The sequence below is a fragment of the Streptomyces sp. NPDC026206 genome, assembly GCF_040638465.1.
GTDB lineage: Bacteria > Actinomycetota > Actinomycetes > Streptomycetales > Streptomycetaceae > Streptomyces.
Genome location: NZ_JBEZYL010000023.1, coordinates 1 through 56,222, shown reverse-complemented (window position 1 = coordinate 56,222; position 56,222 = coordinate 1). Strand labels below are relative to the sequence as shown.

Sequence of the window (56,222 nt, the reverse complement as noted above, 5' to 3'; positions counted from 1 at the left end):
GCTGCGGCTGCCGGAGCACGAGGCCGGTTACGCCGACTGGCTGGCCGCAAGTGCCGCGGAGGCCGCGAGCGCGTTCGCGTCCGTCGACCCGGATGCTCCGATGTGGGCCTGGGGCGCCGACCACCACGCCAGGTTCTGGGTACGGCGCATGCTGTTCGAGACTCTGGTGCACCGCGCCGACGCGGAACTCGCCGTCGGTCTGCGGCCCGTGATCGACCGTCACCTGGCGACCGATGGCGTGGATGAGTTCCTGGTCAACCTGCCCTTCGCGGCGCCCTTCGCCCCCAAGGTGGCCGGTCTGCGGGGCGACGGCGAAACCATTCGCTTCCGCTGCACCGACACCAGCGGCGACTGGTTCGTCCGGCTGCGCCCCGACGGGTTCGGGCTCGACCCGGCCCGCACGGACGCCGGGACCGCCGCGGCCGCCGACGCCGCCGTCCACGGAACCGCCGCGGACCTGTTGCTGCTCGTCTACGGCCGCCTCGACCGCGGCTCGGACGCCTTCGAGACGCTGGGGAACGAGGCTCTGCTGACGCGATGGTTCGCCGACTCGGAGTTCTGAGGACGGCAGGGCCCCGGAGGCATGCCGCAACTGCGGAGGAAAGAGTTTAATCAGAGGCGAACCGATCGAACGCATCGCGGCGTCCTGATCTCCGAACGCACCGGTCAACGGACAGAGGAGAACGCGATGTCGCAGACCTTCGGAGCGCGCCCGAGCCGCCGCGCGATACTGGCCTTCGGCGCCGGGACGGCGCTGGCCACGGCCGTGTCCACGGGCGGGCCGGCCTACGCGGCACCGCCGGGCGAGGGCGACCTCCACCGGCGGCTGCGCGGGCTCGAGCGGGAACATTCCGCCCGCCTGGGGGTATTCGCCCGCAACACGGCCACGGGCAGGAGTGTGCTCTACCGCGCGGACGAATCCTTCCCGATCTGCTCGGTGTTCAAAACGCTCGTCGTGGCCGCCGTCCTGAGAGACCTCGACCGGGACGGCGAGTTCCTCGCCAAGCGCATCCGGTACACCGGCAAGGACGTCGCACGCTCGGGCTACTCCCCGGTCACGGGTACGCCCGAGCACCTCGCAGGCGGTATGACCGTCGCGGAGCTGTGCGCCGCCGCCATCGACCACAGCGACAACACCGCGGCGAACCTCCTGCTCCACGAGCTCGGCGGCCCCACGGCAGTCACCCGGCTCTGCCGCTCGATCGGGGACCGTACGACGCGGGTCGACCGGTGGGAGCCCGAACTGAACTCGGCCGAGCCGTGGCGCACGACGGACATCACGAGTCCGGCCGCCATCGCGGGGACCTACGAGAGGCTCACGCTCGGCGACGCGCTCGGGCCGCGGGACCGTGCGCAGCTGACCAGGTGGCTCCTCGGCAACACCACCAGCGGGGCACGCTTCGGCGCCGGGCTCCCGAAGGACTGGACCCTCGCGGACAAGACCGGCACCGGCGACCACGGCACCACCAACGACGTCGGCATCGCCTGGACCCCGGACCGGTCACCGGTCGTGCTCGCCGTCCTGACGACCAAGCACGACGCCGGCGCGCCGGCGGACGAACCGCTGGTGGCCAGGACCGCGGAACTGCTGGCGGCAGCACTCGTCTGACCGGCTCCGGACCAGCGCACCGGCTGCGGCTTCGGCGGTCCGCCACGTACGGATGCGGATGCCGGTGCCCGCTCAGTACGGGTGCCGGTTGGGCTTGTTCGTCCACGCGTCGTAGGCGTGGGCGCCGATTTCGGGATGCATCTGCTCGATCCTGATTCTCCGCTCGTCGAGCGGCTTCCCGAAGTCCTCGTACTGGAACGAATCGTCGAAGCCGATGCGCCGGGTGTCCTCCAGGGCACAGCTGAAGTACACGGCGTCGATGCGCGACCAGTAGATGGCGCTCATGCACATCGGGCACGGGGCGCCGCTGATGTAGATGGAGCAGCCCTGGAGCATCCGGGCCCGCTCGGGCACGGGGTCCGGTGAGCCTTCGGGGCGGGGGACGTACTTCAGGGTGCTCTCGTTCTGCCGCTCTTCGGAGATCGACGGCGCCTCGGGGTTGAGGTACTGCACGGCCTTGCGGATGGTCTCGACTTCGGCGTGGGCCGTGGGGTCACCGGTCAGGAGGACCCGGTTCTGCCCGCGCGCGATGATCTCCCCGTCGCGGGTGATCACTGCGCCGAAGGGGCCGCCCCAGCCGTTCTCCACGGACTCGGTGGCAAGGCGTACCGCCTCGGTGATGAGCTCCTTGTGTTCCATCGCAGAGTCTCCGATCGGCGTCGGTTCCCCCGGCGGAGGAGAATCGGGGAACGAGGCGGCAATGGCAATGGGGCGACCAACAGACCGATTTGCCCTATAAATACCGTATGCACTAGGCTACTCCAGGTGAGTCCACGTGCAAGCCGTGACTCCGCGGCCGAGAACGCCACCGTTGTGACCTCGCAGAAAGTACGCGCAGGTCACGTCGACGAGTACCGGCGCTGGCAGAACAGGACCAACGAGGCGGCCCGCGCGTTCGACGGGTTCGAGGGCTCCGAGGTGTACCCGCCCGGCGCCGGTTCCGAGAACGAATGGGTGGCAGTCTTCCGCTTCTCCGGGATCGACCACCTGACCGCCTGGCTGGAATCGGACCGCCGGCGGGAACTGCTCGCCGAAGGGCGAAGCCTTTTCGAAGGGCCTCCGGCACAAGAGGTGCTCCGTGGCGGCGCCCCGGCCGAACAGGCCCCCGAGACCGTCACCGCCGTCGTCTCCCACGAGGTGAAGCCCGGACGTGAGGAGGGCTTTCTCCGATGGCAGGAGAAGATCCTCAAGGCACAGGAGAAGTCGCCGGGATTCATGGGGTCCGAGCTGTTCAAGCCGGTCGAGGGCGTCCAGGAACGCTGGGTCGCCGTCTTCCGGTTCGACTCCCGCGAGCACCTCGAGGACTGGCTCGCCTCCGACGCCCGCCGGAGACTGCTGGAGGAGGGGCGCGCCTACTTCGCCTCCTACGACGTACGCAAGGTCGGCTCCGCGTTCAGCGGCTGGTTCCGCTTCGACCAGGGCACGCAGGACACTGCTCCGCCCAACTGGAAGCAGGCCATGTCCGTGATCCTGGCCCTCTATCCCACCGTCATGGTGCTCAACCTGACCGTGGGGTCCGGGCTGGACGAGCTCGATGTCCCGGGATACGTCGGCCTGTTCATCGGCAACGTGCTGAGCGTCAGCGTACTGACCTGGCTGCTGATGCCCCTGGTGAACAGGGCTCTCGCGTTCTGGCTCGTGCCCGGCCGGGCGCGCGGGCTCCGCGTCCATGTGGCGGGTGCCGTGGTGGTGGCGCTCTGCTGTCTGCTGTTCATCGTGATCTTCGGTCTGACCACCCATTGACGCCGCCTACCCGGCACCGCCCACCCGACACCGTCCACCCCGCACCGTCCGCTGACCGATCCCACCGCCGGCCGCGGCCGGTCCGCCGAGGAGGTCATGATGCCCGGACGTCCGACCGCAGCACGCTTCGAAGGAACCCTGCTCCGGCGGGGCGACCGCGCCTACGACAGCGCCAGGGCCGCCGCGGTGTGGAACGGGCTCAAGCCGGAGCGCTTCCCCGCCGCCATCGTGCGGGCGGCCTCCGAACGGGACGTTCCGCAGGCCCTGTCCTGTGCGCGCTCCGAAGGGCTCCGCGTCTCGACGCGCTCCGGTGGGCACAACTGGTCCGGCTCCCAGCTGCGCGACGGGAGCCTGCTGATCGACCTCTCGGGGCTCGGGCAGTGCGACATCGATCCCGCGTCGGCGACGGCCACCGTGGGCCCCGCCGCCACCGGACAGGACCTGGTCAAGGCACTGGCCCCCTACGGACTCGCCTTTCCCGTGGGCCATTGCTCCTCCGTCGCGCTGGGCGGATTCCTGCTCAGCGGCGGGCTCGGCTGGAACTCCCGTGCGTGGGGGCCCTCCTGCGCCGACGTCCTGGAGATGCGGGTCGTCACCGCCGACGGTGCGACGGTCACCTGCAGCGAGACGGAGAACGCCGACCTCTTCTGGGCGGCCCGCGGCGCGGGTCCCGGCTTCTTCGCCGTCGTCACCCGCTTCCGGCTCGGCCTGCACCCCCACCCGGGATCCGTCATGACCACCGGCCTCACCTTCCCGCTGGCCGCGACCGGCCCCGTGGCGGCCTGGGCGGAAGGGCTCGCACGCGACCTCCCGGCGAACGTCGAGACGGCCCTCGTCCTCACCGCTTCCGGTGATCCGGCAGTCACCGTCGCGCCGGGCCCGCGGATCCTGGCCGGCATGACCGCGTTCGCCAGGACACGCGAGGAGGCACTCGCCGCCCTCGCGCCGGCGGAGGCCTGTCCGTTGGCCGGCAGCGCCGTCTCCCGGCAGCCGCCCGAGCCGACGTCGTTCGCCCGCCTGCACGAGCGCGCAGCCGCCGTATGGCCCCCGGCGCACCGCTACGCGGCGGACACCCTGTGGTCGGAGGAGACGTACGAGACCCAACTGGGCCGTATCGCCGACGCGGTGGCCCACGCCCCCGCCGGCAAGTCGCTCGTGCTCGCGCCGGTGCGGCCCGTCTCCGAGGACCCCGCCCTGCTGCGGAACATGGCGTTCTCCCCGCTCGGCGCGTCCTACCTCGTGTGTTACGCGGTCTGGGACGACCCCGCCGATGACGGGGCCAACGCGCGGTGGCTGCGGGATGCCATGGCATCGGTCGATCCATCGGGGCGCGGCGGCCACTACATCGCCGAGACGGACCTGGAGGCCGACGCCTCCCGGGCCCGCCGCTCGTACGCGCCCGCCGACTGGGACCGCCTCCAGGAGCTCAAAGCCGCATGGGACCCGGGCAACGTCTTCCACTCCTACCTCGCGCCGTGAACCGGGGTGCCCTGCGGTGGGCACGGACCGCGCCCGCCACTGTGCCCCGTTCCGCCGGCAGCGACGCCGCAGGCCACCCGGGCCTGCAAGGGCGGAACGGACGTGGTGCAGGATGACTTCTCGCGCCGGGTCGCCTCCACGACCTGGTGCAATCACGATCCGTCAGGGACAGGCAGGTACAAGGTGACGCATCATTACTCGGGTCATCACTCGGGTCATCACTCCGGTCATCACTCCGGGCTTCCGGCGGCGTGCGGCGCCGTCGCTCCGCTCTCCGGAGCGGCAGGAGAACGCCGGTGAACGAGGCTCTGACACTGCACCACGTCATCGTCGCCGGCATCGCGGTGGCCGCCGGCCTGGCCGTGGCCCTCGTGCTGCGGGTGATACTGCGCTGGCTCGCCGAGCGGGCCCTCAGGACCCGGTGGGCCGGGGACGACATCATCGTCGACGTGCTGCGCACGCTCGCGCCCTGGTCCGCTGTGGCGGCCGGCGTGGCGGCGGCGGCCGCGGCCCTCCCCCTGACCCACCAGGTCGGGCACATCGTCAACCAGGTACTGACGACCCTCGTCATGCTGACCGCGACGCTCACCGCTGCCCGAGTGATCAGCGGCCTGGCGCAGTCCGTGGCGCAGTCAAGGTCCGGCGTCGCCGGATCGGCCACGATATTCGTCAACATCACGCGCATCGCGGTCCTGGCGATGGGCTTCCTCATCATCCTGGAAACCCTCGGCATATCCATCGCCCCCCTGCTCACCGCCCTCGGCGTGGGTGGCCTGGCGATCGCCCTGGCGCTGAAGGACACCTTGGCCAACCTCTTCGCGGGCGTGCACATCCTCGTCTCCAGGACGATCCAGCCCGGCGACTACATCCGGCTCAGCAGCGGCGAAGAGGGCTATGTACGCGACATCAACTGGCGTATCACGGTGGTGGAGGAGCTCTCGAACAACCTGGTCATCATCCCGAACGCCAAGCTCGCCGGCACGAACATGACCAACTTCAGCCGGCCCGAACAGAAGCTGTCCGTCACCGTGCAGGTGGGCGTCGGCTACGACAGCGACCTGGAGCACGTCGAACGGATCACCAACGAGGTCGTCGAGAGCGTGATGAAGGACATCACCGGCGCCGTCCCCGACCACGAGCCGGCGGTCCGGTTCCACACGTTCGGGGACTCCCGGATCGGCTTCACCGTGGTCCTCGGGGTCGGCGAGTACAGCGACAAGTACCGCATCAAGCACGAGTTCATCAAGCGCCTGCACCAGCGATACCGCTCCGAGGGCATCCGGATCCCCGCTCCGGCGCGTACCGTCTCCCTGCAGCAGACAGGGGAGCCCGTGATCCCCCACCCCCGCACGCCCCTCGACGCCGTACCGGCACCCCCCGGCACCCCGGGCTGAGCCCCGCCGGGGGGGGTGCCGCGAGTTGCCCATGGCTGTACCCGCATGGAGGCTGTCCTCCCGAGGGGGCGCGTGTGCAGCCCGGTCGAGTAGGTGGGAGACGCAGTCGATGAAGTTCGAGGACGGTGTTCCGTTCGTGGTCCGGCTGGAGGCCGAGGACCGGCAGGCGCTCTTCGAGAGCGGGACGCCCCTCGCCTTTCCGGTACGGCAGGTGATCCTGCGGGAACACGAGCCCTCGGCGCACGTACTGATCCTTCTCTCCGGATGGACGAAGGTGACCTCGGCAGCCGCCAACGGCTACGAGGCGCTGCTGGCGCTGCGGGGGCCCGGCGACATCGTCGGGGAGGGGGCCGTGCTCAGCGGGCGTCCCCGGGGGGCGACGGTGACGGCACTGGGACAGGTCGAGACCCTCGCCATCGACGCCGACCGGTTCAGCGCGCTCCTCGAAGAACGGCCGGCCATCTCGCGGAAGCTGCTGGCGCTGACCGCCGACCGGATGCGCGACAGCGACCGCCGCCGTGTGCAGTACGCGGCTCTGAACGTGCAGGAACGCCTTGCCCTGCTGTTGCTGGAGCTGATCGCCAGCCATGGCGAGGAATCGGACGATGGCGTACAGCTGACGCCCGGGCTCACCCAGACCGAGCTGGCCGGCTCGGTGGGCGCCTCCCGGGAAGCGGTCGCCCGGCTGCTGAAGGGGCTGCGGGAGCGAGGGATCGTACGCACCGGGCGCCGGGGCCTCGTCGTCATGCGACCGGACGTGCTGCGGAAGATGGTGCGCCAGGGGAACCGGTGACGGGCGGTCCGGCACGTCCCGGTCCGGGATTCCGGTAGCGACACGGGGCCCGTTGTGTGTACGTGGTCACATGGTGAATGTGCTGGGTTCCGTCGCCGCAAACTCCGTATCGGTGGCATCTTTTCGGTGTCCCGAAGGGCCTTCGCGGCCCACGTCTGCAGCGGAAGGCGGCCATGCGCGAGCCTGTCAACCGGACCATCCTGCTCCTCGACATCGAGCGGTTCAGCCGCCGCGACGACGTGGTGCAGGCCGCGCTCCGGCGCACTCTGAACACGGTCATCGACCAGACGCTGGTGGCCGCCGGCGTCGAGGCCACTCAGCAATACCGTGAGGACCGCGGTGACGGTCTGATCGTGCTCATCAGCGGGGACGTGGCCAAGACCGCGGTCCTGCGCTCGCTCCTCACGGTCACGCCCGAACTCCTGCACGACCACAACCGGCTGGCCTCGGGCAGCGCCCAGATGCGGTTGCGGATGGTGCTCGCCGCCGGAGAGATCGCTCACGACCCGCAGGCCGGCACCACCGGGGGACTCGTCGGGCACGACCTCAACCAGGCCTTCCGGCTGCTGGACTCGGACGCCCTTCGCGAGGCCCTCGCCGGGCGGACGGACCGGCACTGTGTACTGGCGGTGAGCACTCCGGTGTACGAAGGGGTCGTCCGTCACGGCCACCGCGGGGTGCGGCCGGAGCTCTTCCGGCGTACGAGCGTGACCGTCAAGGACGGTGTGCTGTCCGCGTGGCTCCACCAGGGCGGGGCACCCACGGCCCCGGAGGAGGAGGTGGCCGGTGAGCCGCCGGCCCCGGCCGGGCAGGGGCGGCCGGCGCCCGCTGCTTCCCCCGGCCCCCAGGCCCCGCCCCAGGCGCCGTCCCGGCCCCGCCCCGAGCCGCAGGAGCGGACCGGTGGCGCGGTCTTCCACTTCCACGGTGCTCCGGTGGTGCACGGCCCGGTGGTCGGTGGCGATCTGCACGCAGTGAGCGGCGGCCAGGTGACCGGCGACGTTATCCTCGGCGGGTCCGTCACCAAGCCGGCCCCGGCCGCTCGCGCCGACGATGCCCGGACCGAGGACGGGAGCCGGCCGTGAACGCGCCTCACGAGCACCCGGCCGCCGACGGTGAGCCGGTGGGCCTGCCGGGCCAGGCGCAGGGGGTACCGGCGGGCCCGGTAGCGGAAGCGCACACCGCGCCGAACGCCGGCCCGGAACCGGACCCGGCCCCGGCCCCGGACTCTGCCGACCAGCACTCCGAGACCGACACCGAGACCGAATACGCCTGGGACTCCCGCCAGGATCTGTACCGGCACAGCCCGGGCATCATGCTCGGCTCCTCCGCGCGCCTGGGCGGCTCGCTCGTCGGCGGTGACCAGCACGGTGTGAGCGGCGGCCAGGTGACCGGCGACGTGATCCTCGGTGGCAGCAAGATCGAGTACCACCTGGGCGGCGACGGCGAGGAGAGGTCCGGCGAGATCCCCGCCGCCGAGGTCGAGGCGCTCGCACGGTACTTCGTCTTCCCCTCTCGCACCGAGGGCGCCGTGGCCGTCCCGGACGGCACGGTCGCCGAGCACGGCACGGTCGCCGAGCACGGCGCGAGAAGCGACGAGTGGGAGCCCGACAGCCCCTTCGGCCTCGCGCTCACCAGGCTCAGGGAGCACCGGGTGGCCGTCCTCTCCGGTCCCGCGACGACCGGCCGCCGGGCCGCGGCCCTCATGCTGCTGCGCGCCGTGGGCTCGGCCGGCTACCGCGCCCTGGACCCGGCGCTCTCACCAGGACGCCTCGCCGGGGAGCTCCGTGACGGGTGCGGGCATCTCATCGCCGACTTCCCGACCACCGCCGAACGGCCGCTGCGCGAGCATCATTTACGTGCTCTGAGTGAGAAACTGCGCGCGGTCGGCGGCCATCTCGTCATCGTGGTCGGACCGCACCCCGTCGTCCACGGCGAGATCGGGCACGTTCCCTGGCAGCCGCCGGAGCCCGCCGAGCTGCTCCGCGGGCACCTGCGCCACAAGGACCTGGCCGGTCACGGCATTGACGCCCTCCTCGCCCTCGCCGAGGTGCAGTCGGTTCTCGGTCACCGCAGGCCCGTGGCCGAACTGGCCCGCTTCGCCGGCCGGATCGCCGCATACGCCCGGGGCGCCCTGCCCCTGGCCGACCTCGCCGCCTTCGGCCACTACGCCGCCGAACGGCAGGTGCGGGCGTGGTTCGACAGCACGGAACAGACCCTGCACGACAAGGCGTTCCTGATCGCACTCGCCACCTTCGACGAGGCCCCCTACCCCCTCACGGCCGAGCTGAGCGACGTCCTCTTCGGCTTCCTCCAGCGCATCGAGAACCCCGGGGAGCCGGCGTGCATCCCCGTCTTCGGCACCTCCAGCGCCCAGCGCGTCGAACACGCCCGGGCCGACCGGTACCGGGAGGCCGAGGAGACCGAATGGGGGCCGGTGCTCCAGACGAAGGTGCAGTTCCGGGACCCCCTCACAGGCATCACTCTGCTCCGTGAGGTCTGGGCCGGCCACCCGTCGGCCCGTCCCGCGCTCGTGGCCTGGCTGCGCCGCCTGGCGGTCGACCCCCGTCCCGTCGTGCGCACCAGGGCCGCTTCCACCGCGGCGGTACTGGCGGAGACCGACCTGCCGTCGACCATGGCCCTGCTCATCCGGCCCTGGGCCACGGAACAGCGGTTCCGCGCCCGGCTGGCCGCAGCCAACGCTCTCGCCCTCGCCCATCACCTGGGCGCGCCGCACGTGCCGCGCATCCTGCGGGAGTGGTGCACCGCCCCCGACCACCGGCTGCGCTGGACGGCAGTGCGCACGTACGCGCTCGTGGGGGACTCCTTCCCCGGTGAAGCCGTCGAGGCGCTCACGGAAGCGGTGCATGGCATGGACGCCAGGGGCGGCCCGGTCCGCGCATGGCCCGCCGAACTCGACGAACTCGCCCAGTCCGCCGCCACCTTGCTGCTCGCGGCCGGCCAGAACGCGGGCAGCTGGGAGGCCGGCGGCGCCGCGGCCGAACTGTGGCCCGCACTCGCGTCCCTGACGCGCGGCGGCGTCGCCCGGGAGTTCGTGCTGCGCACGGTCGTCCACGCCTGCGGCCCCACGGACGGCACCGGTGGCACCGGCCGCCCGCTCCTGCTCGACCTGTTCGGTCGTGCCGAGGCCACGGCCGGTACCCCCGGTGGGCTGCTCCGGCAGTCGCTCGCCGCCCTGTGGCGCAGCGTCCTGAACGACCCGGTGTGCTCCCTGTCCGGCCTGGAGGCCATGCGTCACTGGGTCCGGGCGGCCGGCGACGACCCGGACGCCGAACGCGCCCTCGCAGAGCTGCTTCCGCTCCTGACGGTGTCGGTCGAGGACACGAAGCGGCTCGCCTACCTGCTGGAGAACCTGCGGGACGAGACGGGCTCGGCTCCGCCCGCCGTGGCTCTGCGACTGCTCGGGGTCCTGTTCCCGCCGCGGACGCCGACGGCCCCGGCGCCCCGGCCCGTGCCGTGACCCGGCAGCTCCACGCTCGCCGGAACCGACGCTTGACCGTCGTTCCGTCCGCGCGTGGCCGTACATCCCCAACCTGTGATCCCTCCACGGCTCTTCGCCGCCCGGACCGTCCCAAGGAGTAGCAGCACCATGATGAGCCAGCAGCCCCAGTGGCAGCAGGACGCGAACCGCCACTCGCAGCTCGTCGACCCGGTCGTCACGATCCAGGAGTTGTCGCGCTTCAAGCCGCTGCGCGCCACGCGCATCGACTACGCCCTGGTCTTCACCACGGCCCAGGGCGGGCTCGACACCTTTCTGCCGCCGAACCGCCCGAGCCGCACCGAACTGGCCACCCGTCGCTGGACCAGCGTGTACGAGGTGGACATGGGGCTGCACGAGGCGGGCGCCGTCCTCGCGCTGCCCGGCAGTAACGACGCGTTCCTCTTCGAGGTGTCCATGAGCTGCAGCTGGCAGGTGCTGACGCCCGCGGCCTTCGTCGCCGGCGGGGAACGCAATGTGCCCGCCATGGTGCAGCGTCTCGTCGACGATGCCGTACGGCCCGTGCTGCGCGGGTACGCGATGGAGGACAGTGCGGCAGCGGAGAGGGAGGCGCAGCAGGCACTCGCCGCCGCCGGGCCGCTGGGAGCGGCGGCGGGGCTGCACATCCGGTGCGGAATCCAGATCCGCCGGGACGAAGCGGCCCTCGAACACGAGCGGGAGCTGCGCGACCTGCAGTTCGCCCGGCAGAAGCTCGATCCCCAGCACGCTCTGCTGATGAGAGAGGAGGAACTGGCGGCGGAGCGGGCTCTCGCCCAGGGGCAGCGTCAGCACCGGATCGAGCTGCAGAACCAGAACCTCGGCCACGAGCGGCAGTTGATCCGTGGCCGGCAGGAACTGGAACTGCAGGAGCTCGAGGCCAAGAAGATCCAGTACTACGCGCACTACCTGGAGCGCGGCGGGCCCGCCGCGATGGCCTTCCATCTCGCCCAGCACCCCGAGGACGCGCGTTTGGTCATGGAGAACCTCCGCGAGGATCAGTCACGCACCATGCAGAGCCAACTGCAGGTCGCTCTGCAGGCGTTCGGCGGGGGTCCGGGCGGGCTGGAGGAGCATCAGCTGGACGAGCTGCGCAGGCAGACGATGAACGCGGCCAGGGCGGTCCTCAGCGCCAGGCTTCCGTCCTCGCCGCCCGACGGCATGCACGCGGTCGAGGGTCCGGCACGCGGCGAAGCGCCCGAGAACTCCGCACAGCCGGCGGAGGGCGGCGCCGTGCCGCCGGCCGCTCCGCCGAAGGCCCCAAAGGACGGTACGGCCCCGCCGAACGCGGGCCCCGTTTTCGGGTACCGGGCCTCGACTCCGCCCACCAGCCCATGACGACCGGGGCTCCGGATCCCCTCGCCCCGGCGCAGGCGGCCGCACCGCGAACGGCCGAGCGACTTCTGGCGGAGCTGCGCCAGGAGGCGGCCCGGGCCGACACCAAGGGTTCCGTACTGGTGGCCGCGCAAGGCATGGCCGCGTCCGCACTCGTCGGAGTGCTCGCCGTCCGGGGCTGGCAGCCGGTATCCCTCTCGGTGCTCGGACAGGTGATGTGGTGGGCAGGCGCGGCCTGCTTCCTCGGTTCGCTGTTCTCGCTGCTGATGACGGTGATTCCGCGCTACCGGTCGCACGCGTGGCGTCCCGGTCTGCCCCTCACCCACTTCGCCGACATTCACGGTGCGGCACGTCAAGGGCCGACGGCACTGGAGGAGGCCTTGCGGGAGACCGAGCGCGCCCCCGCGGCCGCGCTTCTCCTGGCCCTCACGCAGAACAGCCGGATCGTCGCCGGCAAGTACGGATGGCTGCGCACGGGCATGGCCGGTTTCACGGCAGCGATGGTGCTGCTGCCGGGCGCGCTCCTCGTCGGCTGACCGGCCGGTCGCCCCGCTTCGGACAACGATTTCAGGAGACGTACAACGATGCCCGACCAGGACCGGTCCGATCCCTCCTCCATGCCACCGCCCTCGGCTCTTCCGCCACAGGAGCCGCTCCCGTACCCGACGGCGTCCGGACCGCCGGCATCCCCGCCGCCGTACCCCGGCGAGGGGCCGCAGCCCGGGTACGTGAACGATGACGGGGCACCGCCCGCGTACCCGGGCGAGGGGCCACCCGCCTACCCGGGCGAGGTGCCGCCCCCCTACCCGGGAAGCGAGGAGGAGCCCACCACCGTGGCGAAGGCCATGGCATATGCGCCGCCCGGATACCCGGGTGCGCCTCCGGCACCGCCGGTGGCGCCGGCCCTCCGTCCCGTGGGCGCCACCGAGCATGACGACCTGGCACTGCAGTCGGGGCGCAAGCACCTGAAGGCGTATCAGCGCGGGGTGGACGGCGCTGCCCTCTCGCAGCTGGTGATGACTCTCCCAACGGCACTGATCAGCCTCGTCGTGGTCTCCTTGGCTTTCTCCCTGCTCAGTCCGGTGCTGGGGATGGTGATGACCGTGGTGTGGCTGCTGTCCGGGCCCCTGGTCTTCCACCGCCCCGCCGAAGCGGCCATCGCGCAGCACCTGCTGGGTATGCGGCGGCCCACTCCCGCGGAAGCCGAACGGCTGGGCGCGGTGTGGGAGGAGGTGACCCGTCGTGCGGGGGTGAGTCAGGGCACCTACGAACTGTGGGTCCAGGAACGTGCCGAGCTGAACGCGACCGCTGCGGCCGGCCACATCGTCGGTGTCACCCGGCATGCGCTGGACCGGTTGTCCAACGCGCGGCTGGCTGCCGTCCTCGCCCACGAGCTGGGCCATCACGTGGGCGGGCACACGTGGGCCGGCATGCTCGCCGACTGGTACGCGTTGCCGGCCCGGACGGTGTGGCGGTGGCTCCTCGTGGGTCTGCTCAGTCTCCTGCGGTCGAAGAACAAGGCGAGCATGGCCTGTGGAGGCTGCCTCTCCCTGTTGCTCCTGCAGTTCCTGTACCTGCTGATCTTCATGGAGTCGATGTGGTGGCTCGCGGTGCCCTTCGTGGCCGCCCCGCTGCTCATCACCTGGCTGCACCGCCGTGCCGAGTTCCGTGCGGACGACTACGCGGCCGGGCTCGGATTCGGTGACGAGCTGATGGAGGTACTGGCCGCAGAGCATCAGGCACAGACCGGGCCGAGCGGAACCCCGCCATCCGCAACGCCGTACGGCGCCCCCCTGCCCCCGGGTGCCGCTCCCGGCCCGGCCCCGTACCCGGCGCCGTACCCAGGCAGGAAGGACGCCTCCCCCCTGATGGTGAAAGCGGCACACACGAACTTCGAGGCCCGGCTACAGCATCTGCAACGCAACGGGGCGGAGCGGCATCGGTAGTTGCCCGGTCCAGCGCCGTGCAGGCGCGGTGGAGCACCCGGAATCATCGCCACATGGGACCGTGCGCTGCCATGGCGGGCCTGGCGAGTGAGGCCCGGCCCTCGATGAGCCGCCGGCCGTCATGTCGCCTCCTCCGAAGTGTCATGCCGTCGTGCGCGGGGCTTCGCGCGGACGTGCATGCGCTCCCCCTGTCTCCCGAAGAGGCTGAGGATCTCGACGGGCCGCCCGTCCGCGCTGCTGAACCAGTGCGGCAGGCGGGTGTCGAACTCGGCGACCTCGCCGGGGCCGAGGACCAGGTCGTGCTCGGCGAGGACGAGCCGTAGCCGGCCGTCCAGCACGTACAGCCACTCGTAACCCTCGTGCGTGCGGTGATCCGGCTCGGCACCCCGGTCAGTGATGATCATCTTGTACGCCTGGAGAGGGCCCGGGGTCCGGGTCAGGGGGACGAACGTACCGCCGTTCGGCAAGGGGTGGGGTGTCAGCCGGACCCGGGGATCCCCCACTTCCGGGGCGCCGACCAGGTCGTCCAGGGGCACCTGGTACGCGGCGGCGAGCGGCAGCAGCAGTTCCAGGCTGGGGCGGCGCTGTCCCGATTCCAGCCGGGAAAGGGTGCTCTTGGAGATGCCGGTCACCTCGGAGAGCGCGACCAAGGTGAGGCCGCGCTGGCCACGCAGCCGTCTGAGCCGGGGCGCGACCTCGTCGAGGACCGCTTGGTGGGGCGGCGGTTCGGTCATGCGGGCATTCCACCCCGCTTTCCCGGAATCGGCAACAGGAATTGCCGTCGCCGGCCGGCAGCGGCACGCTCCTCGGCATGAGCCCACACAACGATTCCGGACACGGACACCACCACACCGACGTCGACTGGGACGTCCTGGCCACTCAGCTGGAGAGCAGCGGTGAACTGCAGCTCCCGGTCCTGCGCCGGACGGCGGCCCGCCTGGGGGAGCTGCTCGCCCCGGAGCGCGAGGTCCGGCGCATCCTCGACATCGGCAGCGGGCCGGGCGTGATGACCTGCGTGTTCGCCGAGGCCTTCGCGGACGCCGAGGTGGTCGCCGTGGACGGCACGCCCGGACTGCTGGACCGGGCCCTGGCTCGCGCCGAGCGGCTCGGCCTCGGCGGCAGGGTGGCCGTCCGGCACGCGAAGCTGCCCGAGGGCCTGGACGGCGGTGACGAACACGGGGAAGACGGGGGAGACGGCCTCGGCACGGCGGATCTGGTCTGGAGCAGCAAGGCCGTGCATCACCTCGGCGATCAGCAGGGCGCGTTGAACGCGCTCGCCGGTGTGCTGCGGCCCGGTGGGCTGCTCGCCGTGGCGGAGGGCGGCCTGCCGATGCGCTTCCTCCCGCGCGACATCGGCATCGGCAGGCCGGGCCTCCAGACCCGGCTCGACACCGCCCATGAGCAGTGGTTCGAGATCATGCGAGCCGAGCTGCCCGGCAGCACCACCGTGGTCGAGGACTGGCCCGCGATGCTCAGCCGCGCCGGGCTCACCGGCGTCGGCAGCTTCGCTTCCCTCCTCGACCTGCCCGCGCCTCTGGGCGGGACGGCGCGCGCCTTCCTGCACGCCCATCTGACCCGGCTGCGGGAGGCGGTGAGCGAGTCCATGGACATGGAGGACCGCAGGACACTCGACGTGCTGCTCGATCCCGGGGCACCCGAGGGCATCCTGCGGCGGCCCGACGCCTTCCTTCTCTCCGCCACCACGGTCTTCACGGGCGTGCGCCCGGCACGGTGACCGTGCCGCACAAGGGGATCGGCGTGCGCGAGCCGTAACCGGCCCGCGCTCGCAGAGGGCAGGGCACGTCCGGTTGCCCTGCCCCGTCCTGCCCTGCCCCGTCCTGTCCTGCCTTGCCCTGCCCTGCCCTGCCCGCCGTCACCTGACGGCCGGGCTTCCGGAGTCACCGAGAGCGGAGTTCATGTTGAAGTCAATCAGCGCAGGACGGAATGAGGCTGCGGCCGAAGCGGCCGAAAGTGTGGGGCGGACACCTTCGGTCCGGTGGGCGCTCGCCGGTCTGTCGCTGTCCATGCTGCTGTCCTCGCTCGGCACCAGCATCGCCAACGTCGGCTTGCCGACGCTGGCACAGGCGTTCACCGCCTCTTTCCAGGAAGTCCAGTGGATCGTCCTGGCTTATCTCCTCGCCATCACCACCCTGATCGTCAGCGTCGGACGGCTCGGTGACGTCATCGGCCGCCGACGGCTGCTCCTGGCCGGAGTCCTCCTGTTCACGGTGGCCTCGGTCCTGTGCGGCGTCGCGCCCACGCTCTGGCTGCTGATTGCCGCCCGGGGGGCGCAGGGCCTCGGAGCGGCCGTCATGATGGCCCTCACCATGGCCTTCGTCGGGGAGACGGTTCCGAAGGCGAGGACCGGTAGGGCCATGGGACTGCTCGGAACGATGTCCGCGATCGGCACCGCTCTCGGTCCGTCGCTGGGCGGCGCTCTGATCTCCGGACCCGGTTGGCGGGCCATCTTCCTCGTCAACGCACCGCTGGGTATCCTGACTCTTCTTCTCGCGTACCGCTATCTGCCCGTCGACCGGCGGGAGCCGAAGACCGACCGGGCCGGCTTCGACCATGTGGGCACACTGCTGCTCGCTCTGACACTCGCGGCCTACGCACTGGCCATGACCATCGGGCGCGGCAGTTTCGGTTCGCTCAACACGGCTCTGCTGTTGGCTGCGGCCTTCGGAGTCGGCCTCTTCCTGCGCGCCGAGGCGAGAGCAGCCGCACCCTTGGTCCGATTGGCCATGTTCCGCGATCCAGCGCTGAGTGCGAGCCTCGCCATGAGCACGCTCGTCTCGACGGTGATGATGGCGACGCTGGTGGTCGGGCCGTTCTATCTCTCCCGTACGCTCGGGCTCGACGATGCTCTTGTCGGACTCGCTCTGTCGGCCGGTCCGCTTGTCGCTGCGCTGACCGGTGTGCCGGCCGGTCGCATTGCGGACCGTTTCGGCGCACCACGCATGACCATCGTCGGGCTCGTCGGAATGGCGGCCGGTTCCTTGATTCTGTCCATGACGCCGGCGACGCTCGGCATCTCCGGCTACATCGCCCCCATCGTGGTCATCACCGCCGGCTATGCGGTGTTCCAGACGGCCAACAACACCGCCGTCATGACAGATGTCCGCCCGGATCAGCGAGGCGTCACTTCGGGCATGCTCAACCTGTCGCGCAATCTCGGGCTTATCACCGGTACCTCCGTCATGGGCGCTGTGTTCGCGCTCGCATCGGCGACGAGCGACGTCGCAACGGCGCGTTCCGAGGCCGTTGCCACCGGCATGCGGGGCACGTTCGCAGTCGCGGCGATCCTGATCGTCGTCGCGCTCGCCATTGCGGTGGGAAGCCGGGCTCTCTCGCGACGCGCTTCGAGTGAATGACTGCGGATGCGGAGCGGGTCCTGCAAGTGTGCTTCTGATCCGAGCCCGGCGACTGCGCCGGGCTGCCGCCGGGGCGCGGAGGCGACCCGACGCGAAAGGCCACCTGGCACCACGCCCGTCTGCCCGGTAGTGGTTCACTGGGCGCGGAGAACGGATTCACCACCACCCTCTCGGGAGGCTGTCGTGAGGCACGTCGAGTTACCGGCCGGTGTCATCGAATACGACACGACCGGATCGGGGCCACCGGTCGTCCTGCTCCACGGCCTGCTGATGGACCACACACTGTGGGACCGTGTGCTGCCGCTCCTCCCCCAAGGGTTCACGTATCTGCGCCCCGTCCTGCCGCTCGGAGCCCATCGCCGGCCGATGAAGCCGGGCGCCGACCTCACCCTGCGCGGACAGGTCCGCCTGGTGGCCGACTTCCTCGACGCACTCGGCCTCGACGCCGTCACCCTGGTGCACACCGACTGGGGCGGAGGGCTGTTCCTCACCGCCCACGGCCTGGACCAGCGCGTCGCCCGGCAGGTGATCCTCCCGTGCGAGGCGTTCGACAACTTCCCGCCCGGGCTACCCGGCAAGATGGTGACCCTTGCCGTCCGCCTGCCGGGGGGACTCCAGCTCGCCGCCCGCCAGCTGCGCATCGGCCGGCTCCGCCGGCTGCCCATGCTCTTCGGGCAGATGGCCCGGCGGCCGGTGCCGGACGATCTCGCCCGTCGCTGGACCGAACCCCTCCTGCACGACCCCGCCGTGCGGCGTGATCTGCGGGCGTACTGCCGTGGGCAGTTCGACAAGAAGGAACTCATCCGCGACACCGAGGCGCTGCGCCGGTTCACCGGGGACACGCTCGTCCTGTGGTCGCCCGACAACCGCGTGATGCCGCCCGAGCACGGCCGCCGGCTCGCCGAGCTGATGCCCGCAGGACGATACGCCGAGGTGCCCGGCGCATACGTGCTGTCGATGCTGGACGAACCAGGGACCGTGGCGCGCGAGATCGGCCGCTTCCTCACCTCGCCCTCCGCCCGGTAGACGCAGGCCGTTTCTTCCGCCGGGCGCTGCTGACGCCTCGGCCCCGGGCCGCCTTACCGGGTGGTGCGCCTCGACGCGCTTCCGACCGTCCACTAGCGCCGCCCGCAATAGCCGCGCGCAATCCGCGCGTAATTGCCGCCCGTAATCGCGTACGTGCAAGGTGTCATCGCCTGTTCCATAAGCCTCCCTTGGTGCCACCTCAAAGGATTCGCCAGGAAGGTGATCAAGGGTGATAGCGCCACCACGCTGTGCAATTGCACACAAGTGGAGCCTTTCGCTCCGTGATAACGATCTCATTAAGGCAACGCCCTTGACATGGCAGGACATTGGAATAGACCTTCAGTAGTGATGCCTGCAATCGGCCTGATATGAGGGCGACTTGGCCCACACCCCATGCCGATCCCGCACGCTCCCTTGAATCATGCACCCAAATTCTCCGCACCAAACAACCCTGTCTGACGGCCCGTTTGTTCTGGCACACTTCCCGCCACCCACAACTCCCCCACGGAAATGAGGTGTGGCTTTGTCCGGTCGCAGAAGACAGGTTCAGCAACGAAGACGAAAACGCGGCATGCTCATCGCGGCGGTCGCCGTCACAGCCGGAGCGCTCGCCGGCACGGCAGCGCTCGGCGGCGTCTTCGACCACGAGTCCTCCAGGCCTCAGGTCGCCACCGCGCAGGCGGCGGCCGACGGCCCGGCGCCGGCCCCCGCGCACGACAGGGCACCCGAGCCGGTGACCCGAATACCCGACGACGACCGCGCACGCGGCTTGGTCTACAAAGGACTGAGCCCCGCGCCCAAGGACGACCGCTGTGCAGGCGTCCTGCGGACCGCCGACGGTCGTTGCACGCACGGCCCCGACAAGCCGCCCAAGGGCGTGGACATCACCAAGGACACGCCGCCCGCCGCGAAGACACAGGACACGGCCGGGACACCGAGCAGCCCCGGCGCCGGGAAGCCGTCCCAGGGGCAGCCGTCCGCCGGCACCACGGCCTCCGTCGACGCCCGCCAGGCAGGCACCGCCGCGGCCAGGACACCGCCCGCCGCCCCCACGCCGGGCCCCGCGGGCGGGAAGGCGGCGCCGGCCGGTCAGGCGGTGCAGTGCGACGGTGACGGCGCCACCGGCAACCGCGTACAGGTCGTGTACGTGCACGGCCCCGGCAACGACCGGTACGCCGAGTACCTGGCCTCGTTCCGCAAGTGGGCCGCCGACGCCGACACCATCTACTTCGCCAGCGCGCAGGAGACCGGCGGCGTACGGCACATCCGGTTCGTGACCGGTGCCGACTGCACGCCGTCCGTGCTGAGCGTGGAGGTGCCGGACTCGGCACTGGCCGAGTTCAGTGCGACGAACTCGGCGCTCGCGGCGAAGGGCTTCGACCGGCGCGACCGCAAGTACATGATCTTCGCGGACGCCAAGGTCTACTGCGGCATCGGAACCTTCAACGGTGACGAGCGCCCCGGCCCCAGCAACCTCAGCAACTTCGGCCCCTCCTACGGCCGTACGGACGCCGGGTGCTGGGGCGGATCCACCGCCGCGCACGAGCTCGGGCACAACCTCGGAGCGGTGAACAACAGTGCTCCGAACAGCAGCCGCGCCGCGCACTGCACCGACGAGTGGGACGTCATGTGCTACTCGGACGCGCCGTACTACCCCACCATGCGCAACGTCTGCACCGAACGCGGCCACGACGAGCGGCTGGACTGCAAGCACGACGACTACTACAACACCAGTCCACAGCCGGGCAGTTACCTGGCGACCCACTGGAACGTCGCGAACAACCAGTTCCTGATGAGCGGCAACGGCACCCGGCCGGACCCCGGTCCGAGCCCCACCCCGACCCCCACCCCGACCCCGAAGCCGACCGGCAGCACCGGGCCGTCGTCGGGTCCCGTCCCTGTCGTCGGACAGCTGACGTCCGACTCGGCCGTGCTCAGCTGGCCGGCGGCCAGCTCCGCGGCCTGGTACCAGCTGCTTCTCAACGGCAGCCATCTGGCATGGGTCCAACCGAATTCGGCGCGGATCCACAACCTGCGGCCCGACACCGACTACACCGTCACCGTCGCGGTCCGCGACCAGGCCGGACGGGACTCCAAGCCGGGCCGGGCAGTGTCGTTCCACACTCCGCCCGTCGGCAGCACCACCACCAAGCCCGGTGCGCGGTACACGCTGACCAACGGGCACACCGGACTGGCGGCCGAGATCTGGGGCGGCAAGACCGCGGACGGCACCGTCCTGGTCGGCAACCAGCCCAACAGCCTCACGCTTCAGCAGTGGTACCTGGACGATGCGGGCGGCGGCAGCGTGCGGCTGCGCTCGGCCGCGTCCGGCAAGTGCCTGCAGATCGGCGGGGACCCGAGCCCCGGTCAGTGGGTCGCCCAGCAGCCCTGCTCCGGCAGCGCCGCCCAGCAGTGGCAGCTGGCCAGATCGGGCGACGCCCTGCGCCTCACGGCACGGAGCAGCTCCCTCGTCCTGGGCGTCGGCAAACGGCCGTACTACGGGGCCTGGCTGCTCGAACTCCAGAACCCTGAGAGCACCGGCAGCTCCGGCTACCAGGCCTGGACCCTGCAGAAGGCCTCCTGAACCACCCCGGTGGCCGGGGCCGTCCCACGCGGACCCCGGCCACCCTCCCCACTCACACCGGAGCCACCCCCTCATGCCCGATCGCCGCTTCACGGCAGCGGCCGCCACTCTCGCGGGGCTGCTCGTCCTGGGGCCCGTGGCCACGGCACACGCCCACGGCGACACCATCCATCTGACCGTCACGGGCGTGTCCGCGGGCCACCCCACCACCAGGGCGACCTGGGAGGACGACGGCCACCCCGTGAACGAGAAAGTCGCAGGCACCCTCACCGCCACCTCGGCCGACGGCACCACGCTCGGCCCCTGGCGGTTCGTACCGGTACCCGGCGAGCCCGGAACCTTCACCACCGCCGAGGCGCTGCCCGCCGGCCGCTGGACCATCACGGCCCAGACGGCATTCCCGGCGCTCGGCCGCACCGAGTACCGGGCCGAGGTGACCGCGGCGTCCCCGGCGGGCCCCACGGGTGCGCCGGCCGGACCGCCCGCCCCCTCGCGTGCGTCCTCCGCCGTGCCTTCGGCGACGGCCACAGCGACGGCCACGGCCGCCGAAGGCGAATCCGAATCCGAATCCGACGGCGGATCGGTGCCCGGCGCGGTGACTCTCGGCGTCACCGCCCTGGCGATCGCCGCCGTCGGCGTACCCCTCGCGTTCCGGCTGCGGCGCCGCCGCGCCCGCCGCAACGCCTGACCACCTGACCGACAAAGGAACCCCCCATGCGCAGATTCCGTTTGCCGGCCCGTATACCGGGCCGCAGAAAGACTCTCCTGTCCACGGCCATGGCCGCCGTCCTGTCCGGCGGACTCCTCCTGGGCTCCGCCCCTCAGGCCCAGGCTGCCGTGACCGGCACGGTCGTCGGCGGGCAGGGCAACTTCAGTACCGTCAATCAGCGTTCCCTGCCGTCCCTGTCCTCCAACATCACGGGAAGCTCCCCGGTCGGGGACCACATCCCGATGGTCTGCCGTACGACCGGCGACGTCGTCGAGAACAACTCCCGGTGGATCTGGTCCGGCGCGTTCTACGTCGCCGACGCGTTCATCCGGGAGGACACCGCAGGACTGCCGGCGTGCGGCTCCACGCGGCCCTCCGGGTGGACGGCCCTGAACATCGGCATGCAGAAGCAGGTCCGCGACCAGTGGTGCTGGGACGCCTCCGGCCTGACCATCGCCAACTACTGGGGCTACACCGGCTACAACCAGTACGACTTCTGCCGCCTGGCCGCCCAGGGCAGCCAGCTGGACTGCAACAACCGGCCCGCGACCCTGGGCGACATGGCCAACGCCCTCTCCCACATGGGTTTCCGCAACAGCGGCAGCGACCTGTACCGCAACGCCTCCTTCAGCGAGACTCAGACCGAGATCGCGAACGGACGGCCGTTCGCCGTCCGCATCGGCTGGACCTCCGGCGGCGGCCACATGAACGTCATCTACGGCTACGACAGCACCAGCAACATGGTCGCGGTCGGCGACCCCTGGCCCAGCACGCAGACCTACACCTGGTGGAACTACTCCGCCTACGCCGGAAACAACTCCTTCCGGTGGACCCACACGCGCATCGGCATCCACGGCTAGAGGAGACGACCCACCATGCACCGTACGACCAGACGCGCCGCCACCCTGTTCGCGGCAGCCGCCGTCGTCACCCTCTGCGGAACCGTTCCCGCGCAGGCCGCCGACACCCCCACCGCCCCCGCCGCGTCCGACTATGCCGCCGCTCAGCAGGTGCTGCGCTCCGGCCAGGTCCACGACACCGTCTCCCGCTTCCTGACGGCCGCCGAGCACCGGGCCCCGGCCGGCGGCGCGGACGGCGGCACGGCCGGCGCCCCGCGCGGCCTCGCGCAGGCACCCGCCGCCGCGCCGGGCTTCGACCTCAAGAAGCCGGTCCCGCTCTACGAGCTCGCGCCCGGGTTCGTCACCGGCAAGACCAAGCCCACCGCCGGGTCGGCCCTGCGGCTGTCCTACCTCGCCTCCCGCGTCTCGGCCGCCAACGGCCACCAGGCCGCCGTTCTGCTCGCCCCGGGTAAGGGTGACGGCGGCCAGGCCTGGCAGCTGGCCGGCATCCGCGACGGCGACGCGGACGTCAGCGCCGCCGAGCGCGGCACGGACCAGGCGCAGACCTTCATGGAACCGCAGATCCACGCCTGGTACCGGCTGACCGGCAGCGGCTCCGTCGAACCGCTCAACAAGGAGGCGGGCACGGCCCTCCAGGGCAAGCCGCGCGTCACCCTCGCCGCGTACCAGCAGCTCGTGACCAAGCGCTACGGCGACAAGCTCCCCGGCTCGGCCTACGACCGCAAGGGCCTCGCCGGCGGCTACGCCCTCGCCGAGGACCAGGCCGCGACCGCCCCTTCCCGCCCCTGGCTCCCCGCCGCCTCCGGCGCTGCCGCCCTGACGGCATCGGGCGCGGCGGCCCTCCACCTGCGCCGTCGGCGCCGCTCAGCCTGATTCCCCCGCCCGGCGGCCCGGTTCCCCTCAGCGGGGACCGGACCGCCGGGCCTTCCCCGGGTCATCGCCCCCGCCACTGCCCGGGGACCGGTGGCGCACCTCGGACGGGGCGTTGCCTCTCACCCGAACAGCGCCGGGAAGTCGCCGCGTCTCGGTGGCCGGCATACCTGCCGTCCGCCTGGACGGCGGTCGGCCTGCACGCGGTCGGCGCCTCCTGGCTGCGGGGCACCACCCTGTCCCCACCGGCCCCGACGCCGTCTCACTGCGGGCGGTGCCGGAGAACCACTGAACCGGGCGACCGTGGCGCGAAGCCGGTGGCCGAAGACGCGGCACCAGGCACGATCGGGCGCCCGCCCGGCCGCAGGACAGCGGGGCCACGGCCCCGCCTCGACGGCACCCGGGCCAGGTGCTGGACCTGGGCCTGGCGCTGCCGGCCTGCTCGGACGCGTTCGGTGTCCCGCAGGGGCGGAGTCCTGCGGGGAGCGGGGGCCCTGCTGCGGAGATGGTGATCGCGCTCGTCGGGCCTCTCCTCCACGTCAGGGCATGACTACCGCCTGTCCGGTCACGCGGACCCGCGCGTCGGCCGGGTCCACGTCGATGAGCAGGTCACTGGGACGGCCCATGTCCTCGCCCTGCCTGATGCTGATCGCCGCCCGGCGGACCTGGCCGATCGTCCGCAGGTAGCCGCCCAGGGCAGCGGCCGCCGCCCCCGTGGCCGGGTCTTCCACGACGCCGCCCACCGGGAAGGGGTCGCGTGCGTGGAAGAGCAGCTCGTTCTCCCGCCACACCAGTTGCACGGTGGTCCAGCCGTGCGACCGCATGACGTCGGCCAGGGCGTCGAAGTCGTAGGTGAGGTCGGCCAGCCGCGCGCGGGAGCCGGCAGCCACGACGAGGTGCTCATTCCCACCGAAGGCGACGTGGGGCGGCAGCGAGGGGTCCAGGTCCTCGCGTGCCCAGCCCAGGGCGGCGAGTGCCGCGTCCAGTTCGGCGTCCTCGGCCGGGCGGGAGCGTGTGGGCGCACTGGTAAGGGTGGCCCGGACCGCGCCCGCCCCGTCGACGGCTGTCGCCACCCGGATTTCCCCTACGGGCGTGTCGAACATCATCTCGCCGGGGCCGAGGCGCTCAGCGAGAGCCACCGCGGTTGCGACGGTGGCGTGACCACAGAACGCGACCTCCGCCAGAGGGCTGAAGAAACGCAGCCGGAAACGGCGCGACGCCTCGTCGCCGGCGGTGATAAAAGCAGTCTCGGAGTAGCCCACGCCGGCGGCGACGGCCAGCATCTCCGCCTCGTCGAGCGGGGCGGCGTCGAGGACGACACCCGCGGGGTTCCCGCCCGCCGGGTCGGAGGTGAAAGCCGCGTAGCGCAGGATCTCGACGGAAGTTCCGGTAACGGTCTCGGTGTTCATGGGTCTCAGTCTGCCCGCCCCCGGACATCTGGACAAGCGATGGATTCCGAGGATGTCCATCGGAGACATCGATGGCATGGCTATGCTCGGCCATGTGGACACCCGACTCCTGAGCACCTTCACCACAGTGGCCAGAACCGAGAGCTTCACCGCTGCCGCCACCGAGCTGCACCTCGCCCAGTCGACGGTCACCGCACAGATGCAGGCCCTGGAGAAGGAACTGGGCGCCCGGCTCTTCGACCGGCTTCCCCGTGGCGCGGCGATCACCGAGGCAGGCAGGCGCCTGCTCCAGGAGGCCGAGAAGGTGCTGGAAGCGGAGTCACGGTTGCGCGCGGCGGCCGCCGCCGAAGGACCGCCCGCCGGACGGGTCGTCGTCGGCGCGGGCGAGACGCTGTGCTCGGCGCGTCTGCCCGGCGTCATCGCCTCCCTGCGCCGGCGCCACCCAGGTCTCGAGGTCGACCTGTCCCCCGTAGGAACCGCCGAGGCAGTGGACGGCCTGCGCACGGGCCGGCTCGACATCGCGCTGCTGCTCGAGGAGGAAGTCGGCCTCCGCGACATCGACGCCGAACACCTCGGGTACGAACCACTGGTGCTCGTCTGCGCCCCCGACCATCCCTTCGCCCACCGGACACGGCCGGTCACGTGGGAGGAACTCGCGCAGGAGGCGTTCTTCCTCCACGAGCAGGGCTGCTCCTACAGCGACCGGCTCGCCCACCGCCTCCTCTCGTTCCCGGGCACGCGACCACGGCTGACCCGCTTCGGCAGCATCGAGGCCGCCCGGTCCTGCGTCGCGGCCGGGCTCGGCCTCACCCTGCTGCCGCGCGTCACCGTCGAGGACGCCCTGCGCGAGGGCCGCCTGGCCGTCGTGACAGGGCCGCCGATCCCCGACGTGCCCGTACAGCTGGCACGCCACCGCAGGCGCTGGGCCTCTCCCGCCGCCCGGGCGGTCATGATCGAGCTCATACGGCACTTCCCGAACCACACGCCCCAGCCGACAGGGCACAGGACCGGGAAGAAGGCCCGGTAACCCGGGGATGTACGCCGCGCATGCGGGCGGGCCGCCACACCACGCGTGCCACCACGCGTCGAGTACGGCCTCGCCTCACCCCGTCGGACACGAAGCCGGACTGCTGACCGTGACCATCGGCGAACGGGCGCTCTCTCACGTCGGTCACATCCTGGCCGCACGGGAGGACTTCGACGCACGCGCGAGCGCCGAGCCGAAACCGGTCACCTGAGCACATCCGCTCCCCGGTCACGGGCAGGAGAACGCCTCGGCAACCCCGGCTCGCACACCGGAAGTCACGGGCCGGTCGACGCGGACGGGAACAGGCTGTCGTGGAACGGTCCGCGGAAGACGCGCGCCGGATCGTGGCGTTCGAGGACGGCGACCGCCTCGTCCCAGCCGGGGCCCGTCCCGCGCCCGGCCCGGAAGGCCCGGGGCCACGCACCGGTGAGGACGGATCCCTCCGTCCAGGCCCCGCCGGCTCCGTATGCCCAGCCCTTGGACCATTCGGGGCGGACCGCGGCCCAACCGGTGAAGTGGCTCAGCATCCACTGCTCCAGGTCGTGGTGGAACGAGTCCGCTCCCGGCGTTCCCGGAAAGGCCGTGGTGTTCAGCCAGACGACGGTGTCCCATTCCGGGTGGTCGCTCCGGGGGCAGGCGGCGGACAGGAGCGGGCCGTCCGGGGCCGCGGTGTCCGTGGCGGTGATCCGCACATCGAAGGGCCCGTTGAGCGGATACTCACCCCGCGCCCGGTGCGTCGCGAGCCCCTGACGGAGCCGCGACCAGAAGTCGTGCAGCACGCGCTGCGCGTCACCCCGCGCACACAGCACCGCCCATCCCGCGAACGCCGGCCGCACGGTGGTGGCCCTCAGGTAGAGCAAGGTGTTCTTCGACCAGCCCCACAGGTCCCAGCTGGCCGTCGCGGTCAGGCCCAGCCGGATCCACTGCTCCAGGGCGCCGGTGAAGAGCGGGGTCACCGCCGCGGCCCCGCCCGTGACCTCCCGGGCGAGGCGCGAGGCCTCCTCGGGGAACGTGTCGTAGAAGGGGTAGGGGTACGGCGAGTGGATCTCACGGGAGGCGGGGGGCCTCTCCGGCTCTTCGGTCCACACCTTCAGCCACGGCCGCTCGGTGTAGGGGAGCCACAGCGCCTCGACCCGCCCGGCCCGTCGCAGCCAGTGGTCCAGGGTGCGCGGCCCGCTGCCCGGCGGGCCGAAGAGTTCGTCCACGGGCACATCGAAGGAACTGCGGCAGCGCAGGCGTACGTTCGGCCGCACCCGGAGGGTGGCCTCGGTGACGAAGGCCCGTCCGAGGTGGACGAGGAACGCCGCGGTGTCCGGCTCCGAACGGTGGAAGGCCCGCAGGACGTGGCGCCCGGCTGCCGGGTCCCAGACGACGGCCGTGAGCGACTCCACCGCATCGCTCAGCGTCGAGGAATCCGCTCGCCCGGCGGGGCCGCGGCCGGCGCCGGGCGAGGGGACGCCCGTACCGTGCCCGCCCATGGCCAGCACCCCGCCGACCGTCACCTCCCCGATGGCGGGAACACAGGTCAGACCAAGCCCGGCGGCCTCCAGGGCCGACTGGATCGCGAGCAGGGTGGCGCCGGCCTGCGCCGTAACCGTCGTCGGCGGACCGGGGTGCACTTCGACGGCGGTCAGACCCTCCGTGGTGTCGACCAGGACGAGCCGCCCGGTGTCTTCGCGCGCACGGGCGAGGAACGGCGAAAAGGTATGACACATACCCTTCGCGCGCAGCCGCCACCCGTGGGCGCGCGCCCAGTCGGCCAGCGCGAGAACTTCACAGGGCGCGGCGGGAACGGCGGTCCACACCGCGTCGAAAGCGACCTCGCCCGACCAGTTGCGGAAGGCTTGGCGCACGAGCCGGATCCCTGGCGGGAACGACGGCGGCAGCCCGGAACTCGCCGCGCGTGCTTCCACCCGGAAGGCCGGCGACCAGCCGAACGCCGCCACGGCGCCGGCCGCCGCGCCCCTCGCGAGCACCCGGCGCCGTGCCGGCCACCTCCGGCCGGTCTCGCCGCCGTCCCTGCCGTCGATCTCGTCACCCAAGGCAAGCCGCCCCTCCGCCAAGACGTGCCCCACACCCGCCTGTCCGGCCGTGAGGCAACGCTGTCACCTTCCCAACGAGCAGTCAGGGCCCGGATCACGGTGTGACAACGCGCACGGCCGCTCCGCTCGCGCCCCGCTTCGCGCCGTTGCAACCTGTGAACCGGCGGGCCGTGCGCGAGACCCTGGATCGTGAGCATCCGCAGCAGAGTGTTTCCCTACGGGCTGGACGGGCCACCGCAGTTGGCCGCCCTCGCCACGGGAGCCGGCCTGGCCACCGTGGTGACACTGCGGGCCTCGGCCGACGGCGCGCCACGGCTCTTCGTCCGCGGCATGGTCGTCGCCACGACCGTGCTGGCCGGCTGCTCGGTGTCCTACCTGCACGCCACGCTGCGGGGGAAGTTCACCGTCTGGCGGGAGCTCGTCGACGGCCTCGCGCTGGACGGCGGCGAGGATGTTCTCGATCTCGGGTGCGGCAGCGGCGCCGTGCTTCTGGCGCTCGGCCGGCGACTGACGACGGGGCGCGCGGTGGGGGTCGACCTTTGGCACCGCCGGGACCAGTGGCGCAGCGACCCGCGCGTCCTCTCGGAGAACGCAGCCGCCGCCGGGGTGGCGGAGCGGGTACGGCTCTGCACGGCGGACATCACGGCGCTGCCCCTCGCCGACGCCTGCTTCGACATCGTCGTGACCAGCATGGCCGTGCATAACGTCCGCCCGCCGGCCCGGCGCCGTGCCGCGCTGGCGGAGGCGGTGCGCGTCCTGCGCCCGGGCGGGCGCCTGATCATGGTCGACGTCTGGGTGGGGGGCCGCACGAGAGTACTGGCCGGGCTCGGGATGCGGGGCATCGAGCGGCGCGGCCTCGGCCCGCGCATGTGGTGGTGCGGTCCGCTGGTCCCGACGACTCTCATCACCGCTGTAAAGGGCTAGGCCGCGCCTCCGTACCGGGCCAGCAGCCGTGCCCTCGCGGGAGGGTGGATGTTCGCGAGCGTCACGTCGCCGCCGTAGTGGGCGACCACCTTCGGATCCATCACCCGTCGCCACAGCGGGGGGATCCACGCGAGCACGATCATCGTCACGAAGCCGGCGGGGAGTTGAGGCGCCTGGTCCACGTGCCGGAGCGTGGGGTAGGGGCGCAGCGGGTGGACGTGGTGGTCGGAGTGGCGCTGCGACTGGAACAGCATCACGCCGCTGACGATCGCGTCGCTGTTCCAGCTGTGCCGGTGTGCGGGGCGCTCGTAACGGCCGTCGGGGCGGCGCCGCCGCAGCAGGCCGTAGTGCTCGAGGTAGGCGGCCGCTTCCAGCACGCAGATCCCGAAGGCCGCCTGGAGGGCCAGGTACGGCAGGATTCCGGCCCCGAAGGCGACGGCCGACGCCGCGTAGAGCACGACGGTCACGACCCAGCTGTTGAGCACGTCATTGTGCACGCTCCACGAGGTGTGTCCGCGGCGGGCCAGCCGCCGGGTCTCGGAGCGCCACGCGTCGGCCGGCCGGCCCGCGACCACGCGGAGGAGGAAGCGCCAGTACCCCTCCCCCAGCCGTGCGCTCGACGGGTCCTGCGGGGTGGCGACGCGCAAGTGGTGTCCGCGGTTGTGCGCGACGTAGAAGTGGCCGTAGGCGACCTGGGCGAGGGCGATTTTGCACAGCCGGCGCTCGGCGCTGTCGCTGGTGTGCCCCAGTTCGTGTCCCACGTTCAGCGCCAGCGCGCCCACCCAGCCGACGGCCAGGGCCAGCCCGACGCGGTCGATGTGGGACAGCCCGGAGTCGGCCCATTGGCGGCAGCACCAGATCAGGGAGAGGTACTGCAGAGGCAGGAACAGATAGGTGCACCAGCGGTAGTAGGCGCTCCCCCGAATGGAATGCCCTGCCGGTTCGGGCGGGTTGGAGGGGTCGGATCCGACGACCCAGTCGGCGGCGGGGACCAGAGTCACGGTACCGAGGATGGGCAGCCACCAGCCGAGCGGGCCGACGAGGGGGTGCAGATGCGAGAGGGTGAAGAGGGGCAGGCACGGGCTGAGCGCGGCGACCGGCCAGAGAAAGCGTTTGGGATCCACCCACCGGACCGGCCGCGACAGGGCGACGGGCGTGGCGTTCATGGGCGCTCCTTCGGCGAAGCAATGCCCGGATTTACGAGATATGACCCTACGTCACTGATGGTATGCGCCTTCGGCTGTCCGGTCAGCGGCCGGCCGGTGCGGTGGTGGCGCATTCGAGCCGGCCCCGGAGGCGAACGAGGAAGCAGGCGCTTCCCACCGGCGTGCCCCGCCTTCCGCACCACCCGCTCCCGGCCGCGACACCCCTCCCTGGCCGTGTCGGACCACTCCCTCAGGGCCGCCCGGTTCAATGGAGAGCGCCGCTCACGGGCCGCAGCTCGGCCGGGTTACGCTCCGTCCCACTGAGGCGCCGCCACGCCCGCCGACCGCCCGACCGCGCCGAGACCCTTACGTACCCCCACACCGCCGGGTCAGCGACCTGACCGTCCAACAACCCCAGGAGCCCGCATGAAAATGCTGACCAACGTTGCGGAAAGTGATGTTTTCGCAGGTCAGGGACTCGACTAGGGGTGTCAGGTCAGCAAAGGGTCAGCAAGGGACCATGGCAATGACCAGACGGAGCTGTAGTGCCGACAGTTACGGCCTGCGCCGGAACTACGGAGGGCGTAACGCGGCCACTGAGCTCATTGGCCAGGTGGACCAGGACGATGACCGCCTGATCGTAGATGTCAGCTTGCGCCAGGAGCCGCCGTCTCGCCCGGCGCGCGCTTCTGCGAGCCGGGCCGACCAGGACCGGTGGGCTATCGCCGCGTGAACCGGCCCGACGGCGACGCTGCAATCCAGCCCCGTTCGGCCAGCCGCCTCGCCTGGAGCGCGCCCCTCGACCTTCGCGGGCATCAGCTCCAGCCGAAGCCCGGCGGCAAGCTGCTTCGCCGGGATCCCCTCGCCGTTACCAGCGCCGAATTCCACCAGACCGACGAGACACGAACCGCCAGGTCCGAGTCGGAGGTCACCGACAGCGTGGCTTCCGTCATCCAGTTGGGGAAGCGAGACGTGCACCGCCGAAATTTACGTCGGTGTCGTGCTGGGGCGGGCTGGGCGTCCAGCCTCCCGGCAGGAGGTGTGCGACGTCCGGGGAGGGAAGTGGGTGCCCGGTCGGCAGGTGGAGGTCGGCGGTGGCGTAGCCGGTGGTGAGCGTGGTTCGGCCGGTCATCATGGCGAGTGCTCCAGTTGGTCCAGGAGCTCGGCCAGAGGCTGCACCGTGGGGCGGTAGCGTTCACCGCTGGTGAGGTCGGTGAGCCAGTCGGTACAGGACAGCACCTCCCGTACGAGTTCCTCGGCTTGGTCCGGGTCCGCGTCAGTGGTGATGTCGAGGAAGGCCGGTTCAGGGTAGGGGGAGCCGATGCGCCAGACGGCGGCGACGCGGGACGGGCCGAAGTGCTCGCTCAGTTCGACGGCGGCCTGGTCCACTAGCCAGCCGCCGACCTTGCCCACGTGGTACGCGGGATTCTTGCCGAACAGTGCCTCGTTGCCCGCGGCGTGTGCGGAGGTGATCAGGCCGGAGCGGGCGTTGCCTCGACCGACGAGTCCGTCTTCGCCGTAGTCGACGGCGGAGCCGGTGACGGTGAAGTACTGGCCCGACAGCGGCGCAGTCGCACTCCCCCGGGTGTTGGCGTGGATCCGCACCGGTCCGGGCAGCCGCTCGGCGAGCAGGACCTGCAGCTCGGTCGTCGCCGCGGCCAGTAGCTCGTGGAACTCAGGCGCGCTGTGCACGGTGCCGGCGAGGGCCAGGACGCACACCGTCAGATCCCACTCGTGTCCGATGCGCGCGGCGAGGGCCTTGATGTCGCTGCCGGCCCACGGCTGGGAGCACAGGTAGGACTCGGCCACCAGCGCGGCGGTCTCAGTGCGGGTGTGCGGGGCGGTGCCGACAAGAAGTGCGGTGTCGTTGGAACAGGCGCTGCCGCGTTCGGGAAGGTCGGCAAGGCCGCGGGGAGTGAACCAGTGCGCGAACTTCGAGGAGTCGGTGGTCTCGTGGCGGATGTTGATGAGGGCGCGGTCGTAGCCGGGCAGTGCTGCCTGGAGCTGTTCGTGCGCGGCCTGGGCGAGGATGTCGCGCAGGGGGAGGGGTTGGCCGGCCGCCGAGCGGTCGCAGCCGTCCGGTGAAGCTGAGGGCAGCCGCCTCCTGGGAACGCAGATGGCGGCGGGAAGCCGCCCTGACAACGACGGGACGGGTCGGCACTGTCAGACGGCCCGGGTCCGGCAAGCAGCGAGGAGAAGGTGTACGAGAGGAACCGCTGCCTGACGCCCCGTAAGTGTCCCGCTCGGCTCAAATCTGATGGATACGGGCCGGGTTGCAGCGCGTGAGCCGTCACTCGTCTGGGTGGCGTTCAACTCCGAAGCCGGTTTTGAGACCCGGTGGGGAGGTCATGCCGAAAGCCTGCGGCGTAGGCATGGCGAAGCTGTCGGGGTAGAGGCGGACACCTCCCTCCTTGATCGATTCCGTGGTGAACGTGGGAACCGCCTGCGGTCGCTCTTCCCGCCGGACAGCCAGTCCGGCGGCGGGCAGGTCCGTTGCCAACTGAGGGCCGTCGGGCGGGACGGAGGTCTCGTAGTAGTCCGAGCGCGCGAGAGGCGCGTACATGGCGAAGGAGACCAGCAAGTCAGCAGTGGACGTACTGGAAGGTCAGGAGGCTGTCGCCGGTGAATACCGACGAGCTTGACTCCGTTCTGTTCGGAGCGGAGCGCAGGGTACTGAAGGTCCAGACCAAGCTGCACTGTTGGGCCCGTGCTGATCCTCATCGCAGGTTCGATGATCTTTTCAACCTTGTCGCTGATCCCGCGTTCCTTCTTGTCGCGTGGGACCGGTTGCGGGGAAACAAGGGAGCACGCACGGCCGGAGTGGACGGGCGCACGGCCCGTTCCATCGAGGCCGGGCAGGGCGTCGCGGACTTTCTCGACGGGCTGCGGTCGCAGGTCAAGGACCGCAGTTTCTGCCCCTTGCCGGTGCGGGAGCGGATGATCCCGAAGGCGGGTGGCAAATTACGCCGCCTGGGGATCGCGACCATCGCCGACCGGGTGGTGCAGGCTTCCTTGAAGCTGGTGCTGGAGCCGATCTTCGAAGTGGATTTCCACCCGTGTTCCTACGGGTTCCGCCCGAACCGTCGCGCTCATGACGCCGTGGCCGAGGTGCGCTATTTCGCGTCCCGCTCTTACGAGTGGGTCGTTGAGGGCGACATCACGGCTTGCTTCGACGAGATCTCACATCCGGCCCCGATGGACCGGGTGCGGGACCGAGTCGGGGACAAGTGCGTCCTGGCACTGGTGAAGGCGTTCCTCAAGGCGGGCATCCTCGGCGAGGACCGCATGCTGCGAAAGAATCGCGCTGGAACTCCGCAGGGTTCGATCCTTTCACCGCTGCTGAGCAACGTGGCCCTGACGGTCCTGGACGAGCACATCGCCCGAGGACCAGGCGGGCCCGCCTCCAGCCAGACGGAGAGGGCCAAGCGCCGTCGTCACCGCCTGCCCAACTACCGGCTCGTCCGCTACGCGGACGACTGGTGCCTGATGGTCGCGGGCACGAAGGACGACGCCGAAGCCCTCCGGGAGGAGATCGCAGAGGTCCTGTCCGTGATTGGCCTGCGCCTATCGCCGGAGAAGACCCTGATCACCCACATCGACAAGGGCCTCGACTTTCTCGGCTGGCGCATCCAGCGCCACCGGAAACGAGGCAGCAACCGGCACTACGTCTATACCTATCCGTCCGGAAAGGCCGTCAAGGCCATCACCGGCAAGGTCAGGACGATGTGCCGGACGACAGACACGAGCCAGCCGCTCGATGCCCTGCTGCGTCAGCTCAACCCGGCGCTCAAGGGCTGGTGCGTCTACTTCCGGCCCGGCGTGTCCAGCGCGACCTTCGCCTACCTGAGCCACTACACGTGGCGCCAGGTCGGGAGCTGGTCGCGCCGCAAACATCGCCGGTCCACCTGGAAGGACCTCCGCCGCCGCTACTGCGACGTCGGATGGTGGCCGGCCTCGGACGAAAGGCCACTGTTCAACCCGGCCAAGGTGACCACCACGCGTTACCGCTACCGGGGAACAGTCATCCCGACCCCTTGGCCCGGCCTGGAATGAGGACAACACGCAGGTCCTGAACAGGGCTTGTGGAGCGCCCGGTGCTCGGAAACGGGCACGCCGGGTGCGGGAAGCGGTCCGGGGAAACGGACCGGCCGACGAGGCCGGAACCGCGCCCCGGGCCGACTTCACCACCCACCGAGCGGCCGCCATGCGCGACTTCATCGCCGCCCACGACTGGATCACGGCCTTCCACCTGCCACCCTACGCACCCGACCTCAACCCCGTCGAAGGCATCTGGTCACTGCTGCGGCGCAGCAGCCAGGCCAACACCGCCTTCACCGACCCCGACCACTTCCTCCACACCCTGCGACACGGCCTCCGCCGGATCCAGCACCGCAGCCACCTCATCGACGGCTGCCTCACCGCAACAGACCTCCGCCCCTGACGACACCACGGCTACAAAATCAGTAACGGCACCCCTGGTCCCTGGGCAACGGCCCTGACGGAGATCCCTGTGACGCTGAGCTGGAGGCGGAGCTGGGAGCCCGCTCATTGTGCGCACCCATGATGATCCCCTGGTGGCTTTTAGTAGTACGCCCATGAGCGCATGGCAGAATCGGTATCGCAGTATGATATCGAGGTCAACAGAGGCGACTTTTCGTAGGGGCATTTCAAGCGATGTTGTTCGATCCGGAAGTGAAGGAAGACGCCGACCGTGCCAGGTGGGAGGTGACGCCATATGTGAACGTGGGGCCGCTCTTTTTTGGAATGAGTCACGAGCAAGTTATTTCTGCGTTGCCTGTTGGCGACCCCACGGACAGCGGGTATCCGGCTCCTGGTGAGTTTGCCTCTTTCTATGATGCCGGAGTAACGGTTTACTATGGGACAGGGGGGAATTTGGCTGGTGTGGCGATCAGTCCTTTCCTGGGGCCGCATGTCTTTCTTGGAGACTTCCGGCTCACGCACCGTCTGCCGTCGGAGATTGTGGGCTGGATGGAGACCGGATCGCCTGGGTCGTTCCGCCTCAACCAGCGCTGCGAGCCGTACTTCGAAGAGATCGGCCTCCTAATTCGCGGTCAGCAGGGCGGGGATTTTCTTCGCAGTCGCCCAGTCTTCATCGGGACTGAGTGGGCCGATCGGTTCGGAGATCTTCAGGAAGGGCCAATTCCGGCGCGTGAGTGGGAAGAATACTAAGCGCGCATGACAAAATAAGATGACGCCCCTGGCTGGCGGTTCTCGCGCTGGGAACCGTTTGCCAGGGGCGTCTCGATTATTTCAACTAACTGCTAGGCTGTTAGGAGATGGGAATCTTTTGCCGTCAGGGTTACTCTACTGCCCGTCCGAAGATCGTCTTCGGCGTCAGGGCGCCCTGCTTATTTTTATACCAGACTTTCATGGTGGAGCCGACCGGCAGGATCTCTGCAACGGCGTCCGGGCAGCTTCCGAACCCGGTGCATATGTAGTCCTGATTGATGACTACGGTCGCGTCTTTTACCTTGTTCTGTCTCATCCAGGCGGCGAACTCGGGACGGGGCACCGAGTTCACGCCCAGGAAGAAGTAGAGCAGTCGGCCGGTGCCGGCGTCGCCGGCCGTGGGGTCGTGCCCTCCCACGGCCCCGACGCCGGTGAGGACCGCCGACGTACCACCCTCAGCGAGACCGGGGTCGCCGCAGTATCCACCGCGAAAACAACGAATCGCGCTGACCTGCGGAATCGTGGTGTGCCCTTCACTCGACAGGTCTGGCAGCGCGGGGCATCGTCGCTTCTTCGGCGAGGGCGCCCGGCTTGCGATGCCAGTCCGGAATGCTCCGTGGTCCCCGCCTCCTGCGGGGACCACGCTTCCGTAGCTTGACCCCGAGTTCTACGAGGTGCCGGTCGAGGTGGTCACTTGGCCTCCGGGCTCTCTTGCCAGGTGGCCCTCCCCCGGATTTGTACGTTGTCGTCCTGGCCCGGTGGCAGCTCCGCCACGACCTCACCCTCGAACTGCCCACCCGCCCGAAGATCGCCCACCTGGCACGTGATCTTCTCTGCGGTGCCCTCGCAGGGCCCGCTGTACGTCACGGGCACTGAGGGCGTGACCTTATGGGTCACCACGACATTGGAGGCCGAGGAGCCGCCGGTGTTGTGCGCCGTCCAGCTCCAGGTGATGTGGCCTTGCCCGTCCTCCGAGGGCGCGCTATACGTCAGCATGACCTCGCTGGCCATGGGGAGACCGGGGCCCTGCGCCGGCTGGGCGCCGGCCGGAGCGGGCAATACCATTCCGGTGCTGGACACCATCAAGACCATCAGCGCAGCGAGCATCGCCTTGCGCATGCGTTACCGCCTTCCATGACCTGCCGGCTCGGATCGCTGGCCCGGCGACGGTGTCGCCCGTGACACCGGCAGAAGCCGGCGCGGCCATCGTGGGGCCCGCCCATCACCAGGAGGACCGCGGCCTGGATCCGGCGCACGGTGTGCTGCATGGCGTACTCCTCGCTGGCGGGGGCGGTTCCCGGGAGAGCTACCACTGGGCCGGGGAGGTCCAATCCAGCAGTACGTCCACACGCCGCCCTTCGACCCCATGCGCCCAGCACGCGGCAGGCGTTCGCCGAGTACGGGCGCATCGCCAAGACCCTGCACCTGCTCCAGGTCGTCGACCCGGTCGATGACACCTACCGGCGGCAGATGGGCAAGAAGCTCAGCGTCCAGGAGTCCCGCCACACCCCGCCCGGAACATCTGCCACGGCAAGCGCGGCACCATCCACCAGGCATACCGGGACGGAATGGAAGATCAATTAGGGTCGCTGGGACTGGTGTTGAACGCCGTCGTGCTCTGGACGACGAGGTACATCGGCGCCGCGGTCGCCCAGCTGCGCGCCGAGGGCTACGAGATCAGCGATGAGGATGTCGCCCGCCTGTCCCCGCTGAAGTTCAAGAACCTCAACGTTCTGGGCCGCTACAGCTTCACCCCCTCCACTCCGCCCCAGGGCCTGCGCCCGCTGCGCGACCCGGACGCGCCCGAGCTGGGCGGGGACGACGACGCCCTGGATTGACCTGGGCTTTTCGGGCGACACCTGTGTGTCGCCCTCGCCGAGATCCCACTCGGGCGTGAAGCCGGGAAGATAACGAGGGCCTGCGGAGAGTGCGGGGCCTGGGAGTGCCGTGAGTGCCTCCCCGACGGCCCGCCTCCCTCCGACACCCTGTGCGAGAAGTGCAGCCGGATGAGATGCGCTGACTATCCGGCCTGTGGATGTACGCCCAAGTGCCTGAGCTGCAAAGGCCGGGTGAGCACGGACACGCACATCCGCGTCGGCTGGCGAGGGCTCCGGAAAGCATCTCGATGGCATCGCCCGCGCCCTCACGAGTGAATCGCTGATCGCCAGGTTGCCATCACCCCGATACCCGACGGCTCACCTGCCGCGCGGCCCAGCCCGCCACGCGACCGCCCTGAAATATGAGTGGCACTGCCATGCATCCGGTCGTTACCCTCGCCACCATGCGCCAATGACGGCGACACGAGCGGCCCCCGACGGCATCGGCTCCCGCGCCCACTCCCTTTCCCACCAGCATCCCCACCCCTTCTCTGACCGGAGCGCCACCATGTCCAGCACCCCTCCCCGTATCGCGATCGTGGGCGGCGGCCCAGGCGGTCTCGTCTGTGCCCGCACGCTTCAGCGGCACGGCATACCCGTGACCGTCTTCGAGCGTGAGGCCACCGCCGGCGCCCGCTCGCAGGGCGGCACGCTGGACATCCGCGAAGACACCGGGCAGGTGGGCCTGCGTGCCGCCGGGCTGTTCGACCAGTTCCTCGCGCTCTCCCGGCCCGATGGCCAGGAAATGCGGCTCATGGACCGGTCGGCCACCGTGCTGCACCACCACCGGCCCGAGCCCGGTGACACCGGTGCCCCCGAGATCGACCGAGGGCATCTGCGCACCCTGCTGCTCGACTCCCTCGCCCCGGGCACCGTGCGCTGGGATCATCCGGTCGAGAAGACGGTCCCGCTGCCCGACGGCACGGTCCGCCTGGAGTTCGCCCGCCACGCGGCCGAGGAATTCGATCTGGTCATCGGCGCGGACGGCGCCTGGTCACGGGTGCGCCGCGCGCTCTCGGACGCCCAGCCCACCTACAGCGGCGCCGCGTTCGTCGAGGTCTGCTTCAACGACGTGGACCGCCGCTTCCCGGCCATCGCCGAACAGGTCGGCCAGGGCATGATGTGGGCCAAGGCCGGGCACCGGAACCTGATCGCCCAGCGCAACGCGGACTCCCGTATCCGCGTCTACATCGGCTTCCGCGCGCCGCTCGACTGGCACGAGGGCATCGACTTCGCCGACACCGAAGCCGTACGCGCCCGGCTGCTCGACAGGTATGCGGGCTTCGACGAGAGCCTGCTGGGCCTGATGCGCCACAACGACGGCGCGTTCAAGAACCACCCTGTGTTCGTCCTGCCGGTCCCGCACACCTGGAACCGCGTTCCCGGCATCACCCTGCTCGGTGACGCCGCCCATCTGATGCCGCCCGTCGGCGTGGGTGCCAACCTCGCCATGCTCGACGGCGCCGAACTGGCCCAGTGCGTCATCGGCCGGCCGAGCATCGATGAGGCGGTCGCCGCCTACGAGAGCATCATGGTGCCCCGCTCCACCGAGCAGGCGGCCATGGGCGGTGCCATTCTCGCCGCGCTGATGCCCGAGACCGACTCCACCGAGGCGGGCTTCCCGGGGTTCCTCACCGGGGACGAGGGAGCGTAGTTTCAGGCGGTTGATTCGTCCGGCACGGGGTGCCCGGGGCGCTTGCTGCCGGAATGCGGGGCCCCTCGGCGGCCGGTGCCCGCTTCGTCCGTGTCGGGGACCTCGGGGTCGGGCCGTTCGCTGCGCGTGCCCACCCCCGCCGACCGCGGGCCGGGCCAGCCCTGGCGCCCCGGCACCCCGGTTCCACTCGCCCTCGCGCCCGACACCCCGAGTGCCGACATCCGCATCGGGTACGCGCGGTGCTCGACGCTCACCCAGGAACTCCAGTCCCAGCTCGACGCCCTCGCCAAGCACGGCATCGAGCGCGACATACTCGTCCCGCGGCAACCGAGCCCACCTGCGCAAACGCCACATCAAGGCAGTCATCCCGGAGAGGTCGGACCAGGCCGCCAACCGGAAGAAGAGGGGCTCCAGGGGCGGCCGGCCCGCCAGCCACGACGCCGACCTCTACAAGGAGAGGAACACGGTCGAGCGCCTGATCAACAAGCTCAAGTCCTGGCGGGGCATCGCCACCCGATACGACAAGACCCCGGACAGCTACCTCGCCGGACTGCACCTGCGTGCCTCGATGATCTGGGTCAAAGACCTCACCCGAGGCACCCCTTGATCACAGCCCTGTCGCGCCCTAAGGGCGGACGTAAGGCCGAGTCATGACCTCCATGTTGTGACCGTCCGGGTCGTCGAAGTAGGCGCCGCGACCACCGAATAGACGGTTGGTCTGGCCGGGTTCGGTGTGGCTGGGGTCGGCGTAGTAGGTGACCCCGACCACCTCCAGACGGGTGATAACGGCGTCGAACTGCTCGTCAGGGACGAGGAAGGCGTAGTGCTGGGACTGGATCGGCTCGTCCCTCTTCTCGTAGTAGTCGAGCGTCACGCCGTTGCCGAGGTCGACGGGCAGGAACGGCCCAAACGGGGCGCCGACCTTCAAGCCCAGGACCGCGGCGAGGAACTCGGCAGACAGGTGCCGGTCGCTTGCGTAGATGGCAGTGTGGTTCAGCTGGACGCCGGCCGCCGGCAGCGCGGATTCATGCGGGTACTGCTGGTCATAGGACATCAGTGGTGTGTCTCCGGTCTTGGGATCCGCTGGGATGGGGCGCCGTATGCGGGCGCCGGGAGCTAAGACGCGGAGAAGTGGGCGGGCCTCTTGCCCGCCTCGTGCTCACGCCGAGGCCGGGAACCTCACTCGTGCGTGGCCCATGGCCGACCCGGCAGTCACCCGACCGACCTTAGTGACCATCACAGGCGGGGGCAACATCGTTTCTTGGCCGTGCCCGGCCGCAGGTCGAGTCGCCGTTGCGTCATAGGGGGTCGTCACGGCTCTGCTGATCACGACCCGATACGCGCCCTAGTCCCCATCCGCGCTGGTGGGCCTCGCCGACGGCCTCGGCCCATCCGTGGAGCACTCGTATGAATTCCTCGAACGTTCCGGCCCAGCGCCCAGGGGCGGCTGCGTGGGTGTCGAACGGCTCCCGTAGCTCTTCGAGCCAGAGGCCGGCTATGGCCCACGCCTGAGCGAGGGCCGGTATGTCCCGGGGCGGGCAGTAGACCAGCAGCCCGTCGTACCAGTGCTCAGGGCCGCCCTCATGCTGCGGGCCTCTGTCGGTGTCGGGCAGGTCCCAGGTGAGGCCGGCGAGGAAGGTGTCCAGCGCCATGCGCAGGTCGGCTTGGAGGTACTCGCGGAAATCCTCCCATCGGTTGCCCGTCCAAAAATGCGGCTTGAACGACCCCGCGGTGCCGGCGAACTCGTACCGCGCGCACCACGCCGGAGTGGCGGGCGGCAGCCAGACCCAGCCTTCCTCGATCGTTCCGTCATCGTCATCCGGATACGCGGCGTCCGTCAGGGCCTCCTCGCGCTCGTCGACGGGGAGGCCTTCCAGGTGGGCCCAGTCCACTATGAGGGCCGTGATGTCCAGTCCCATGATCAGGAGGCTACGGCCTCGTGCATCAGGCCGTATGCCGGGCTGTCATTCGCCCCCACGCGCCCGGGTCAGACGCCTCGCGTCACATCGTCGGTGGCGGTGGCGCCCATTCGCCCCCACGCGCCCGGGTCAGACTCCTGTGCCTGGGGCGGCCGCCGCCCCTTCCCATTCGCCCCCACGCGCCCGGGTCAGACACGAGAGCGGCGACCGTCTGGTTCACGCCCGCCCATTCGCCCCCACGCGCCCGGGTCAGACACTTCCTGACCAGGCCGTTTAGAACAGCTTTGCCTGTTCGTGACCGGGGTGGTGGGACGTCGGCGGATTGCTCTGCCGAGGTGGCGCCTGGCCGTGTGGCTGGGCGTCTTCCCGTTTCATCGCGTCCTGCTGCCGGGCCCGAGGGCTCGGCAGTCTTAGAGATGCTCGGCGGGCGTTTTGGGTCTCCCCTCTACCAGAGGCGACCTGTGGTGCTTCTGCGGTGTCGGCGTGCTGTGCGATGTTCCGGGCGGCGTTGAGGTCCCGGTCGATCGTCAGCCCGCAGGCGCCGCAGTGGAACGTCCTGTCCGCGAGCTTCAGGGTGGGTTTTGCCATCGGCAGGCGGAACAGGTCTTGTTGGAGGGCCACCAGCGGTCGAGGACCGCGAGGGTGGAGCCGTACCAGGTGGTCTTGTAGGTGAGCTGGCGGCGCAGCTCACCGGGGGCGGCGTCGAGGATGGCTCGGTTGAGACCGGACTTCTGCCGTACGCAGCGGCCGGGGGCGGCGAGGGTGCCGCGTGCGCTGCGGGTCATGCCGGCGACATTGAGGTCCTCGATGGCGACGGTGGTGAAACCCGTGGTGAGCCGCTTCGTCAGGGCGTGCAGGGCGGTGGCGCGACGTTCAGCGAGCTCGTGGTGAAGCCGGGCCACTCGGCTCCTGGCCTTATGCCGCCGCGCCGAGCCTTTTTCAGTTCGTGACAGCGTCCGCTGTGCCTTGGCCAGGCGTTTTTCTGCCTGGCGTACGTGCCGTGGGTTCGCCACGAAGGTGGTTCCCGGTGCGGCGGGGTTGAGGGGTTGGGATGACAGCGGCCATCAAGAATTCCCCACGTACGGCCACATAGGAGAGTAACCGCGCGTGATCACCGGATCGAGCGTCATCCCCGGTTGTGACCGATGCGCAGCGAGGGAGAGGTCAGGGAGTCATTGCCTACACCGACGGCGAGGACCCGGTCGCCGACGCGGCCGAGCCGCGCATGCGGCCGACCGCCTACTGCGGCTCGGTCGCGATCTGGATCAGGTTGCCGCAGGTGTCGTCGAAGACGGCGATGGTGACAGGGCCCACCTCCAGAGGCTCCTGGGTGAAGCGGACGCCGAAGCCGCACAGGCGCTGGTACTCCGCCTGCACGTCGTCGACGGCGAACTGGGCGAGCGGGATGCCGTCCTGGACGAGCGTGTCGCGGTAGGTCTTGACGGCCGGATGGCCGGCAGGCTCCAGGAGGAGTTCGGTGCCCCCGGGCTCGTCGGGCGAGACGACGGTCAGCCACCGGTCCTTCTCGCCCACCGGGACGTCGTGCTTCTTCACGAAGCCGAGGATCTCGGTATAGAAGTGCTCGGCCTTGGCCTGGTCGTCGACGAAGATGCTGGTCAGGTGGATCTTCATGGGGTGCTCTCCTTCGGTCCGGACGTATCGGCACGGGCCATCGCTCGGCGATCTGCCGCAGCGGGGCTGTGTTCAGGTCGTGGAACTTGTAGCGGCCCTCCCGCCTGGTCTCGACGAGACCGGCGGCCTCCAGCACGGCGGGTGCTGGGAGACCGCCTGGCGCGAGATGCCGAGCTGATGTTTCATGCTCAGTCGTGAGCAGATTTCGAACAGTGTCTGTCCGGACTTCTCCTCAAGCTCGTCGAGGATGGTGCAGTGGGTGGAGTCGGCCAAGGACCGCCTCGGCCTCCCGCTATGACCCATGGTGACATTCGCGGCCAGTTACCTCCCCGCTAACTGGCCGCGAGCGGGGAATCTGAACTGGCCACTCACACCCTTGGCCGGTGGCGCTCTGTGAGAAGACGTGGCACCCACCGGGACGGCGCGGAGTCGTGAACTCGTTTTCGAGGGGCCATCGGAAAGAGTGATTACCCGCCTCCTGCGCATGCACGAGGTGAGGGCGTGAACAGATCAGGTAATAGACAACCACTCTCCGCTGGAGGTTTCTCATGAGACTGATCCCATCTTCCGTGTCGAGATGCGCGGTTGTGGTGTCTGCGGTGATGGCCGCGTCGTTGCTGTCGCCCAGTACCGCGTCCGCAGCAGAGGTCCAAATGTTCGGCTCGCCCGGCGAGTACACCTTCACCGTGCCGGAGGGCGTCAGCCAGGTCCACGTCGCGGCTGTGGGCGGCGGCGGAGGCGGAGGCGGAGGCGGAGGCAACAACAACGGGACCCTGAGTGGCGGCGCGGGCGGCGGCGGCGGAAGCGGCGCCGTAGCGTCGTGCGACATCGAGGTCAGGCCGGGAGAGACGTTTACCATCATGGTCGGAAGCGGCGGCGCGGGCGGCGGGGGCGGAAGCGGCCGGCGCGGCAACGGTGCCTCCGGGGAGGAAGGGGACGATAGCGTCGTCTTCATCAGCAGGTACCCCGGACCCCGGGCCCTGGTAAACGCCGCAGGCGGGGACCAGGGAAGTGGTGGCCAAGGATCCGGATCCTTCAGCAGTGGCTACGGTGGCTCGGGAGGAGCGGGCGGTGCCGTAACGCGCAGCTGGCGCAGGGGCGACCGGCGCAACGTCAAACCGGGCAAGGCCGGTCATCGCGGCGACAATGGCTATCGCAACGACCCCGGTCAGGCCGGGTTCGGCGCGCCGACTTCCGAGATCTGCCCAGGTCACGGCGGTGGCGGCAACGGACGGCGCGGCGCCGGCAATTTCTCGGGAGTGGAACCCGAACCCCGTCAGGAGTCTTCCCTCCCCGGTGACGCAGGGGACAACGGATGCGCGGTCCTGACCTACACCCCCAACGCCAGTTCTCCCTGACGCTGCGGGTCAAAGCCGCCTGTCCGCACGTTACGGACCGCCGTCAGGGGCCGGCCCGGCCAGGCCCTTCAAGAACAGGTCGGTGAAGTCCGGCTCCGGGTCCTTCACCGACACGTGCGGCTTTGGCTACCGGCGGCCGCGGCAGGTTCACCTGCCGCGGCCGGAACAGCACTTCCTCCGCCGCGGAGTCATGCGGGTCGGCCAGGGTGACCATGACCGGCACGCCTCCGGCGTCGTCGTAGCCACTGATGGCACCAGCCCGGACCACCAAGTGCGGTCCTGCCCGCATGCGGCCGCCAGCCGGCCCCCACAACCATGTAGTGCCAGCCGCAGGCGGCCGCCACCTCCGCGGCGGCCGCTTCACTTCATCCGCTTCATGGACCAGTCGCCGGAGCCGGACGTCGCACACCACCAGCTCCCGCCCGGCATTGCGGCCAGAAAGCCGGGCGTGTGCTTCCTGCTTCCTGCGGCTATCGACGTGCTCAAAAGACAGCCGGGACGACCTTGCGGTGCGGCAGAAGGGCCTGTGCCCACGCTGCGGTTACGACCTGGTCGCCGGTGACAGCTACGACCGGGCACCCCTCGCACCTGGATACGCATGCGGCCCGCCCCTCGGCCGTGAGCAAAGAAGGGCGCACCACGCGAGGCGCACGATCGGCTAGTCGGTCAGCTCCAGCAGCTGAGCCAGGACCTCGAGACCGCCGGTCTCCTGGGCCTCGGTGAGAGCCTTGTCGGCCGCCTGTACGCACCGGGCCGCATCCCGCGCCTCGCCGTCACCGCGCTCGGGGTTGCGCATGGTGTGCGCCGCCTGGAGCAGGTCCATCAGGGCGCCGGCGGTCAGCTCGACCGCCTTCGTCACCTTGTCCGCCTCGTTGTTCGCGTTGACCTGCCCGACGGCCTGGGCCAGCCGCTGCGCCCGCCAGGAGAGCAGGAAGACGTCATCGGCGACGCTGCGGCCAGCCGCGCCGTTGAACGCCTGCCCGGTCGCCTCTCCGATCTCCTGGATGCCGATGCCGGCCTCGCGCGCGGCTGCCTCGGCGCGCATCGCGTGGTTCTCGGTCGCGCCGACGAGGGCGTGGGCGAGATTGAGCGTCACCGTCTCCTTGCCGGGGGCGTCGGGGCCGATACCGATATCAAGGCCAGCGGCCCCGGCCGGGGCCTGCGCCCCTTCCGTGCCCCGACGCCGCCGAGGACGACGAGGACGACGAGGAAGAGGACTGACGTCCGGCGCACCCGAGACACGCATCGAGGATTCGGCCCGCACAGCGGTAGCGTCGGTCCCGTGATCGTATGGCTCAACGGCACCCACGGCGCAGGCAAGACGACGACCAGTGCACTTGTGCAGCAGCTGATCCCGGATTCACGGGTGTTCGACGCCGAGAAGGTTGGCGAGACACTCATGGACATCACGCCGGGGCTGCCCGGGACGGACAACTTCCAGCACTGGCCGCCGTGGCGGCCGCTCGTAGTCGAGACCGCCCGCCGCGTACTCGACTACACCGGCGGCACTCTGGTGATGCCCATGACTGTCCTGATCGAGGAGTACTGGCGCGAGATCAGCACGGGCCTCGCCAACCATGCCATTCCGGTACGGCACTTCGTCCTCCACGCCGACCAGGACACCCTCCGTGAGCGCATCACGGGCGACACTGTTCTTGGCCCCAACTCCCCGTTCCGTCTCAAATACCTTGAGCCCTACGCCGAGGCGGCCCGCACGTGGCTACACGGTGAGGCCGAGGTCATCGACACCACCCACCTCACGCCCGCACAGGCAGCTCTGCAGATCGCCGAGGCCGTCAAGAGTTGAGGCCCGCCCGCCACGCGAAACAGGCCAGGCGAGGATTGGACACGGTTCTGCGGAACGCGTTCGGAGGACACGAGCGCGGAATGCCGAATCCCTGCGGGTCACGGCGATGCCGTTGGACACCGAAACACGGAACCTACAGCGGCCTCGTCGCGCGGGCGCCGCCGACGCCGTACGTGCGACAGGCCGGTCCCCGGGGCCGCTGTCAGTCGCGGTGCTCTTCCGCCTCCATCTCTCTGAGCACTTCCATCTGGCGGCCGATGGCCTGCGCAACTTGCTGCCGTTCCGCCGCAGACAGCAAAGGGTCTGATACGACTTCTCCCTGCCTAACCCGGAAAAACAGCGGCTCGCATGCCCGCTCCACGGCCATCGCCACCGCGTGACCGCTGAAGACGTCGTAATGCGGACTGCGCGACCACATCGACTTCCGCAGTTCCTCCAGCATCGGCCGCAGCGCCGGCACCCCGCCTTGATCGAACTGCGCTCGAACAGCGGAGGCCACCTCCTCGATCGCCACACAACAGCCGTCCGGGTCGGGCTCGGTTTCCTCGTACTCCTCGAACAAGAACTGGTACTCCTTGTCGTCGAGGAGGTTCCGTGGCACCCAGTAGCAGCCGTCACAGCAGGTCTTGACCCAGGGCGTGATCCAGCCGTACTGCGGTTCCCAGATCCACACCACCCGCTTGCGTCCTGGCGACGGGCAGGTCTGGCACGTTACCTCCGCCTCCGCGAATGCCTTGAGGATCACTGCGCTGGCCTCGGCTGGGGCAGTGGACCATGGGAAGGACTTCCAGCACAGTTCGCCGAACTTCTCTTCCCAGTGCGGCCTGGGTCCGCTGGGCCAGATCTGCGTGAATCGCCGCGCGGCACGTTCGGTGATCGGGTTCCAGCCGGCTCCGCGGGCGCAGAACATCACGAACTGCTGGGAGCGGGCGGAGTGCACGGCCCGCAGGGCTTCGGTGTACTTCTCACCCGTGCCGACCTGACGAAGGCGGGCCATCTGTGCGACGGTGGGCTGCCTCTTGGGCATCTTCTGCTCGTTCCTGGCGGTCTTCCACGCTCCCGCCGGACGATGAATGCCGAGGGAACGCGGGCCCCGGAGGACCTTGGCCGGACGATCACCTGACGGCGTGGGCGCCGGTGAAGGCGGGAGGCGTACGCGACTTGCCTGCCCGCAGATCGTACAGCGGACCCGTCGCTCGTGGGGCGTGGTCCGCATCCACCCGCCGCGGTGGACCTGTTCCGCGCCCCGCTGGACCGCAGCTACTACGACGACCACGCCAAACCGCCCCCGGCCCCTATGGAGCCGAAGCAGCCGACGCCCGGGCTCCGGTCGGCGCACGAGGGCGCGGCGGCGGGGCAGGCGGCGGCCGCGGCCGCGGCCGCACTGGCCCGGGTCGACCGACTGTTGGGGGCGTTCGTCGAGCCTTGGCCGGCGCTGAAGAAGGGCGGGATCGCTCCAGTTCCTGGCTCCAGCGCAAGCGATGGTGGGGCTTGGCCGATGATGGCCGAGCCCCACCATGTTGTCCGGAAGGCGGTGGGCCTCCCGGTAATTCTTCAGCAGGTTGGGACCTCGGCACTCCCCTGGCCCTACGGCTCTGGGGGGCGCTGGGGGACGTCCCGCCGACGAGGTCCGCAGTGGTGCCCGTGCCAGGGGCGGCCCGCAGGACCTCATGGTGTTGATCAGTCGCCAAGCCTGATCAACGGTTCTTGCGATCCCCTCGTGAATCGGTTTGAGTCAGCACTCGCGGGGGCCTTGGTGTGGGTGCTTATCAACTACCCGCATCAAGTTGATAGGGACTATCCCGGCAACGAGCGGCATCGTGAAGCAAGAAGACAGGGGCAGAAGGTGAGCCAATTCTCGGGCCACGTCCGTTCGCGCAGGTCAGACCCCGCTTTGGTTCACAGGCCGCCAAACAGGCCCACTCTTGGACGGCACTTCAGTCAATCCGTGAACGGCTACGCGAGACGCGTGGGGCCTGCGACGCTTTGTGATTACGGAACCGCGCACGAGGCGCCGCCAAGCACCTCGCGGTCCCCAGCTCGGTGAGTCAGCACCAGGTAGCCGGCGGCGGCCCACCCAGGCCGCCGCCCGGCTCGTCCCTCGGGGGGTTCCCTATGCAGCACACCGACCAGATACCGACCTCACCCGCACCTGCTGCTGGCCGCTTTGGCATGCCGCAGGCCCTCGTGCTTGTGGCCTACCTCGCCGCGGCCGTCACCCTCAGCCTCTCCGCTCGCATGCCGGTGCGCGACGTCGCCATCCTCCTCGGTGCCGCCGGCGTGGTCGGCGTCACCGTCCTGCTGGCCGCCAGCGTGAAGGGAGGCAGGAGCACAGGCGGGAGACGAGGGCTGCTGCGGCGGCTGCTCAATGCCGCCCTGACCAACGGCTCGGGGAGCTGAAGCCCCATGCCCCGACCCGAAAAGCCGATCGATCACACGGTGGCCGAATCCCCGACGCCTTGCGCACGCGCCTCGACCAGGCCCCCGACGGCGTCGGGGCCGGTGCGCCGGGCGGGCTCGACGCGGTGACCAACGATTTGCGGGACCCGGCCTCGCTCACCCCCCACAGCATGCCGGACGCGGCGCGCTGGACGACGGGGCGCAGTTGCCACCGGCCGTGCCCTCATCCCGTGGTTCGCCGCCTGGGCCTGGCTGTCGTTTCCGTCGCTGGCCCTTCTCGGGGGGTGCTGCGGCGGTGAGGTTGCGGTCTCCTCCCGAGGTGCCTTCCCTCACGGGTCCCTGCTCGGCCGCGCGATGCGGCACCTGCCCTATTACGAGGTCTTCGCCGCCTTCCGGTTCTGCCTGATCACTTCAAGGCTCACCCGTCTGATGGCGGGCACCGGCATTCAGTGGCCGGACAACGAAAGCCCTTACGCGCTAAGTACCGCATTGCTCGACCGGTTGCTGGGAGAGACGGACGCCTGCGTCCGGCAGGGCGGAACGACAGTGACATGAGTCAGCTTGAGCTCCGTCCGTCGCCCGCGTCCGCCGCGTGGTCCGGCTGCCGTGTCGTCATGAAGCGGTCCTCATGAAGCGGTCCTCCTGGACGTCGGGGCCAGCAGGATGAGATGCGTGCCGGGGCGGCCGGCCCGGCGGCCGTTCGTGGTGGCGTAGACATCGGCCGGGCCGGCGGGCTGCCAGTGCCGGCCGAGACGCTGGGCGTCGCGGTCGAGGAGGAAGTAGCCGGCCAGCTGCCCGTCGTCTGGCACCTGTGTGAACGTTCCGTAGGTGCGGCGCTGCTCGTCGGTCAGGAACGCCACCGGCCCCGCCCCCTCTTCATCGCCTCTCCCCGTGCTGTGATGGCGCTCACTGTAAGTCACATGATCAGCGGATGTAGCACTCAGGTCAGCACGGAGGCGGTCGGTATGTGGTGGGCCGCAGGAAGCGGACGACGGCGTCCTTCTCCACACCGACCTCCCTCTGAATCTGAGGGAGGACAGGCCCGAACGCATCCACCTTGATGGAGCGTGCGCCGGAGCCACGGGTCCAGGTGGCGATGGCCAGGCCGTCGGCGATGACGGTGGGCCGGATGAGGCCGCCTCCTGGCCAGACGCGAGCCTGGTGGAGAGCGGGGACGGACACCTCGCGGGTGCGGTAGCCGATCAGGTAGTTGTCGTAGGCGGGCAGCATGCGAACGTCCGGGGTGTCAGACGCGCCTAGGAGTTCTTTCACCCGCCCGGCGAGCATGGTCGACGCGCCGTATTCGTTGATCGCGCCGTATTCCGCCAGCATTTTCCAGGCCGTGCGGGCCCAGGTGATCGGCATTCCGGACCAGGCGGCGAAGTCTTCCAGGGTGGCGGGGGCGTGCGCGGCCAGGTAGCGGCGGGCCAGCTCGGCGAGGGCAGAGTCACCCTCCCACCGGAAGCGCCCGGTGGTGGGCAGCCAGTCGTTGAGCAGTACATACGTGGCCTCACCGGCGCGCTGCGGGCCGTGACAGAGGATGCCGGTGAGTGCTGCATGGCGGATCAGGTGGAAAGGCGCCTGCCCGTCCGGCGGAATACCGAGGGTGGTGAGGTGCTCGGTCAGCTCGGCCCGGGTGAGTGGTCCGTGCGCGGCAAGAGCGTGCCGGATGAGATGGTCGGCGCGCTGGCGCAGATCGTCGTCCAGGCCCAGCTGCTGGTAGCGGCGGTTGGTTGCGGCAAGAATTCGCGGGGACAGCAATTGCAACACCCAGCGGGCGTCGTTGCTGGGGATGGTGTGCAGGGTGCCGCGCATGTACCAGTTGCGGACGATGCTCCGCTCTTTCTCGTATGCCGTGCGGATGGCCTGGGCGGTGATGTCCCGGCCGCGTACCCGGATGCCCAGGTCGGCGGCCGTGGCGTCCTGGGCCTGGATGCCGAAGACCCGTCGGACGACCGCCTCGGCAGAGCCCTCCCGGGCTCCGCCGGCCAGGGCCTGAGCGTGGGCCCGCAGCCTGCGGACGCTTTCGTGGTCAGGCATCGGGCTGTACCTCTCGGCCGACGCGGTCAGGAGACGGCCTTGTCGAGGATGTCGGCGAGTTCGGCAGGCGCGGACAGCATCGGCCAGTGTCCGGTGGGCAGGTCGAAGCGTCGCCACGGCGGCTGGTTCAGGTAGGCCAGCATCGGCACCCCGGCATCCAGCAGCCCCGTGAAGTCATGGCACGCGACCAGGACACGGTCCACACCGACGCTGAGCTCGGCCGGGCCAGCGAGGCGCTGGGTATAGGCGCCGAACGGCTGAGGGGTGGCACGCGAGCGCAGAACGTTCCGCTGGCGCTCATCGAGCCCGTCGAGGCTGCTGGACAAGCCCAGGACCTCAAGCGGCGGCATCGGTAGCCGCCACCCGTGGCCAGAAGCGTCGACCTGCTGGCGCAGCTGGTCCGCTGCTTGCGGTGGCATGAGGTCGAGCATGCACATGCCTGCGGCGAACGGGGCGCTGTCCACGTAGATCACGCGTTCCAGCCGGTCGCCGAGACGTCCAGCTGCCCCGGTGACCGGGGCAGCCGCGTAGCTGTGGGCGACCAGCGTGACGTCGCCCAGATCGTGCTCTTCGACGAATCCCGTGATGTCCGCGATGTGCGTGTCCAGGTCTGTCTGAGGGCCGCCCTGGTCGGCGTGTTCGGCCAGGCCGGTCAGTGTCAGCGGCAGCGCCGTGTGGCCGCGCTCCCGCAGAGCTCGGGCGGTGTCTTCCCAGGCCCATGCCCCGAGCCAGGCGCCGGGAACGAGTACGAAGGTGGCCATGTGATCTCCCTGAAGTGAGGTGCTGCGGGGAGCGTAAAGTCGATACAGGACAGAATCCGCCCTGAAATGCCGAGTGATCCATGTCGCATCCCCTGACCCGTGTACTGACCCTGCTGGAACTCCTCCAGTCCAACGCCCGGCTCACCGGGGTGGAGCTGGCCGACCGGCTGGACACCGACGTGCGCACGGTGCGCCGGTACACCGCGCACCTGCGGGAACTGGGCATCCCCGTGGAGGCCGAACGTGGCCGCTACGGCGGCTACCGACTGGCCCGCGGCTACCGCATGCCCCCTCTGGTCCTCACCAATGACGAGGCCCTCGCCGTCGTTCTTGGCCTGCTCGCGGCAGAACGTCTGGGCATGGGCACTGCCGCGCCGGCCAGTGCCGGTGCCTTGGCCAAGATCGAGCGGGTGCTTCCGCACGCCCTGCGCGAGCCGCTCGCCGCCATGCGGGAGACCCTGTCGTTCACCGCCAACGCCGTGATCGGTCAGGCACCCGGAACCGGCGTCCTGCTGGCACTGGCCCAGGCCTCCCGCGCCCGCGCGACCGTCGGTATCAGCCACCAGTCCTGGCGCCAGGAACACACCGAACGCGACATCGACCCCTACGGCGTGGTCTTCCACACCGGCCGCTGGTACGTCGTCGGCCACGACCACCTCCGCGACAGCCTGCGGACCTTCCGCATCGACCGCATCGCCTCCGTCACCCCCCGAGCCGACAGCTTCACCGCACCCGACGGCTTCGACCCCGTCGCCCACCTGACCTCGACCCTCGCCCAGGGGCCATACCGCTGGCAGGTCGAGGTGACGATCCATGGCCCCCTCGATGAGATCGCCCGCCGGCTGCCGCGCCCAGCGGTGACCCTCACCGCCCAGCCCACCGGCGTTCTCATGCACGCACGGGCAGAACGGCTGGACGGCATGGCCCACATGCTCGCCTCCCTGGAGTGGCCCTTCACCATCCACCATCCCGACGAACTACGGCAGGCGCTCAAGAATCTGGCCGCCCAGCTCACCGCAGCCGCCCAGCGGAGACCGGAAGAACTACCGCAGTAAATGCCGGATTTACTGCGGCGGAGCCCCTACCGTGATCACCGCGACCTGCGGCGGGCCAGTCCGGCAGTCGGGGTGAGGTGTACGCATTTACTGCGGCAGGGTCGGAGGGCAGGGAGAGCATGGCGATCGAACCAGTGACCGACATCGGGAGTGGGGGCGCGTTGCGGTTGCCGCGCGCCCGCGTCGTCCCCCTGTCCGCCCCGCCGGCCTCGTACACCGCGGCGGTCGAGCGGTACCTCACCGGCGCGGGCATCGCGAAGTCCTCCGCGCGGATCTACCGGATCTCGCTGACGACGTGGGGATGGATGCTCACCGGCGAACCCGCGCCGACCGGGCCCGCCCGCCGGGGCGCGAAACCGCCCCTCTTCCCCGTCGCCGCCGTCGACGACCCGGCCCTGCCCGAGATCTTGGCCAAACTGGCGGCGGCCGCGCGGACGCGATGGACGCCGACACCGTCAACCGCGAACTATCCATCGCCCGCAAGGCAATCGGCTGGTGGCAGCGCCAGGGCTGGATCGGAGCCGATCCGACGATCGGCATCGAGCGGCGGCCGGCACCGCCCGACCGCACCAAGGCCCTGGCACTGAACCAGATCGCCGCCCTGTGGCGCCTGGACGTCGCCCTGCGGGAGAAGACACAGTGGAAGATGCTCTACGAGTCCGCCGCACGGGCCGATGAGGTGCTGTGCCTGAACGTGGAAGACCTGTACTGCAGGACAAACGCGGGAAGATCACCGCCAAGGGCGCGGCGACCGAGTGGATTCACTGGCAGTCCGGCACCGCCCAGCTCCTGCCCCACCTCATCGGCCGCCGTACCCGCGGCCCACTGTTCCTCACCGACCGCAGGGCCCCTGCCGGGACGCCGACGCCGGACGTGTGCCCGGAGACCGGCCGGGCCCGGCTCTCCTACCGCAGGGCTGAGGAGATCTTCGAGGAGAACACCCGGCTGCTGGCCAACCCGCTCGCCTCACCCGAGAACATCGAGGACCTGGACGGGTGGACGCTCCACCGCCTACGTCACAGTGCCCTGACGCACGACGCAGAGGACGGCACCTCGACCCCGATGCTGCGGCCCGCTCCCGCCACGCCTCCGTCCGCTCCCTGGAGCGGTCGCCCGCCCCGGCGTCGGCTCGGTCGCCCGACACGTCGCCGAACGCGACCCCGCGGCCCGCCGCCGCAGGTGAGTCCAAGCGCATCAAGACTTCGAGATCATCCCGTTGCCCCTTTGGTACGTATCTCGGTCACACCCCCTCCTGGTTCAGAGCACCAGGTTGCCGGGCCCGTCCAGCCAGGGCTGGTGGGCTCCGTCGGGGCTGATGGTCATGCCGAAGCGGCCGGGCTCTGGATAGCCTTCGGCCGTGTACCAGTCCCAGGCGGTTGCGACCTCGTCCCACAGTCGGCGTCGCCCCTGCTGCCACACCGTGAAGCTCTTCTCGTCCCCGTCGTCGGTCTCGTCAACGGCCGCCCACGAGGACGCGTCCGCGGTGGCCACCCACAGGCGCCTGGTCACACCGTCCAGGCCCTGCGGGTCTGTGTGCCAGGCGAAGCACAGGTCCGGCAGACGTAGGCCGAGGGCGAACTGGGCGGCGAAGTCGTAGCCAGCGACCGTCTGGGGTGACAACGTGGTCCGGGATTGGGTCGGCTGGTGCTCGTCCGCGACCATGTCGCGGAAGATCCGCAGGTCCAGCCGATGACCGCGGGCGAGCATGAACGCGGCGTACGGGTGGAAGCGGCCTGAGCCCCGCCGTGGTCATCGACAGTCAGGTGCAGCAGTCCGTAGTCGCACCACGGCCGCGACCAAGGGGTGAGGATCGTGCCGCCCGGCCGGGTCTGCTTCAGGAAGGCGGAGGGGATCATGTTCAGGGAGCAGGTGGCCAGGATGTGGTCGTACGGGGCGTCGGCCGGATCGCCGAGGGCGCCGTCCCCGCACACCACCCGCACACCGGGCGACGTCTTCGTGAGGACGGCTCCTGCTTGGTGGGCGAGCTCGGCGTCGACTTCGATCGTGGTCACGTTCCCGGCCCCCACGACGTGGGCGAGGAGAGCGGCGTTCCAGCCCGTACCGGTGCCGATCTCCATGACCCGCTGGCCTGGTCGGGGGTTCAGCATGCTGAGCATGCGCGCAACGATGGCCGGGGACGAGGCGGAAGAGGACGGGAACGCTGTCGCGTCCTCGCTCATGGGCCGGCCGTCGTTCACTCGAGAGCTTCAGCCCGTGAGCGGGCCACCAACCGTGTTTGGCGGTACCGCCTCGGCGCCTTCCGGAACGGCCTGTGTCTGCACGGGCTTGCCGAGGTCCGTCAGGTTCATCGTGGCCGTGCCCCCGGCTACCCCCATGGAGCAGTCGAGACGGGTACGGACGATGCGCCCATGCCGGTCGACCCATACGTCCGCGAAGGAGGGGAGGTCGCTGCCAATCTTGTCCCGCACCTCGGTGAACTTGGCACGTCTGTCCTCGGCCATTCGCAGCGTGAGCATCTCGTGGTTCAACTTGCCGCGGTAGTGCACGGTGGGCGCACCGTTGACGTTCTCCTCGCCGGCCTTCGACACGTCGCGCATCCGTTCCACCTGCCGCAGAACGTGCGCGGGGTCGTTCACCGGTGAGCGCAACAGGTAGTGGGACTCGGCCTTGTCACGGGGAATTGAGCGCCAGGAGGTGTCGCCGCTTGCCTCGTTCGGCATCCTGAAGTACACGGTGCTTTCGGTGAAGACCTCGTCGAGGGGAACCGTCTTCGCGTTGCCCTGGCTGGAGAGGTTCACGGTCAGGCGTCCCTTGCCGCCCGGCTTGTCGAAGCTTCCTTTGACGGCCAGGGTGAAGTTCGTGCCGTCGCCGCGTATCTCGATCTGTTCGTCGATCCGGGCGCTGCTCTTTGCCGTGGCGGCCACTGCGGCCCGCACCACCGACCCTGAATCGGAACTGGGTGAGGAGGCGGGCCCTGCAGTCGCCTTCGCGGGCTGTTGTGGCTTCTGTGCCGAACCCGTGGAACATGCCGCGCACGACAAGACAACGGCACCAACGAGGACGAGGGAACGTCGCACTTTTCTCCCCAAGGAAGTCATGGCGGGCGACACCGACATGCCCCCCAAATATCGAATATGGATTCTATCGCCCACATTCCGGAGCAAGAACGGAAGGGGGCAGCCGGAACACGGCGGAAACATGGCAACAGAGCGTGGGGGCCGGAGTCGTTGCTCTGCCGGGCCGTGAGTGCGCAGGTGGAGGAGCCGGATTGGCTCGCATCGGATACGGAATCACCACCCGTCCTTGACGGCTATCCACCGTCACCCCGGACGCCCAACGTCGGGCTCCGACGCGCACGGCCGGGAGTGCTACTCACTTCGATCTGAGTAGCCGTGCCCGTTCACCCACAGCAGGCCAGGAGCCGCTCTCAGCAGGTCGTCACACGCCGGTCGGCTCCGCCCACATCGCACGGCACGGCTCCCGGGTGGCGCAGGGCCTCGAGGGCCTGGGCGGCGGTGAGCTCCGCCGGGCCGCCGCCCGCCACAAAACAAGAGGCATGGTGGACCACGCTGCGGCCGCGCTCGGCGGCGGTGTAGGCGTCCCGGGGCCGCTCGACCTTCCAGCGGGCGGTGCCGTCTCCGTGGACCCGCGGCCATCTGGCCCCGGCCTTTCGCTGCGCCGCCAGCGGGGTGCTGGGGCGGCGGCCGGTGCGGGCGCGCATGAGGACCGCGGATGCAGACGGATCGGCACGCCTGAACTGGCCCCCGCCCACGGCCTGGAGGCCACCCAGACCGAGCGGCGCTTCGACCTTGTCGAGCTCGACCGGTTCCGCTACGGCACCGGCGAGCCGAGTAGCCGCTGCTGCGGCGCGGCGGATCCCGCGTCACACGCAGGTGACGTGCATCCCGCCCTCAGCGAGGGCGCCGAGGGCGGCGGCGATCAGGTCGTACGGCCGGCCGTCCGGCGTCAGGACGTGGGACAGGTGCTCGTGCGCGGCCGCGGTGTGCCGCCAGAGCAGGGTTGCGGGGGCGGTGTAGCCGAAGGTGCCGCGCAGACAGTCGGCGAGGGCGTTGAGGCAGCCGCCGAAGTAGCCGCCCGGCCCGTTCACCGCCTCGCCGAGCGCCAGGTAGAGACCCGGCACGTCGGTGATGTGCCGGCCGTCGAGCTCGTACGCATGGCCGGCCGACCGGTCATGGTGTGCGCGCCAGCAAGCTCTCTCCCGGACGAGGTCCAGCCAGGCCCCGCGCTGCCGGGTGTCGAGGTCGGCCCAGGCGCCGGGTGTCTTGGGCGGCCCGGCAAGCCATCGTTCCCAGACCGGCCGGGCGTGCTCCGCGATGGGCGTGAGGAGCCTGCCGTCCAGCTCCAGGTCGATCAGATCCGCCCCGCGTGCGGACGGGTGCCAGGCGCTGACGGTGGCCCACAGCAGCCGCTCGGCAAGCAGCTCGCCCCGCTCGTTCCGTATCTCCAGGGCGGCCTGCTCCAGGTCCAGCGCCCGCCGGGTCCCCGTCATCAGCGCCCGCCGCAGCTCCTCTCCCTGGGCGAGCCCTCGCAGAACGAGCGGGGGTTCCACCCGCTCGGGCGGCAGGACCCGGGTGAATTCCCGGCAGGAGCCCAGCCACCGGTGCTCGTCGTGCAGCCGGACGGGACCTCGGTGTCCCTCGGGCGGGCCCTCGTAGTCGTCCAGGCCGGTGAGCACGAGACCGTCCTTCCTGGAGTGCTGCCCAAGGCTCTCCGCGTCTTCCAGGAGCCAGGGATAGGACGTCCCGTCTTCCGGCACCAGCCACACCCGGCTGCCGACCCAGCCGC

Annotated in this window: 52 protein-coding genes, 5 pseudogenes and 1 CRISPR repeat array (1 of these 58 running past the window's edge); of the genes and pseudogenes, 32 read left to right on the top strand and 25 right to left on the bottom strand. The window is 70.3% G+C overall.

Annotated elements, in window-relative coordinates; all coding sequences use genetic code 11:
* Together AB0F13_RS25305 and bla are read left to right on the top strand one after the other, a co-directional pair.
* Positions 1-562: the 3' portion of a maleylpyruvate isomerase family mycothiol-dependent enzyme gene (locus AB0F13_RS25305; RefSeq protein WP_362086622.1), read on the top strand. It extends 239 nt beyond the left edge of the window; only the last 562 of its 801 coding nucleotides appear in the window; its start codon lies off the left edge, out of view; the stop codon is at positions 560-562.
* Between the two features lie 126 nt (positions 563-688).
* Positions 689-1,609 (top strand): class A beta-lactamase, encoded by a 921-nt coding sequence (bla, locus tag AB0F13_RS25300; protein WP_362086619.1) that lies wholly within the window; start codon positions 689-691, stop codon positions 1,607-1,609.
* 72 nt (positions 1,610-1,681) lie between these two features.
* Here the strand turns inward: bla and AB0F13_RS25295 are convergent, their stop codons facing one another.
* Entirely contained in the window at positions 1,682-2,248 is a 567-nt protein-coding gene (locus tag AB0F13_RS25295) for a nucleoside deaminase (protein WP_362086616.1), read from the bottom strand.
* Positions 2,249-2,374: 126 nt separating this feature from the next.
* On the opposite strand from AB0F13_RS25295, the gene AB0F13_RS25290 reads away from it, so the two are divergent.
* The 9 genes from AB0F13_RS25290 to AB0F13_RS25250 all read left to right on the top strand — a co-directional run bounded on the left by AB0F13_RS25290 (position 2,375) and on the right by AB0F13_RS25250 (position 13,792).
* Positions 2,375-3,352 carry an antibiotic biosynthesis monooxygenase gene (locus tag AB0F13_RS25290; RefSeq protein ID WP_362086613.1) on the top strand — a complete coding sequence of 326 codons (978 nt, stop codon included), beginning with the start codon at positions 2,375-2,377 and terminating at the stop codon, positions 3,350-3,352.
* 99 nt (positions 3,353-3,451) lie between these two features.
* Complete coding sequence (locus AB0F13_RS25285; RefSeq protein ID WP_362086610.1) at positions 3,452-4,831, top strand: FAD-binding oxidoreductase; 1,380 nt, start codon at positions 3,452-3,454, stop codon at positions 4,829-4,831.
* 296 nt (positions 4,832-5,127) lie between these two features.
* Complete coding sequence (locus AB0F13_RS25280; protein WP_362086607.1) at positions 5,128-6,225, top strand: mechanosensitive ion channel family protein; 1,098 nt, start codon at positions 5,128-5,130, stop codon at positions 6,223-6,225.
* A 109-nt stretch (positions 6,226-6,334) separates the two neighbouring features.
* Positions 6,335-7,018 (top strand): Crp/Fnr family transcriptional regulator, encoded by a 684-nt coding sequence (locus tag AB0F13_RS25275; protein ID WP_362086605.1) that lies wholly within the window; start codon positions 6,335-6,337, stop codon positions 7,016-7,018.
* Between the two features lie 173 nt (positions 7,019-7,191).
* Complete coding sequence (locus AB0F13_RS25270; protein WP_362086602.1) at positions 7,192-8,100, top strand: hypothetical protein; 909 nt, start codon at positions 7,192-7,194, stop codon at positions 8,098-8,100.
* Complete coding sequence (locus AB0F13_RS25265) at positions 8,097-10,496, top strand: hypothetical protein (protein ID WP_362086599.1); 2,400 nt, start codon at positions 8,097-8,099, stop codon at positions 10,494-10,496. The genes AB0F13_RS25270 and AB0F13_RS25265 overlap by 4 nt, the downstream gene beginning before the upstream one ends.
* A 129-nt stretch (positions 10,497-10,625) precedes the next feature.
* Positions 10,626-11,849 carry a PE-PGRS family protein gene (locus AB0F13_RS25260; protein ID WP_362086596.1) on the top strand — a complete coding sequence of 408 codons (1,224 nt, stop codon included), beginning with the start codon at positions 10,626-10,628 and terminating at the stop codon, positions 11,847-11,849.
* Positions 11,846-12,382, top strand: coding sequence for a Pycsar system effector family protein (locus AB0F13_RS25255; protein WP_362086593.1), 537 nt, complete (start codon positions 11,846-11,848; stop codon positions 12,380-12,382). The genes AB0F13_RS25260 and AB0F13_RS25255 overlap by 4 nt, the downstream gene beginning before the upstream one ends.
* 192 nt (positions 12,383-12,574) lie before the next feature.
* On the top strand, positions 12,575-13,792 hold the full coding sequence (locus AB0F13_RS25250) for a M48 family metalloprotease (protein WP_362086590.1): 1,218 nt from the start codon (positions 12,575-12,577) through the stop codon (positions 13,790-13,792).
* A 119-nt stretch (positions 13,793-13,911) separates the two neighbouring features.
* On the opposite strand, the gene AB0F13_RS25245 is transcribed toward AB0F13_RS25250, so the two are convergent.
* A complete protein-coding gene (locus tag AB0F13_RS25245; protein WP_362086587.1) occupies positions 13,912-14,526 on the bottom strand; it encodes a helix-turn-helix domain-containing protein in 615 nt (204 codons plus the stop codon).
* A 77-nt stretch (positions 14,527-14,603) separates the two neighbouring features.
* Between AB0F13_RS25245 and AB0F13_RS25240 the strand changes: the two genes are divergently transcribed.
* From AB0F13_RS25240 to AB0F13_RS25210, 7 genes are all read left to right on the top strand, one after another.
* Entirely contained in the window at positions 14,604-15,527 is a 924-nt protein-coding gene (locus AB0F13_RS25240) for a class I SAM-dependent methyltransferase (protein WP_362086584.1), read from the top strand.
* 181 nt (positions 15,528-15,708) lie between these two features.
* Positions 15,709-17,166 (top strand): MFS transporter, encoded by a 1,458-nt coding sequence (locus tag AB0F13_RS25235; protein WP_362086582.1) that lies wholly within the window; start codon positions 15,709-15,711, stop codon positions 17,164-17,166.
* Between the two features lie 183 nt (positions 17,167-17,349).
* A complete protein-coding gene (locus AB0F13_RS25230; RefSeq protein ID WP_362086579.1) occupies positions 17,350-18,192 on the top strand; it encodes an alpha/beta hydrolase in 843 nt (280 codons plus the stop codon).
* 571 nt (positions 18,193-18,763) lie between these two features.
* On the top strand, positions 18,764-20,776 hold the full coding sequence (locus AB0F13_RS25225) for an RICIN domain-containing protein (protein WP_362086576.1): 2,013 nt from the start codon (positions 18,764-18,766) through the stop codon (positions 20,774-20,776).
* A gap of 73 nt (positions 20,777-20,849) precedes the next feature.
* Complete coding sequence (locus AB0F13_RS25220; RefSeq protein WP_362086573.1) at positions 20,850-21,464, top strand: hypothetical protein; 615 nt, start codon at positions 20,850-20,852, stop codon at positions 21,462-21,464.
* Between the two features lie 26 nt (positions 21,465-21,490).
* On the top strand, positions 21,491-22,345 hold the full coding sequence (locus tag AB0F13_RS25215) for a papain-like cysteine protease family protein (RefSeq protein ID WP_362086570.1): 855 nt from the start codon (positions 21,491-21,493) through the stop codon (positions 22,343-22,345).
* A gap of 15 nt (positions 22,346-22,360) precedes the next feature.
* A complete protein-coding gene (locus tag AB0F13_RS25210) occupies positions 22,361-23,218 on the top strand; it encodes a hypothetical protein (protein ID WP_362086567.1) in 858 nt (285 codons plus the stop codon).
* Positions 23,219-23,754: 536 nt separating this feature from the next.
* Here the strand turns inward: AB0F13_RS25210 and AB0F13_RS25205 are convergent.
* Positions 23,755-24,624 (bottom strand): PhzF family phenazine biosynthesis isomerase, encoded by an 870-nt coding sequence (locus AB0F13_RS25205; protein ID WP_362086564.1) that lies wholly within the window; start codon positions 24,622-24,624, stop codon positions 23,755-23,757.
* Between the two features lie 94 nt (positions 24,625-24,718).
* Between AB0F13_RS25205 and AB0F13_RS25200 the strand changes: the two genes are divergently transcribed.
* Positions 24,719-25,651, top strand: coding sequence for a LysR family transcriptional regulator (locus AB0F13_RS25200; protein ID WP_362086561.1), 933 nt, complete (start codon positions 24,719-24,721; stop codon positions 25,649-25,651).
* Positions 25,652-25,926: 275 nt separating this feature from the next.
* On the opposite strand, the gene AB0F13_RS25195 is transcribed toward AB0F13_RS25200, so the two are convergent.
* Positions 25,927-27,693 (bottom strand): cholesterol oxidase substrate-binding domain-containing protein, encoded by a 1,767-nt coding sequence (locus AB0F13_RS25195; RefSeq protein ID WP_362086558.1) that lies wholly within the window; start codon positions 27,691-27,693, stop codon positions 25,927-25,929.
* Positions 27,694-27,882: 189 nt separating this feature from the next.
* On the opposite strand from AB0F13_RS25195, the gene AB0F13_RS25190 reads away from it, so the two are divergent.
* The gene (locus AB0F13_RS25190) at positions 27,883-28,617 is read left to right on the top strand and encodes a class I SAM-dependent methyltransferase (protein WP_362086555.1); all 735 of its coding nucleotides are present in this window, start codon (positions 27,883-27,885) and stop codon (positions 28,615-28,617) included.
* On the opposite strand, the gene AB0F13_RS25185 is transcribed toward AB0F13_RS25190, so the two are convergent.
* From AB0F13_RS25185 to AB0F13_RS25175, 3 genes are all read right to left on the bottom strand, one after another.
* A complete protein-coding gene (locus AB0F13_RS25185) occupies positions 28,614-29,783 on the bottom strand; it encodes an alkane 1-monooxygenase (protein WP_362086553.1) in 1,170 nt (389 codons plus the stop codon). The genes AB0F13_RS25190 and AB0F13_RS25185 overlap by 4 nt on opposite strands.
* Before the next feature lie 1,110 nt (positions 29,784-30,893).
* Complete coding sequence (locus AB0F13_RS25180; RefSeq protein ID WP_362086550.1) at positions 30,894-31,904, bottom strand: methionine adenosyltransferase; 1,011 nt, start codon at positions 31,902-31,904, stop codon at positions 30,894-30,896.
* A 148-nt stretch (positions 31,905-32,052) separates the two neighbouring features.
* Positions 32,053-32,343 (bottom strand): hypothetical protein, encoded by a 291-nt coding sequence (locus tag AB0F13_RS25175; protein WP_362086548.1) that lies wholly within the window; start codon positions 32,341-32,343, stop codon positions 32,053-32,055.
* A 41-nt stretch (positions 32,344-32,384) separates the two neighbouring features.
* On the opposite strand from AB0F13_RS25175, the gene ltrA reads away from it, so the two are divergent.
* From ltrA to AB0F13_RS25160, 3 genes and pseudogenes are all read left to right on the top strand, one after another.
* Complete coding sequence (gene ltrA, locus AB0F13_RS25170; RefSeq protein WP_362086545.1) at positions 32,385-33,815, top strand: group II intron reverse transcriptase/maturase; 1,431 nt, start codon at positions 32,385-32,387, stop codon at positions 33,813-33,815.
* A 136-nt stretch (positions 33,816-33,951) separates the two neighbouring features.
* Positions 33,952-34,229 (top strand): annotated as a pseudogene (locus AB0F13_RS25165) (transposase); the annotation flags it as partial.
* Between the two features lie 207 nt (positions 34,230-34,436).
* On the top strand, positions 34,437-34,952 hold the full coding sequence (locus tag AB0F13_RS25160; RefSeq protein ID WP_362086542.1) for a hypothetical protein: 516 nt from the start codon (positions 34,437-34,439) through the stop codon (positions 34,950-34,952).
* A 130-nt stretch (positions 34,953-35,082) separates the two neighbouring features.
* Here the strand turns inward: AB0F13_RS25160 and AB0F13_RS25155 are convergent, their stop codons facing one another.
* On the bottom strand, positions 35,083-35,370 hold the full coding sequence (locus AB0F13_RS25155) for a DddA-like double-stranded DNA deaminase toxin (protein WP_362086539.1): 288 nt from the start codon (positions 35,368-35,370) through the stop codon (positions 35,083-35,085).
* Between the two features lie 272 nt (positions 35,371-35,642).
* Positions 35,643-36,071 carry a hypothetical protein gene (locus AB0F13_RS25150; RefSeq protein ID WP_362086536.1) on the bottom strand — a complete coding sequence of 143 codons (429 nt, stop codon included), beginning with the start codon at positions 36,069-36,071 and terminating at the stop codon, positions 35,643-35,645.
* 267 nt (positions 36,072-36,338) lie between these two features.
* Between AB0F13_RS25150 and AB0F13_RS25145 the strand changes: the two are divergent.
* From AB0F13_RS25145 to AB0F13_RS25135, 3 genes and pseudogenes are all read left to right on the top strand, one after another.
* Positions 36,339-36,790, top strand: a pseudogene (locus tag AB0F13_RS25145) (Tn3 family transposase); the annotation flags it as partial.
* Positions 36,791-37,241: 451 nt separating this feature from the next.
* Positions 37,242-38,483 carry an NAD(P)/FAD-dependent oxidoreductase gene (locus tag AB0F13_RS25140; protein WP_362086533.1) on the top strand — a complete coding sequence of 414 codons (1,242 nt, stop codon included), beginning with the start codon at positions 37,242-37,244 and terminating at the stop codon, positions 38,481-38,483.
* A gap of 310 nt (positions 38,484-38,793) precedes the next feature.
* A pseudogene (locus tag AB0F13_RS25135) lies at positions 38,794-39,090 on the top strand (transposase); the annotation flags it as partial.
* 18 nt (positions 39,091-39,108) lie between these two features.
* Here the strand turns inward: AB0F13_RS25135 and AB0F13_RS25130 are convergent.
* The 6 genes and pseudogenes from AB0F13_RS25130 to AB0F13_RS25105 all read right to left on the bottom strand — a co-directional run bounded on the left by AB0F13_RS25130 (position 39,109) and on the right by AB0F13_RS25105 (position 42,337).
* Entirely contained in the window at positions 39,109-39,537 is a 429-nt protein-coding gene (locus tag AB0F13_RS25130) for a VOC family protein (RefSeq protein ID WP_362086530.1), read from the bottom strand.
* A 244-nt stretch (positions 39,538-39,781) separates the two neighbouring features.
* The gene (locus AB0F13_RS25125; protein WP_362086527.1) at positions 39,782-40,402 is read right to left on the bottom strand and encodes a hypothetical protein; all 621 of its coding nucleotides are present in this window, start codon (positions 40,400-40,402) and stop codon (positions 39,782-39,784) included.
* Positions 40,403-40,446: 44 nt separating this feature from the next.
* A CRISPR array of direct repeats spans positions 40,447-40,657; the repeat unit is 28 nt; unit sequence CATTCGCCCCCACGCGCCCGGGTCAGAC.
* Positions 40,658-40,675: 18 nt separating this feature from the next.
* A complete protein-coding gene (locus AB0F13_RS25120; protein ID WP_362086524.1) occupies positions 40,676-40,990 on the bottom strand; it encodes a zinc ribbon domain-containing protein in 315 nt (104 codons plus the stop codon).
* Positions 40,972-41,415: an RNA-guided endonuclease TnpB family protein gene (locus tag AB0F13_RS25115; RefSeq protein ID WP_362086521.1), complete on the bottom strand. Its 444-nt coding sequence runs from the start codon at positions 41,413-41,415 to the stop codon at positions 40,972-40,974. The genes AB0F13_RS25120 and AB0F13_RS25115 overlap by 19 nt, the downstream gene beginning before the upstream one ends.
* A gap of 226 nt (positions 41,416-41,641) precedes the next feature.
* Positions 41,642-42,034, bottom strand: a complete 393-nt coding sequence (locus AB0F13_RS25110; protein WP_362086518.1) for a VOC family protein — start codon at positions 42,032-42,034, stop codon at positions 41,642-41,644.
* A pseudogene (locus AB0F13_RS25105) lies at positions 42,031-42,337 on the bottom strand (helix-turn-helix domain-containing protein). Before AB0F13_RS25105 ends, AB0F13_RS25110 begins: the two are co-directional and overlap by 4 nt.
* 245 nt (positions 42,338-42,582) lie before the next feature.
* On the opposite strand from AB0F13_RS25105, the gene AB0F13_RS25100 reads away from it, so the two are divergent.
* The gene (locus AB0F13_RS25100; protein WP_362086515.1) at positions 42,583-43,392 is read left to right on the top strand and encodes a glycine-rich domain-containing protein; all 810 of its coding nucleotides are present in this window, start codon (positions 42,583-42,585) and stop codon (positions 43,390-43,392) included.
* A gap of 658 nt (positions 43,393-44,050) precedes the next feature.
* Here AB0F13_RS25100 and AB0F13_RS25095 read toward each other — a convergent pair.
* Entirely contained in the window at positions 44,051-44,488 is a 438-nt protein-coding gene (locus tag AB0F13_RS25095) for a hypothetical protein (RefSeq protein WP_362086512.1), read from the bottom strand.
* A gap of 186 nt (positions 44,489-44,674) precedes the next feature.
* Between AB0F13_RS25095 and AB0F13_RS25090 the strand changes: the two genes are divergently transcribed.
* Complete coding sequence (locus tag AB0F13_RS25090) at positions 44,675-45,199, top strand: ATP-binding protein (RefSeq protein WP_362086510.1); 525 nt, start codon at positions 44,675-44,677, stop codon at positions 45,197-45,199.
* Positions 45,200-45,401: 202 nt separating this feature from the next.
* On the opposite strand, the gene AB0F13_RS25085 is transcribed toward AB0F13_RS25090, so the two are convergent.
* Positions 45,402-46,226, bottom strand: a complete 825-nt coding sequence (locus AB0F13_RS25085; RefSeq protein ID WP_362086507.1) for a hypothetical protein — start codon at positions 46,224-46,226, stop codon at positions 45,402-45,404.
* A 1,145-nt stretch (positions 46,227-47,371) separates the two neighbouring features.
* On the opposite strand from AB0F13_RS25085, the gene AB0F13_RS25080 reads away from it, so the two are divergent.
* Together AB0F13_RS25080 and AB0F13_RS25075 are read left to right on the top strand one after the other, a co-directional pair.
* On the top strand, positions 47,372-47,599 hold the full coding sequence (locus AB0F13_RS25080; RefSeq protein ID WP_362086504.1) for a hypothetical protein: 228 nt from the start codon (positions 47,372-47,374) through the stop codon (positions 47,597-47,599).
* 354 nt (positions 47,600-47,953) lie between these two features.
* Positions 47,954-48,154 carry a hypothetical protein gene (locus AB0F13_RS25075; RefSeq protein WP_362086500.1) on the top strand — a complete coding sequence of 67 codons (201 nt, stop codon included), beginning with the start codon at positions 47,954-47,956 and terminating at the stop codon, positions 48,152-48,154.
* A gap of 71 nt (positions 48,155-48,225) precedes the next feature.
* On the opposite strand, the gene AB0F13_RS25070 is transcribed toward AB0F13_RS25075, so the two are convergent.
* The 3 genes from AB0F13_RS25070 to AB0F13_RS25060 all read right to left on the bottom strand — a co-directional run bounded on the left by AB0F13_RS25070 (position 48,226) and on the right by AB0F13_RS25060 (position 50,400).
* Positions 48,226-48,459, bottom strand: coding sequence for a hypothetical protein (locus tag AB0F13_RS25070; RefSeq protein WP_362086497.1), 234 nt, complete (start codon positions 48,457-48,459; stop codon positions 48,226-48,228).
* A gap of 85 nt (positions 48,460-48,544) precedes the next feature.
* Positions 48,545-49,639 (bottom strand): winged helix DNA-binding domain-containing protein, encoded by a 1,095-nt coding sequence (locus AB0F13_RS25065; protein ID WP_362086494.1) that lies wholly within the window; start codon positions 49,637-49,639, stop codon positions 48,545-48,547.
* A 26-nt stretch (positions 49,640-49,665) separates the two neighbouring features.
* A complete protein-coding gene (locus AB0F13_RS25060; protein ID WP_362086491.1) occupies positions 49,666-50,400 on the bottom strand; it encodes an alpha/beta hydrolase in 735 nt (244 codons plus the stop codon).
* 80 nt (positions 50,401-50,480) lie between these two features.
* Here AB0F13_RS25060 and AB0F13_RS25055 point away from each other — a divergent pair, with 80 nt between their 5' ends.
* Positions 50,481-51,455 (top strand): YafY family protein, encoded by a 975-nt coding sequence (locus AB0F13_RS25055; RefSeq protein ID WP_361981581.1) that lies wholly within the window; start codon positions 50,481-50,483, stop codon positions 51,453-51,455.
* Positions 51,456-51,574: 119 nt separating this feature from the next.
* The gene (locus AB0F13_RS25050) at positions 51,575-52,042 is read left to right on the top strand and encodes a hypothetical protein (protein WP_362086488.1); all 468 of its coding nucleotides are present in this window, start codon (positions 51,575-51,577) and stop codon (positions 52,040-52,042) included.
* Between the two features lie 670 nt (positions 52,043-52,712).
* On the opposite strand, the gene AB0F13_RS25045 is transcribed toward AB0F13_RS25050, so the two are convergent.
* The 5 genes and pseudogenes from AB0F13_RS25045 to AB0F13_RS25025 form a co-directional block, all read right to left on the bottom strand.
* Positions 52,713-53,162 (bottom strand): hypothetical protein, encoded by a 450-nt coding sequence (locus tag AB0F13_RS25045; RefSeq protein WP_362086640.1) that lies wholly within the window; start codon positions 53,160-53,162, stop codon positions 52,713-52,715.
* A gap of 104 nt (positions 53,163-53,266) precedes the next feature.
* Positions 53,267-53,635: pseudogene (locus AB0F13_RS25040) on the bottom strand (methyltransferase domain-containing protein); the annotation flags it as partial.
* Between the two features lie 27 nt (positions 53,636-53,662).
* Complete coding sequence (locus AB0F13_RS25035) at positions 53,663-54,340, bottom strand: hypothetical protein (RefSeq protein ID WP_362086485.1); 678 nt, start codon at positions 54,338-54,340, stop codon at positions 53,663-53,665.
* Positions 54,341-54,843: 503 nt separating this feature from the next.
* Positions 54,844-55,137: a DUF6233 domain-containing protein gene (locus tag AB0F13_RS25030; protein WP_362086482.1), complete on the bottom strand. Its 294-nt coding sequence runs from the start codon at positions 55,135-55,137 to the stop codon at positions 54,844-54,846.
* 162 nt (positions 55,138-55,299) lie between these two features.
* Positions 55,300-56,222 (bottom strand): barstar family protein (locus tag AB0F13_RS25025; RefSeq protein ID WP_362086479.1); only part of this gene is annotated, 923 nt, incomplete at its 5' end.

Excerpts from the sequence above, each read along its gene's own strand:
- bla (WP_362086619.1), top strand. The coding sequence starts at position 689 with ATGTCGCAGACCTTCGGAGCGCGCCCGAGCCGCCGCGCGATACTGGCC.
- AB0F13_RS25295 (WP_362086616.1), bottom strand. The coding sequence starts at position 2,248 with ATGGAACACAAGGAGCTCATCACCGAGGCGGTACGCCTTGCCACCGAG.
- AB0F13_RS25285 (WP_362086610.1), top strand. The coding sequence starts at position 3,452 with ATGCCCGGACGTCCGACCGCAGCACGCTTCGAAGGAACCCTGCTCCGG.
- AB0F13_RS25275 (WP_362086605.1), top strand. The coding sequence starts at position 6,335 with ATGAAGTTCGAGGACGGTGTTCCGTTCGTGGTCCGGCTGGAGGCCGAG.
- AB0F13_RS25270 (WP_362086602.1), top strand. The coding sequence starts at position 7,192 with ATGCGCGAGCCTGTCAACCGGACCATCCTGCTCCTCGACATCGAGCGG.
- AB0F13_RS25260 (WP_362086596.1), top strand. The coding sequence starts at position 10,626 with ATGATGAGCCAGCAGCCCCAGTGGCAGCAGGACGCGAACCGCCACTCG.
- AB0F13_RS25255 (WP_362086593.1), top strand. The coding sequence starts at position 11,846 with ATGACGACCGGGGCTCCGGATCCCCTCGCCCCGGCGCAGGCGGCCGCA.
- AB0F13_RS25245 (WP_362086587.1), bottom strand. The coding sequence starts at position 14,526 with ATGACCGAACCGCCGCCCCACCAAGCGGTCCTCGACGAGGTCGCGCCC.
- AB0F13_RS25240 (WP_362086584.1), top strand. The coding sequence starts at position 14,604 with ATGAGCCCACACAACGATTCCGGACACGGACACCACCACACCGACGTC.
- AB0F13_RS25235 (WP_362086582.1), top strand. The coding sequence starts at position 15,709 with ATGTTGAAGTCAATCAGCGCAGGACGGAATGAGGCTGCGGCCGAAGCG.
- AB0F13_RS25225 (WP_362086576.1), top strand. The coding sequence starts at position 18,764 with ATGCTCATCGCGGCGGTCGCCGTCACAGCCGGAGCGCTCGCCGGCACG.
- AB0F13_RS25220 (WP_362086573.1), top strand. The coding sequence starts at position 20,850 with ATGCCCGATCGCCGCTTCACGGCAGCGGCCGCCACTCTCGCGGGGCTG.
- AB0F13_RS25215 (WP_362086570.1), top strand. The coding sequence starts at position 21,491 with ATGCGCAGATTCCGTTTGCCGGCCCGTATACCGGGCCGCAGAAAGACT.
- AB0F13_RS25210 (WP_362086567.1), top strand. The coding sequence starts at position 22,361 with ATGCACCGTACGACCAGACGCGCCGCCACCCTGTTCGCGGCAGCCGCC.
- AB0F13_RS25205 (WP_362086564.1), bottom strand. The coding sequence starts at position 24,624 with ATGAACACCGAGACCGTTACCGGAACTTCCGTCGAGATCCTGCGCTAC.
- AB0F13_RS25185 (WP_362086553.1), bottom strand. The coding sequence starts at position 29,783 with ATGAACGCCACGCCCGTCGCCCTGTCGCGGCCGGTCCGGTGGGTGGAT.
- AB0F13_RS25160 (WP_362086542.1), top strand. The coding sequence starts at position 34,437 with ATGTTGTTCGATCCGGAAGTGAAGGAAGACGCCGACCGTGCCAGGTGG.
- AB0F13_RS25150 (WP_362086536.1), bottom strand. The coding sequence starts at position 36,071 with ATGCGCAAGGCGATGCTCGCTGCGCTGATGGTCTTGATGGTGTCCAGC.
- AB0F13_RS25140 (WP_362086533.1), top strand. The coding sequence starts at position 37,242 with ATGACGGCGACACGAGCGGCCCCCGACGGCATCGGCTCCCGCGCCCAC.
- AB0F13_RS25130 (WP_362086530.1), bottom strand. The coding sequence starts at position 39,537 with ATGTCCTATGACCAGCAGTACCCGCATGAATCCGCGCTGCCGGCGGCC.
- AB0F13_RS25125 (WP_362086527.1), bottom strand. The coding sequence starts at position 40,402 with ATGGGACTGGACATCACGGCCCTCATAGTGGACTGGGCCCACCTGGAA.
- AB0F13_RS25120 (WP_362086524.1), bottom strand. The coding sequence starts at position 40,990 with ATGGCAAAACCCACCCTGAAGCTCGCGGACAGGACGTTCCACTGCGGC.
- AB0F13_RS25110 (WP_362086518.1), bottom strand. The coding sequence starts at position 42,034 with ATGAAGATCCACCTGACCAGCATCTTCGTCGACGACCAGGCCAAGGCC.
- AB0F13_RS25100 (WP_362086515.1), top strand. The coding sequence starts at position 42,583 with ATGAGACTGATCCCATCTTCCGTGTCGAGATGCGCGGTTGTGGTGTCT.
- AB0F13_RS25085 (WP_362086507.1), bottom strand. The coding sequence starts at position 46,226 with ATGCCCAAGAGGCAGCCCACCGTCGCACAGATGGCCCGCCTTCGTCAG.
- AB0F13_RS25080 (WP_362086504.1), top strand. The coding sequence starts at position 47,372 with ATGCCGCAGGCCCTCGTGCTTGTGGCCTACCTCGCCGCGGCCGTCACC.
- AB0F13_RS25075 (WP_362086500.1), top strand. The coding sequence starts at position 47,954 with ATGCGGCACCTGCCCTATTACGAGGTCTTCGCCGCCTTCCGGTTCTGC.
- AB0F13_RS25065 (WP_362086494.1), bottom strand. The coding sequence starts at position 49,639 with ATGCCTGACCACGAAAGCGTCCGCAGGCTGCGGGCCCACGCTCAGGCC.
- AB0F13_RS25060 (WP_362086491.1), bottom strand. The coding sequence starts at position 50,400 with ATGGCCACCTTCGTACTCGTTCCCGGCGCCTGGCTCGGGGCATGGGCC.
- AB0F13_RS25055 (WP_361981581.1), top strand. The coding sequence starts at position 50,481 with ATGTCGCATCCCCTGACCCGTGTACTGACCCTGCTGGAACTCCTCCAG.
- AB0F13_RS25050 (WP_362086488.1), top strand. The coding sequence starts at position 51,575 with ATGGCGATCGAACCAGTGACCGACATCGGGAGTGGGGGCGCGTTGCGG.
- AB0F13_RS25045 (WP_362086640.1), bottom strand. The coding sequence starts at position 53,162 with ATGCTCGCCCGCGGTCATCGGCTGGACCTGCGGATCTTCCGCGACATG.
- AB0F13_RS25030 (WP_362086482.1), bottom strand. The coding sequence starts at position 55,137 with ATGCGCGCCCGCACCGGCCGCCGCCCCAGCACCCCGCTGGCGGCGCAG.